The following is a 57,671-nucleotide window of genomic DNA, read 5'->3' as shown; positions in this document are numbered from 1 at the left end:
AATTGAAGAGCCGCATGCTGCTTCAGGTGCACGATGAATTGGTGTTCGAGGTGCCGGAGGATGAGCTGGAGATCATGAAGGAATTGGTGCCGGAAGTGATGAGTCAAGCGCTGAAGCTGTCGGTACCGCTGAAATCGGAAGTCAGCTATGGCGAGAACTGGTACGAAGCGAAGTAAAGTTATACAATATGGTTAGCCGATAGAGAATCGTTTATAGGGATCATGGCGTGAAGAGGGGCGCATTATGCACCATACCTTTCCACAAAACCATGGTCCCGCTCTGTCCTAACTTCCGGTATAATGGGAGATGAGGTGAAGTCATTATGCCGGAATTGCCGGAAGTAGAAACGGTGAAACGAACACTTAACCAATTGATTAAAGGTAAGCATATAGATCATGTATCCGTACATCTGCCGCGGATTATTCAGCGTCCTGATGATATTGAGGCATTTGCGTTTATGTTGAAGGATCATACCGTGGAAGGTGTAGAGCGCCGCGGGAAATTTTTAAGGATATTGCTGGACGGACTGGTGCTCGTCTCGCATCTGCGGATGGAAGGGCGTTACGGGTTGTACTCTGCCGAGGAGCCGGTGGAGAAGCACACTCATGTTATATTCCATTTCTCGGACGGGACGGAGCTGCGTTATAAGGACGTACGCCAATTCGGAACGATGCATCTCTTTGCAACGGGGGAAGAGTTTCAGCATGCTCCTCTTGCCAAGCTGGGGTATGAGCCGCTGGATGATACGTTTACGTTCGGAACTTTCAAGGAAGTCATCGGCAGCAAAAAAACGAAGATTAAAGCGGTGCTGCTGAATCAGGCATATGTGGTCGGCATCGGCAATATATATGTCGATGAGGCATTGTTTCGAGCCAAGATTCATCCGGAGCGTAACGCCAACAGCCTGAAGGATGCTGAGCTCAAGCGATTGTATCATGCCATTGTGGATACACTGTCCGAAGCCGTAGAAGCGGGTGGTTCCTCCATTAAATCCTATGTCAATGGACAGGGTGAAATGGGGATGTTCCAGCATAGTCATCAGATTTACGGACGGAAGGACAAGCCGTGTCATACATGCGGTGGACCGATTCATAAGATCGTGGTTGGCGGACGGGGGACCCACTTCTGCCCGAAGTGTCAGCCGGTTAAGAAGTAATCCAATAGGCGTGCACCCATTCCTATCCCTACACATATAATGTGGAACATATGTGGAGCGCATGGAGCTGCTCTTCTTCATGAATGAGCCGCTTGATGTGGAGCTTACGAGGAGGGAAAAGGGTGCTCAGTCATATTTTCTCGTCTGCGCTGCTGGCCATGGCATTAAGCCTGGACGGATTCGGTGCGGGGGTTACATACGGTCTGCGCAAAACAAGGATACCGCTGCTGTCTGTATTGATCATCTCGCTATGTTCCGGCTTGGTGCTTGGCGCCTCCATGCAGGCGGGCGCGCTGTTACAGCGGTTCTTATCCCCATCCGTGGCGTCTGTGATCGGAGCCGCCATTTTGATTCTGCTGGGCTTATGGTCTCTATATCAGCAAGTTCGCAGAAAAAACGAGTCAGATGTGCAGCCGGTTTCCAGTAAGGATATTTCGAAGTCTCTTATGGAAACGAAGGCATCTGACCATCAAGTGAAATCAAGACGTGAGGTTAACACGGCAGGTCAAGTGCATCTTCAGCGGGCGGTATTCTCTCTTGAGATTCCGAAGGCCGGGGTTGTCATTCAAATTCTCCGCAGTCCCTCGAAGGCGGATCTGGACGACTCCGGCAGCATCTCCCCGTGGGAGGCGATGTGGCTCGGGATCGCGTTATCGCTCGATGCGTTCGGCGCAGGGCTTGGCGCCGCCATGCTGGGCTTCTCACCGTTAGGTACCGCGGCTGTTGTTTCCTTGTTTAGCGGGATATTCCTGGTGCTGGGCATGAGGGTTGGTTTACGTTTTGCATCCAAGGGCGGCATGCGTTTTATCTCTTATTTGCCTGCTTTTTTGTTAATCGTCATGGGTATAATGAAGCTGTTATGAGGTGAAGTCATGAATATCGGTTTAACCGGAGGAATTGCAACTGGCAAGAGCACCGTGTCCTCCATGTTGGCCATGAAGGGAGCACTTCTCGTCGATGCGGATCTCATCGCCCGGGAAGTCATGCTCCCGGGTCATCCGGTGCTGGGTAAAGTGACCGAACATTTTGGACAAGCGATCCTGTTTGAGGACGGTACGCTGAATCGAAAAAAACTCGGGGAAGTGATCTTCCATCATCCCGAGCAGAGAACGGTATTGAATGAGATCACGCATCCGGCGATCCGGCAGGAAATCCGGGAACGGACGGAAGCGTATGAGCGGCAGTATCCCGACCGGCTGGTGGTAGCGGATATTCCGCTGCTGCTTGAGGCCAAGGAGCATTATTCTTATCTTGACCAGATCGCTGTTGTTTATGTACCGCGAGAGCTGCAGCTTGAGCGTCTGATGGTACGCGATGATCTTAACAGGGAAGCGGCAGAAGCGCGTTTAAACAGTCAGATGGATATCGAGGAGAAGAAGCGTCTGGCGGATATCCTCATCGATAACAGCGGAACATTGGCCGAAACACAGCAGCAGGTGGACAACCTGTGGGGCAGGTTGGTTAGTCTATGAAGTGGCTCCGTAAAAAAAGAGTGCTGCTTCTGCTGTTTGTCTCTTTTGTAGCGCTTCTGTATCTGAGCTCGAACTGGATGACCTTGCTGTATCCGATTCATTATAAAGATGAAATACGGAAGCATGCCGCATACTATGAGGTCGATCCGTTCCTGGTGGCATCCATCATTCGTGTGGAAACGAACTTCAAGCCGGGTAAGGAGTCCAAGAAAGGCGCCCTGGGCATTATGCAGCTGATGCCGGATACGGCGAATTGGGCGATGGAAATGGCCAAGCTGCCATCGGTAAACCTGCTGAACGTAAAGAATGAAGTGGATGCGAATATCCAGCTGGGCACCTGGTATATTCAGAACCTGCACAAGGAAATGGACGGCAACCCGATTGCCGCCATCGCCGCCTATAATGCAGGCCCCGGGAACGTCAAGAATTGGATCAACAAGGGCATGTGGGATGGAACCTACGAGAATGTGAAGAGTATTCCCATCGGGGAAACCCGCCACTATGTACAGCGCGTGATTTATTATTATAATCAATATACGGATGTGTATAAGGACGGCTTTTAACGAAAAAAGAGCGCTGGACAGGCTCTTACATCGAGCCGTCCAACACTCCTTTTTTAAGGAAGAATCAATTATTGACCGGAGAATTGACCAGCCAATTGTTGCTCGGCCAGGGTTACAAGACGCTTTGTGATGTATCCCCCGATCGAACCGTTCTCGTAGGAAGTCATGTTACCTTGGTATCCGTCTTGTGGAATGGAGATACCAAGTTCTTGAGCTACCTCGTACTTCAATTGCTCAAGAGCAGCGTTTGCGCGAGGAACAACCAGGTTGTTGGAGTTGTTGTTGCTTTGTGCCATGTTAAGTTCACCTCCTTGGGTTGGTAAAAGTATTATGTCTCGGGTTTCGCATTTTCATAACATAAAAGAAAAAAGTTTTGCTGGTAAATTTTTCATTAGGGCCATTAAGGCTAAAATACGCTGAAAACAAAGGAAGTGAAGATAACTTTATGAAGTGTCCATATTGCAGTTATGCCGGAACGAAAGTGCTGGATTCCAGGCCTGCCAACGAGAATAAATCCATCCGCCGCCGCAGGGAATGCGAGCAGTGCAGCAAGAGATTCACAACCTTTGAGATGGTGGAGGAAACGCCGCTGATTGTTGTGAAGAAGGATGGAAGCCGAGAAGAATTCAGCCGGGAGAAGGTACTCCGCGGTTTGATCCGGGCATGCGAGAAGCGTCCGGTATCCGTGGATCAGCTGGATATGATCGTATCGGATGTCGAGAAGGCACTGCGCAATACCGCAGCAGCAGAGGTGGAGAGCCGCCAGATCGGGGAGCTTCTGATGGAACGGCTGTATCCGGTCGATGAGGTAGCGTACGTCCGGTTTGCGTCCGTGTATCGGCAGTTCAAGGATATCAATATGTTTATGAAGGAACTGAAAAGCCTACTGTCCAAGGATACGGACGGTCAGGAGCTGTAAGAGCACCAGGGTTCTGCGTGATCCAGGTGCTCTTCCGGTGCTCTCAAGGAGCCCATCCTCATCATCGATAAGTGACATTATATAGAGAAGTAAAAGGGATACAGCACGTCATCAAAAAATGTGAAAAACCTGTTGACATGCCTGCTGATTTTTTATATGATATAGAAGTCGCTTACGGGGCCTTAGCTCAGCTGGGAGAGCGCATCGCTGGCAGCGATGAGGTCAGGGGTTCGATCCCCCTAGGCTCCATAATAAGAAAACCCTTGATATTCAAGGGTTTTTTGCTTTTTTAATACGTATTTAGTACTGTCCATAAATGGTCTTGGGGACGAATTGGGGACGAATATTGAACATAATGAAAATGGGCAATCATTTTATGTCATGAGCACCTACAGCGTCGGGGTTCGAGGCGCTGTTTTTTTGACTCGTTCAAACGGACTGATCTGGGGTTCAGTAAGGCTGCACCGTTCGAAAGTTGTATCGTAACAGAAAAATTAAATTGTTATTCCGATTTCTAATGTGTTTTCATGCCAGTTCGTTTTACTTATGATTTAACAGCAGTTTCAACGGTCAGTAGCGATTTCCCCGGTTACAGGCGAGAAGCCTGTTCTTGAGGTCTAAAGTATCAGAAACTTTATCCGGGGAGAATTTGCCTGGAAAAAAAAGAAAAAGCGTCCCACAAGTCTTTTGAGTCTGCCCCCATAGCGTGAGACAAATTAAAAACACCTTCAAGAGAATGCAACCATGTCGTAAGATATGGAGACAACCTTGGAGGTGTTTTTCGTTGGCAGCAAGAGTCAGCTGTCCGGTAGAAATGAAGAAGAAAGCCATTGAAATGAAGTTGGATGGCATTCCAGTGAAAAAAAGTCATGAACCAACTGAACATACGTAATAAGACACAAGTGGAGAGCTGGATGAGATGGTTTTGTAGTGGCAAATGGAACCGTCTGGAGCAGCCTGTCGGTAAAACAATACAGCTAAGGTAAAGTGCCTGAATATACATTAAAGCTCGAGAAGGTACAGGGGTGGAAAATCAGTTGAACGAGCTGTTGGAAGACACGGAAATCTATGTAGTCGATGAACATACGTTGTTGGCGTTGCAGGATGTCCGAAGATTCAAAGTATTTGAACACATGGAATAAATGGATGAACGATAAGCGCCCCCGGCGTCTGGAAACAGATCCGGGGGCGCTTTTTTTACAAATATCGACATGATCCACCTCGTAATTTGTCGAGCGATAGAGCCATTATTCCTATTCAGCTGCCTATATAGTATACCGATATTTATAAGATGTCCCAGGTAGTGGAAGGGGGTACGGAAAATTCCTGCGGCTGATTCATGATATTGCTAGAGGAGGCAGAGAACGTGAAGTCTAAGAGAAACCGAATGATTCCATGGCTGTTGGTATTTGCATTATGTCTTAACGGATGGAATCCGTCCATATCAATAGCTGAGGGAGTTCAGCAACCTAACGAAGAAGAGATGGTACCGGAAGTAGTGGCGCCGCCCAGTGTTACGGATGCTGTATATCATAATTCAAATGTAGAATTGCTTGCAGAAAAAAGAGAGGTAACTTTATACCCAGGCGAATCTTACAGATTTTATAATACGTCCACCTTAACCAAGTCCATTACAAATAATGGGTCAACTTCAAAGGGAATTGTGTTTGACTATGTAACTTTTAATGCAGATGGCAGAATTACGGGTGAGGATATGAATCACGGCGGGAATGTTTCTCAGACAAAGGGAGCTACCACCATCATTACGGTCTCGGGGATGTTCCCAGTTACGTTCTCCATTTTTCCTGAAGTGACGTATTCCTTATCCTCGACACCAGCACTCCATCGTATTACACTTCATCAGGGAGAAAGCTATATTTTTACGAATGAGGGGAATCAGTCCCTTAATCTGCAAAGCGATGCTTCCAGCAGCCAGGAGAAGCGTTACGATTATGCTGAATATACTCCGGACGGCACACTAGACAGCTCTGATTTTAACAGTGTCTCAAAGCCGGCGGTAGGCGAAGGGAATGAAATCATTATTACCGGGGCTACGATCAACCCGGTTACCGTGGGGTTTCCATACGATATGTTTAACGGGGAGTACAGTGCGGAACCGGCGTATACGAGGATCATAATGAATCAAGGACAAAGCTATCAATTTACGAATGTGAGCACGAAGACGGATACGCTGGAAAGTGACGGCAAGTCCAGTGATCGTTTCGATTATGTGGTTTATTTACCGGATGGAACTGAGTACTCAAGAGGAACGAATACGTCAAATAAACCTAGTGTTGCAGCAGGACGTACCGCAGTACTTACGATGGTTACGGCGACACCTGTTACATTCGGCGTCCCATACCGAACGTTTGATGTACGGCCCACAGGAGGAAGTGCCATTAGCCGGATAACCGTTTATCCGGGAGATACGTATGTTTTTTATAATAATGGATCGCTTACGAATCCCATCCGGAATGATGCAAGTAACGTCGGCGGCTTATTTGATTATGTCATTTATAATCCCGACGATACCATATACAGAAGTGGATTTAATCAAAAAGGGAGCCCGAGCATTCCTTCATTGGGATACGCGATTGTCTCGAACATCGGAAATACACCCATCGTGTTTGATTATACCGATGATTTTGCGGTTGAAGGAAGTGCGGAGCCTGCATTTGAAAGGGTGACTCTATATCGAGGGGAGAGTTACGAGTTTACGAATATTAGTAGCAGTCTCGAATATTTGGACAGCGACGCTTCCTCTTCGTCCGGTCGGTTATTTGATTATGTTACTTATTACGAAGATGGGACTGAACGTTCGCGAGGACTAGCGACAAGCGTTGAACCCAAAGTGTATCCAAATAACAAGGCAGTTGTAACCGCAGTGTCGGATAACCCGGTGACTTTTGGTGCCATCTATACCGTGTTCCAAGGCGGTGGTAGGCCTAACGAGGCGATCAGTCAGATTACCCTCAATCCCGGGGAGTCCTATATATTCCGTAACCATGGGACATTGTCTAATCCCATTATGAATAATGCCAGTAAAGTAAACGGGATATTTGATTACGTCATGTATAAAGCGGATGGCAGTCGATCTTCGGACGCCTTTAACCGGAGCTCCAGTCCCCAGGTACCGAAACAAGGTTATGCTACCGTCACTGTAGCCGGTACCCAGCCTATCGTATTTGATTATACGGACGATTTTACGGTGGAGCCAAGTACAGAGCCTGCTTATCTGCGCGTAACCTTGTCCAAGGGAGAAAGCTTCTCATTCACCAATGTCAGCACGGAAAGCGAGTATTTGGACAGTACAGCTTCCTTGGCGGGTGGTCGTACCTTTGACTACATCATCTATGATGCAACGGGAGCAGAACAGTCACGAAGAACGGGGGTAACGGTGGAGCCTAAGGTGCCTCCAGGCTATAAAGCAGTCGTAACGACGGCTTCAGACGAACCTGTCAGTTTCGGTGGTCTATACCGTGTATTCCGCGGACAAGATGATCCGGGCGAGGTAGTCGAGCATCTCACAATCTATCCAAATGAATCCTATGTTCTTTATAACAATGGACCTGATGTTGAGCTTCGCCACAATGCGGATACCGTGGGCGGTTCTATGGATTATGCCCTGTATCGTTCTAATGGAACGCTTCTCTCGGACGGATTTAACATTTCCTCGAAACTTGAAGTCACGTCTCAGTCTTATATCGTGATCACGAATCCTTCTTCTGTTCCGATTCTTTATGAGTACTCAGGCGATGTTACCGTTGAAGCAAGCACAGAACCCGCATTCCACAGAGCTACACTGAATCAGAGACAGAGCTATCAATTTACGAATATCAGTACGATCGACAAGGCAATCGTGAGTAAGGCTGTAAATGGTGGCCGTACGTTCGATTATGTTCTCTATGATGGATCCGGCGAGGAAATCGATCGTCGAACAGGTACCAGCATTGAGCCTGTCGTTGCGCCTGGAAATAAGGTGATCGTGACCGTTTCTTCGGACAGTCAAGTTTTGTTTGGGGCCGTATATCGACTATTCCAGGCAGAACCTGCTAAGGAGCCGGTGGGAGAAAAGATAACCGTAAGACAGCATGAGAGCGTTATCTTTACCAACACGGGAACAACCAGTCAACGGATGAAGTCGAACGCTCTTGAAGGAAAGAGCTTTTACGATTATGTAGTATACAGCCCGGGGAATAAACCGGAACAAGCTCAAATCAATTCCGTTGATCAGGAGATTATCATTCCTGGGGGCGGTGTGGTTGTGGTAACTGTAACCTCAGCGGAGTCCATTATCTATGAGTATTCGATACCAGTTACTGCAGAGGCCAGCGATGAGAAGGCGTTACTTAAGAAGGAACTTGCTGCTGGAGAGCTGGGAAGCTTTACGAATACGGGCCAATTTGAGGCGAAGCTGCTGACGGATGCATCTGTTGTCTCAGACCGGTATTATGATTATCGGCTGCTGGACGCGAGCGGAAACGTTCTGAGGGAGGCAACCGGAACGGATGAGGAACAAGTCGTGCCTAATGGTGCAAGTCTGGAAGTGACCGTGTCTTCACCTCAAGGCGTACTTTTTGCAGGACCATCCAGAAGCTTTATTTTTACTGAAATGACGGACAAGTTCATCGACCTGGTGGAACGGAGAGCAGAGGACATCGATCTAAAAGAGAAGCAAGAGAACTACTATCGATTTAAACCGGAGGCGGATGGATTATACCGATTTGTTGTCAAGGAGAGCAAGAATTTCGAGAAGGAGCCTCAAGTGACATTGTACGCTGATGCTGGACTGACTGATGAACTGGCTACGACTGTTGATCAGGTGAGAGAGCATGGTTGGGATTACACCGTCTTGGAATGGGAGCTCAAAGCGGGCCAGGTTTACTATTTAAAGCTAATAGAGAAAGATGGAACCGCTCTTGAAGGGGTGATCAATTCTGCTCTAATGATTCTAGCCGCGGAAAACAAGTATCACTATGGCTCAAATAACCGTCTTTCTAAAGTGATTCTCCGTACGGGAGATGAGATTCTATATGAATACGACAACAATGGCAATGTAACGAAGCGAAGCAAAAAGGTATTTCCATTCTAATGCGAGATCAGATGCGATAGAGGTGACGATGTGTTCAAAAGAGGATTTATAACTGTTTTATGTATAAGTTTACTATTGGGAAATATGGGCTCTCTGGTATATGGAGACAGCGGCAAGGTAACAGCCAATTCAAGAGAGATTTCTTCATCTGCGATTACGATTCCGATGTTGGCTCAGCAGTATGGTGTAGACACCGCTTGGGTTCAAGAAAAGATCGCGGATGGATATACCTTGTATCAGATATACTCATCTCTGGGCGGCAAGAAGAGCTCAAAAGCAGCCGATACCGTTCTGGCCAATATACAGGTACCGGATGTTGTGCAATATGATGAGAAGGCTGTGGTGTCATCATTAAAAAGCTTGGCTGAAGATTCAAACGGCGTGGACGAGGCGGCTCTTGAGCAGGTACGAATCCATGACGACTCGTCGGCCTACTTCAACAGCTACGGTCAAGATTCGGTCTCTATGGCTACCGGTGATTTAAATTATGCGAGCGTGGATTTGGAGCTTCCGGGTATGATCCCGTTTTCATTAACACGGGTATACGACAGCTCGAAGGCGAACGAAGAGATCGGAATCCGACAGGATGAGGTAACTGGACAGGCCGTGAATGACACTAGCATGCGAAGAGAAGAGTCATCTTACGGCATTGGTCGGGGCTGGAGATGGGATCTCCCCCATATTGAAGAGCATGGTGGTAAACGTTATTTGTATTTTCCTGGAGCCGGCTCCTACGCCTTGTCTGATTCATTAGACATTGTAGGGTATAACTGGAATGACATGGCTCTGAGAACGGATCAAAGCGTAACCGTAAATGGACAACCAAGTGAATACAAACTGACAGTTCTCAATGATTATGTTTACTACTTTGATGCTCAAGGTTATCTGCTACAAATCAAAGACCACTATAACAACACGGTGAGCTTTTTATACGATCAGCTGCCTGAGGGGCTTGTATTAAAGCAGATTTCGAATAGTGAAGGAAATACTCTCCAATTCAGCCATCATACATTGAGTCTTTCTGTGGTTTTGGAGGGAACGGACCAAAGCGTGGAATATCGCAAGGTTCAGAAGGAAGGCTACACGCTTCTGGCAGAGGTTATTGACTCCATGTCGCGAAGTACGACTTATGTGTACAACCATCCGGTGTCGAGTTTTAATTTCCTATCCGGGCTGGTGGGCCAGTCAGAACAGCATGAAGCTGACGGGACGGTTCTGTTGACTCGTATCGTATACCCAACATCCCGGATCACCGATATTCAATATGAAGCCTCATTGAAACAGATCGGAGATTTTGCCACCAGGCATGTGTTTAAGGTCAGCTCCCGCAAGGATACATTCAGTTCGACATCGGGTGAAAAAATACTGGGTTCCCGCAGCTTTGAGTATACGGGTGAAGACCTGAATCGTTACGGACGAGATGTGAACTGGACCACGACCGTAAGCAGCAGTAAATGGGCCGAAACGTACAAGCTGAGCAGTACCTTTGAAGGAAGCTCCAGTCCGGCGCTTCACTACTTGCAGGATTATCGCCAATCGGGAGATTCGGTTAGTTATATCGAAGAGTATACCTACGATGAGACGAACAAACGAAATGCACCGCAGCAGATCCAAGAACGATATATTCAAAATGGTGCAGCTTCCGAGCCTGTTTCCACGTCGTATACCTATGATGAATATGGTCTAATCACATCGGAGAGATCAAGCACCGGCCAGGAAACAAGCTATGAATACCAGCATATGACGGGTACAGCAGAGTGGAAGAAACCTTCCAAGGTAACCGTCAAAATGAACGACACGCAGTCTCAGATTACACATCTGGAATATGACGTGCAGGGCAGTGTAACGAAAGAGGTCGTGTCGCAAGGAATGGGCGGAACACCGCTTGCTCAATCCGAGTATGAGTACGACACTTATGGAAACCGGACAAAAACCAAAGTCAGGGACGATTCACGATTTATTGAACAGACGTATAAATACGAGTCCGAGTATGGACGTCATCTGCTGACAAACCAAAGCATGGTCGTGAAGGACGCTGCCTCACAGTCATCCGTAATTACGACGGACTATTCATATTGGCCGACAGGACAGCTCAAAAGCCAGAGAGATAGCGACGGAAACGTGCAAACGTACACTTATGATAAATGGGGTAGAATCACCCAGCTTGAATACAGTGACGGCACGCTTTCGACCATTCGTTTCGATGACGCATTGAATCGCGTCACTCAGACAGCACCGGACGGCGTGATTACGACAGAGCAGTATGATCCGTTTGGGCTGCTGGTGCAGGAAAAAACGCATGATGCGTTATACGAGTATGAATATGATGATGAAGGCAACATGACGGAAGTGACCGATGCCGAAGGCAACACAACGAGCCTGACGTATGATGCTTTTGGAAGAAACACGAAAACGGTATACGCTGATGGAACCAGCAGCAGCACGGATTATCAGGTCGTGGAACGGACAACCACGTATAGCGACGCTGCTGGAAACAAACAGCGTGAAACCTATGATGTACTGGGAAGAACAATATCAACGCAAGAGTGGAAAAATGGAGGGTTTACGCCGCTTCAGCATCTGGAATACGATCTGCTCGGTCAGGTGACGGCATCCATTGACGGCAAACAGCAGCGCACCGAGTATACGTACGACGTGCTGGGCCGCTTGACCTCGGTGAAGGATCCGAAGGGAGAGGTTACCCGCTATATTTATAGTCTGGCTGGTGATCTGGTTCAGGTTGTGCTGCCCGACCAACAGAAAGTAACGAAGACGTATGACGAGATGGGCCGCCTGATCAGCCAGACTGATATGGCCAATCAAACCACGGTCTACCAGTACGACAACCGAAGCAACGTAACGCAAGTGGTGGACCGTAAGAACCAAATCTATAACTTTGGTTATGACTCCGAGAATCAGCTTATTTCAAAGAGCGGACCGGATTTCTCGGTGAATTACACCTATGATGATGCAGGCCGCCGGACCAGTATGACCGATCCAACAGGTAAGACGACGTATTCTTACAATCCTGAGGATGGGACGCTGAAGGAACTGGAGTTTCCGGACGGAACCAGGGTATCGTATGAATATAATACGCAGTCGAAAATAGGATATATCCTGACGGACGCTGCCGGAGCATCCATTCGCATATCTTCTAAGCTTGATGAAATGAATCGGGTCTCGGCGATGGATATCAGCACAGGAAGCAGTGGCCCTTCCTTGATGTCAGCTTCTCCGCTGGATCGAATGACCTTTGAATATGGGGCTAACAGTTTGCTGGAGCGCCGAAGCTTTGATAGTGGGCTCAGTACCGGTTTTAGCTATGACGGATATGACTTGTCAGGCGTAACCGTTCAGCAGGGAAGCACATCCGTGCACGAATTCGGATATAGCTATGACCCGAACAAAAATATCATCTCCCGCACGGAGAACGGAACGTCAGGACAATTCACCTACGATCCGCTGAACCGGATTCAGACGGAAACATCAGGTGACAAGAATTTAAGTTATACGTATGACGCTAACGGGAACCGGCTGGAGCAGGGAAGCGGCAAGATTTTCGGCCTGAAGGAAGCAGATTATACGTTCGACAGCCAGAACCGTTTAACGCAGGTCGCAGGAGAAGGCAAGGAAGTCAGCTACACTTACAACGGCGACGGATTGCTGTATGAACGTAAGGAAGGCACGGATACGACGCGTTATTACTTTGACGAGGAAGCTAAACTGATTGCAGAAGCGGAAGTCACCGGAAGCCATGTTACCCTTACCTATGCCTATGTCTACGACTTGTACGGTCAGTTAACCGCAAGGCAAGATAGAGCAACTGGCAAACTGCAGTACTACGAATTCAACGGTCACGGCGATGTTGTCGGTCTGGTGGATGAGCAGGGTAAGCAGCTAAACAGTTACTCCTATGATATTTGGGGTGGCCCAGTTGAAACCAAGGAAACCGTTCCGAACGTGATGCGCTACGCCGGCGAGTATTGGGATGATACGACGGGCCTGCAGTACCTGCGTGCCCGCTGGTACGATCCGGGAACGGCACGGTTTATGGGCGAGGATACGTATGAAGGGACTTTGACGAATCCACTGAGCCAAAATCTATATACGTATGTGCATAATAATCCGTTGAGGTATATTGACCCGAGTGGGCATTTTGCATTTGAAACCTCGGATAAAGTAGAACTGAAAAATTTACTCGATGAAGCCAAGGAAAAATCGAAATCCAACAGAAAAAACAAATACTATAAGATATACAAGGATTTCATACGGGATCGGTACGACTTTGTATCTATCATGGGAGAAAACCGTTATAATTACTTATTCGACTTGTTAACGGGAACAAGCCCTTACACTAATAATGCAGGCATTTCGTCTTGGGCAAGAGCTCAGTTATTAGATGAGTACCAGGTTTCAAAAGAGGCGGAATATATTGCGTTGCTTGCTATGGGATTTTTACCTGCTAACGGTGCCGGTAACAAGAGTACTAAGGCTTGGGTTCGGATGACTACAAAACAATCTACTGATGCGGCTAAGAAATTAGGTTATGAACCGACGAACTACACTGCTAAAAATGGTGAAAGGATATACTATAATAAGAAAACTAAAACCTATATCAGTCAGGATATTGGCAGTGGTGATGGTAGTGGTCCTCATAATGGGGGGGTATGGAAAATGGCAAAATCACCTGAGGCATTGAATAAGAAGGATACACGGATGGGCACGTATGATGGAAACTTGGAAAGAATAGGTGATTAAAATGAATAAGTATCGTATTTCAAAGTACAACCCTATTTTTAGGGGAAGTACTGGCAGATATTCGAAAGAAGATTGGACGGCGATAAGCGATATAGGAAAAACCTTTGATGGCCAGTTACTTACGGTTGAACTTTACAAGTCAGTTGAAGATAACTATGTAAATACCGTAAGAACAATTATGAATTATTTGAATGTATCTCATCTTACAGTAAGTAATATTAGAAAAGGTTCGAATGAAGAAGAATTCGAAAAAGTTGTTACGAAATATCAACCGCTATATAACAATAACGAGATAAGAGATGCATATTACAATCTTGTTGACAACACGAAACTATCTGCTCAAGAAATTGGACCTGTGGTGAGACTGTTGCTGAGGGAAGATATCGGAGCTGATGTGTATTGCGAGAATGTGATGAGAGTTTTTATTGGATACGATTATCTAATGGGAATTCATACAGCCCAACCCATCGAATCAATAGTTCTCGATATTGAAAGAATGGGAGTGTTTGTCGAAAAAGTGTAATAATAAAGCATTATTATTGACCTTGGGGGAACAATTCCTTCAAGGTCTTTCTTTACTTCACCACCCAGTGCCGAATGAATCGGTCGATGCATCTCGAAAGAACTTAACCCTCATCAAGGATTTCATACGGGATCGGTACGACTTTGTATCTATCATGGGAGAAAACCGTTATAATTACTTATTCGACTTGTTAACGGGAACAAGCCCTTACACTAATAATGCAGGCATTTCGTCTTGGGCAAGAGCTCAGTTATTAGATGAGTACCAGGTTTCAAAAGAGGCAGAATATATTGCGTTGCTTGCTATGGGATTTTTACCTGCTAACGGTGCCGGTAACAAGAGTACTAAGAACACCAAAGTTTTATGGGACATTAAAACAGGTGCTGACAAAAAAATTACTTATAAATTTAAAGGAGATACCGTTACTGCTTATCGTGACCCTAAAACTGGGTTATGGTGGGCGAAGGATACAACCGGACATGCAGATTCTGCCTACAAAGTATTTAAGGAAGCGAAAGGCGGTAAGGAACTTCATTGGGTTGCTGATTCAGACAAATATGGTAATTTTATTGATGGCAAACACAAGAGTTCTACTGGTACAGTAATAAAAATTAAGTAGATTTGAGGTATGAGATATGTCTATATCAAAAACAGAGGCAATAAAGCTGTTCGAATTAGGATTTCAGAGGCCGTTATATGCAGATAAGGTATATCCACAGGACATTTTTGAATATCAAGATTCCGTTTGGGTTGTAGGAGGAAGGGTTCTACCATCAACGGGATTTCTCTGCGATGAAGAGATTTATAAAAAGGGAGTATGGATACCGAGTATTCTCGATTTAATGTCCTGGCTAGAGGACAATGATTGCAAATTCAATCTATCTTATATTGGAACAGGTTATAAACTAATCGTTAGTGATAACAATGAAATAGAGTACTCCTCTAAAGGAGCAACTCCGGAATTTGCCTTTTATAACGTTATCATTAAGATTCTCAAGAAGTATGGAGGGAATCCTGTAAATAAAGAATATGAAGTAATTGAAGCCGAATTTATTGATAGAAAGGATTTATAAGCAATCTAACTAAAGACCTTGAAGGTATCTACCTTCAAGGTCTTATTTGTATCCCACGTACCCAGCTAATCTTCTAGCCAGTGAGAGTCCGGTCGCGGAAGGAGCCAAGCTTCAAGTACAAAGGGCGCGTCCTCCATAAACCGTAGTAGTGTGAGACAATAGCCATAAAGTGGTTCTCCAAAAAGAAGCAAATAATACCTTGCTTTTTATGATAGGAGGTGGGAGAAAAATGCGTAGTATTCATGACAATGAAATTGTTTCCTATGAAGTTGATTTTCAAAAATCTAGAATTACATTGCACACTTTAGGTGGTAATGGAGATTCAGTTACCACTACTATCGAGTTCATTGATGTCCTGGCGCATATGTTTGAAACACAGCTACAGGGAAGTATTATTCTTGATATTAGCAAATACGATGTAAGCCGATTTCTCAAACATAATAAAGAATTGTTAAAGAAACAGAAGAATTACGGATGGCCGATGCATTATGAAAAGATTGAAGATTTGTTTGAACATTTACAAAATGAAAAGTATAACTATTATGTAATTTCAGCTTCATATGGTCTTAATGGATGGGTAATTGCTAAAAAATATAATATTTATAATTGAATAGTAATTTTAAACTTGGCCTTGGGGCGGCAATCCTCAAGGTCTTTCTTTTACCCCTACCTAGTGCCGAATCCATTGGATTGGGTGGCATGACTTCAAGGAAACTAACGCTCATTATCCGTATAATACCCCCTGAAATGCCTGCCTCGTCTTTTTAATTCTGATATATACAAAATAAAACTCGTTGGAATCAAGATTAACGGTGTTTAAAATTCAATTTCTTAACATAGAGATAAAAAGGGATTACATTAAACGTACATTAAACGCAATCTAATTATAACATGAGCGTGAAAAAGGAAGTACAACGCATCGTTGTTTGTTCTTACTTTATTTTAATTGCTTGTAACAGAAGTAGGAGCGGCATCCGTCGCTCGATTAGCCCTAAATACGGAAGTGAGCAGCAAGACCAAAAATCCACCGGCGACGCCCCACAAAATCAAGGCGTTTGAGTAAGCTGCGTCCAGTCCGCCGAAGTACATTACTTCCCGTAGCCCTCCTGCCGCGAATCGCAGTGGCGTCCACGAATAGATCCAATCTCGCGTCGTCTGCGACAAGAACTCCGGAGCCATGTTCAGCAGCGGCATGGAGAAGAACATCAGCAGTACGAGAAGCGGTATTGCCCGGAATCCGATCCAATTCAGCAAGGAAGATTGCAACAAGAAGAACGCCGATCCAGCCAACCATAAGAACAACCACGTCTCCCCCGCGTTCGCCAGTTCCATACCGTACCACGACGAAGCCATCCATATGGTGTAGCACGAGGCTATGCCGACGATCGCAAGCCCCCCGATAGCTTGCAGCGCGCTGACTGTCCATCTCCTTGAACCCGCGGCGACCGCCTTCTGGCTAGCCAGGAACAAGACGACTCCGGTCACCATGCTGCCGATCCATATAATCTGGGTCAACAAACCCGGCGCATTCCCCGCCGCATTATTCGCTCCCGGTGGATGCACGACTTCCTCCTGAACGTTCACCGGCGTCATTAAAGCTTTAGCCGTCTCAACCGAAATTTGCTCCGTTTGCTGTCCGATCTGCCCAAGCAGCTGCTGCAACAGTTCCCCGTTGATCATTTTCATCGCTTGCCCCATTGCCTGTCTTACGACCATCGAGGCTTGGGTGTTCATACCCTCATTGGAGATGATTCTCACATTAGGGTGAATCGGCGAGTGTGTTGCTAGCGAGAGTAAACCGCTGCTCAGATCCGCCGGAATCACCATCGCTCCGTAATATTCGCGTTTATCCAGTCCTTCCCGGGCCTTTTCCTCGGAATCCACGACATGCCAGACGAACGGCATTGCCGGGCTAGACAGCAACTTTTCCCGGATCATTTCCCCTATCGCAAACGTTCCTCCAGTCGGCAGCTCCGCTGGCTGGTCAAGGATAACGAGGGCCACCGGGACCTCCTTTGGCTTCGATCCAAGCACCGATCCCATCATCGCTACCCCGAATACGGTCAATACGATCAGGACGAGCACCATTCCCAGCCACATCATTTTTTGTGTCGGCATTTTCACGATCCACTACTCCTCGTCTCTTTATAATGAACATATGGTTGATTATCAACGGCAATGTTCATTGTGAAAGGACCACCATATAATATGGCTGCATCACACGGTCACTTCATGGCAATGAACAAAAATAGCGTTGCTGCAGCAACGCTTCTGTATCCATTTCATTAAAAAAATGATCACTCAAGTACATTCGTAAAATCGAAAGACATCACCGCACTTAAATTTCGGCGATGTCTTTCTTGCGATTCAGCCACACAAACTTCAAAATCTACTGTTCGAATTTTTTCGTTTTTCTGCCGGCAAGATGGCCTCGATTACGTCCCAATGCTCAGCGATCTTTTCATCCTCTACGCGGAACAAATCGTAGAAAGCGGTATGCCGACCATCAAACAGACCTTCACTCATTGTAAGAACAAAGTCGCCTTGACCGATAACTTGATGGACATGAGTATATTGAAACTCAACATTTTTCTCCTTCAGAGCCTGCAAAGCAGCGTGAAGACCTGAAAGGCCGTCTGCAATATGCGGACTATGCTGAATGTAGTGATCTCCATCAAAGTAAGAGGCAAGCAGGTCAGGGTTCTTCCCGAGCAAGATGTTCTCAACATAGCTTCTGACAAATGCCTTGTTGGCATCCGTTTTGTCGATATCCTTAATCGTAACCGGTCCGTCAATCATTGTATGATTGCTTGGTGTCTTCTCCACCATCTCTTGCAAATTATCCCAGTGCTCAACGATTAGTCCATTCTCAAAACGGAAGATATCAAATACGATTTTAGGGCCGTGAAAATGATATACAGAATGAAGTGCCACATAATTTCCGTCAACTAAAGCCCGCTTAATGCTTACCTTTGTACCAATTTCCTTTAAATGATCTAGAGCACCAAGCATGGTTTCACGACCATCGAGTAAGGCCTGGTTATGCTGAATATATTGATCTGGATGAACGTAAGCCGTAATCGCTTCGGGATTGCCGCTCTCAAAACTTTCCAGTACGGCGACTGCCTTACGAACAAGCTCATGTTGATGATTGGATGTCATTGGAATGTCCTCCTTGGAATTCTTTTTAGTCATTAGATAAATAATGAACATCACGTTGTTTATTTATCTCTTGCTCATTATAATAGAGGCTAATATAACACTCAATATTCAATATTTTTAGTTATGATGGATAACAGACAACTCATATAACTTTGTCGCTTAACGACCTAAATAAATGTAGGGGGAACGAAAACAATGAACAAGAAAACCGACCTAAGAATACTGCGCACGAAACAATCGATTCGAAAGGCGTTTTATGAGCTTATTCAGGAAAAGGGATATGAATCCATAACGATCCAGGATATTGCCGATCGGGCTATGATCAATCGAAACACATTTTATCTCCACTACCAAAACAAGCCTGATTTACTAGATACATGTATGAATGAATTGTTGAGCGAATTAAAGGATGCGGTCGTTCTTTGTCCCATCAGCATGGATCCTTTCAGTATTTCTCTACTCGAGACAGTCATGCAAACTGTACTGGAGCATATTTCCCAAAATTTGACCTTTTATCATTCTATGTTAATAGATGAGAATAGAATCTATCAGTTTCAAGCGAAAATGGAAAATATCATTAAAGATAAATTAATTGAGGGGTGGAAACCTGCTCAGGGAAACTCCCCATTAGCGATATCCAAGGAATTACTGATCGAATACCTCGGATCGTCATTCATGGGGATTGTAATTTGGTGGATTAAAAACGATAAACCCCTTCCTGCAGATGAAGTTTCATCTCAGTTTAGCAGAATCGTTGCCTACGGGCATTTAAGAGCTGCCGGCATCGCCGTCGAGGAATAAAATTAACGAGGGTAGAGGGAGCAGGGTTCAGCTCTGCCCTTTACATTTGAACGACATGGTGCTAAACTTGATTTCGATAGTTATAGAACTGCAGAAGATGCGCGGGGAGGTGGATGGAATCAGTGGGAGAAAATCAAGAAGATATCGGGCAAGCGGTTAAAGTGTATAAAGCTTTGGGGGAACCAACCCGGTTGAAAATCGCTTTACTGCTCGCGAAAGAAAGCAACTTATGCTTCACTGCCGTCGGTGAAAGGCTTGAGTCGGTTGCAGGCTCGACGCTATCGCATCATTTAAAGCAATTGACGGACTCTGGCTTGATTGATTCTCGCAAGAATGGATCGTTTATTCACTATAACGTCAATCGAGAAATAGCGGAAAAATTTGCGCCCTTTTTGTTGGCGTAATTTTTTCGAAAATCAATTCTATAAGTTTAGAACTATAGAATTGATTGGGGTTTATACTTAAACGGATTTTAACGAACGAGTCGATTTGGAATGATTATTCAACAGTTTTTTACTAATCCCCCCTATTCCATATTAAGAAGGAGAGAATACTATGAGCGGTCAAACGAATACGATGGAGATTGGAATGAGCACCTTCCTTCATGCAAATCCCGGAAATGGCGGTGTCTCGCATGCCCAGAGGCTGCGCCAGGCGATCGAAGAAATCCAATTGGCAGATCAGGTCGGCCTTGACGTCTATGCCATCGGCGAGCATCATCGCATCGAATACACAAGCTCCTCGCCAGCTGTCATTCTGGCCGCAGCTGCAGCTACAACGAAGCGGATCCGGCTCTCGAGCGCAGTGACGGTGCTATCTTCGGACGATCCGGTGCGGATATATCAGGACTTTGCAACGTTGGACGGTCTGTCGAACGGGCGAGCGGAGATCATGGCCGGACGGGGGTCGTTCATTGAATCGTTCCCGCTATTCGGCTATGACCTGAAAGATTACGAGGAATTGTATGAAGAGAAACTGGAACTGCTGTTGAAGATTCGCGCTTCCGAAAAGGTCACCTGGCGTGGCGGTCATCGCCCGGCGATTGACAACATGGGCGTCTATCCTCGTGCACTGCAGGAGCCTTTGCCTGTCTGGATCGGTACGGGCGGCAATCCGGAATCAGCTGTTCGGGCCGGCTTGCTGGGACTTCCTATTGCCTTCTCAATCCTGGGAGGGGAGCCGCAAAGATTCGCACCCTTAGTGAAGCTTTATAAAGAAGCCGCCGTGAAAGCTGGTCACGATCCGAATAAGCTGCAAATTGCTACACATTCGCATGGCTTTATTTCGAATACGGCACAAGAGGCTGCTAAGCGGTATTACCCTGTCATGGCTGGCCAAATGAACCACATTGGACGGGAACGAGGCTGGTCTACCTATACACGTGACTCGTACGATTCAGCCCGCAACCTTCATGGCGCTCTATACGTCGGTGATCCCGAATACGTCGCAGAAAAAATCGTGCTGCTGCATAAGTATCTTGGCTTGACTCGCTTCATGATGTACAACGATTTCAGTTCCTTGCCGCATCGCGATTTGCTGCAGACGATTGAGCTTCTCGGGACCAAAGTAGCGCCGATTGTCCGTAAGGAGCTGGCACGTCAGACATCTGGCCATAACGCTTAAAGCAGACCACGAACGCTGGGAACGAGGAGGCTTGATTGGGCCGAGAAGTGAAGTCGGCGAAGTGAGCATTTTTTATTAAATATGATTTCTATAGATTTAGATCTGTTGAAATGAAAAGAGGAGAAATAGATGAGAAATTCATGGAAAATTTATATTTTAGCCATTGTCAGCTTTTTAGTTGGAACTTCAGAGTTCGTGATTGCCGGCATCTTGGATATGCTTGCAAGTGATTTTGGAGTGTCGGTAGCGGCGGCCGGGCAGTTGATTACGGTCTACTCGCTTGCTTATGCCATCGGCACCCCGATCCTAATTGCGCTCACGGCAAAAATGGATCGAAGAAAGCTTATGCTGTCGGCTTTGGGATTATTTTTCGTAGGGAACTTGATCACGGTCACAACTACAGGCTACGGCATGCTGCTTGGAGCAAGAATTATCTTGGCGATCAGCACGGGGGTATTTATGGTCGTCGCCCTGACGGTTGCCGCTAAAATATCTCATCCAGGAAAACAGGGCAGCGCAATCGCCACGGTTCTAGTGGGCTTTAATCTCGCACTTATTCTAGGGGTTCCGCTTGGGAGAATCATTGCGGGCTCACATGATTGGAAAATCATCTTTACGGGAGTCGGTGCCCTGAGCTTAATCGCGATGCTGGTCCTTTTGCTGGCGATTCCGAGATCGGAAGGAGAGGCTCCCGTACCTATTCGGGAACAGCTTGCCTTATTAAAAAGCCCACGAATCACGGTCGCGCTTTCCATCAGTTTTTTCTGGATATTGGGCTATACGATGCTGTACACCTATATAACGCCGTTTCTTCTGGACATTACGGGGATGAGCGAAGGGATGGTAAACATCGGGTTGTTTGCGTTTGGGCTGGCCAGTCTCATAGGGTCCCAAGTTGGCGGTTACGGTGCAGATAAATGGGGTATCCCCCGTACGATGATTGGAGGCTTGCTCTTTCACTCGGGAATATTATTATTACTGACGGCGTTCTCCCACTCGTCCATGATCGTGTTGCCTTTGCTTATGTTATGGTCCTTTTTCGCCTGGTCGACGGGGCCGGTTCAACAAGTTTATTTAATCGGCATGGCTCCTCAGGCTTCGGGGATTATCCTGAGTTTGAATAATTCTATTGTGCAGTTGGGCATGGCTGTAGGGGCTGTAATCGGTGGCATTGTTGTAGAAAGCATCTCGCTAGCATCCGTTGGTTTGCTTGGCGGAGCTTTCGTTGCCATTGGACTCATCCCGGCTATTATTTCATTATCCATGCGTCGCCGATCTGCAGCTGCGGGCGTAACCGGCAATGCGGAAGTTTGAAAAACCAGGCTTCTATATAAGTTGAACAAATAATATCAGATCAGGTCACCGATTTCTTCGGTGGCCTGCTGTGCATGTTGTTTGATTATAGCTTCTGGACCGGGTGCGTTAAGTTGAACCGTACCACAAATAGTGGTAAAGCGCCTGGATCAAGGCTGTGATGATGCGTTCTGCAGAATTGGGGAGAGGGATTTAAGGAATCAAGTTTTATCCCAACCTGAGGATAAGAACTTGATTCCATTGACATAAAGGACGGTGCTTGTTCAATCATCTACAGACCTTACTGGGTCAGGGGGAGGCGGTCACACACCTCAAACGAATTACTAATCCGTAATGTTTCCGCACCAGCGAGTGATTCCTTCATTTATGGTTTGCATGGGATTCGGATCGGATAGAGAAATCGCCCAGGCAATATGTCCATCCGGCCGAATAAGTGCCGTGTGGACGTCATTCCAATCCGCATCAGCCTCAGCCAAAGAGGCATGTACAACTTGAAGATGGCTATACGTTTCCCATTGGCCGCTATTCTGTTCATTAGAATGGAAATGCAACAGAAGAAAAGTACCTTTGTGCAGGAGCGGATAGGTGTTAATCAATTGCCCGTCTTTCAGCTTTAAGCTGAGATCCTTGAACCGTTTCCCATTTAAAGGATGGGAAGGCGCTTCGGCATCGGGTGCATAATGTACATCCATTGCGGAAACTTGTGCGGCGATTTGATAATTAGCCTCCGGTATTTGAATCAGATCAGCCAACATGCTTCGCAGTTCCGTGATGGGAGGAGTCACGTCCAGAAGCAGGGTTTGGACCTCGGTATTCCGGAGCAAGGCTGTATTCCATGGGAAACGTTCGGTATGATAACTGTCCAATAGCCAGTCCGGAGCCCAGCCTTTGATTGCTCCTGCAAGCTTCCAGCCTAAGTTCATCGCTTCTTGTAAGCCGACGTTCATTCCCTGTCCACCAGCCGGAAAATGAATGTGCGCCGAATCTCCGGCCAAAAACAATCGACCATTCCGATAGCGTCCCGCTTGCCGCGTCGCATTTCCGAAACGGGACATCCATATCACATCGTTCAATCCCAAGTCGCTTCCGGTCGTACGGATGAGCGATGAACGAAACTCTTCCAATGTAACCTTCTCATCCTTAGAGATGTTACGTCTCTCCATATCGATCATCAAGACTCGGTAGATATGATCATTGATTGGCATGATGCTGACCAATCCTTTTTCTGTAATCCGGGATATGACACTCATAGGAGCCAATTCAGATAGAACGGCATCCCCCAGAATAGCCGTGAAGGTCGCATCTGTACCTTCAAATGATATGTTTGCATGCTTGCGAACCAAACTTCTAGCTCCATCCGTACCTACCACATAAGCTGATCTTAACGTTGTTTCTCCATGAGGTCCCGCGATCTTAACGTCAACCCCATCCTCATCCTGGTGCACAGATAGAGCCTCAACCTCTCTCCGGACCTCTGCGCCAAGGCTAAGCGCCCATTCCTCCAGCACCTTCTCCGTCTCACTCTGCGGTAAAAAGAGGGTGTGATTGGAAGAAGAATCCAACACCGAGAAATCCAAGGGGGTTTCTAATCCGGCAAAATGTCCTCTCGAAAGTAAGCGGCCTTGACTGATTAATTGTGATTTCACTCCACGCATATCTAATATTTCAAGGGTTCGTGGATGGACGGTAAGCGCACGTGAATATGGAGTTGTCTCTTTTAATCGTTCAATGACGCAGACCTTTACACCGGCTAATGCCAATTCCCCAGCCAACATCATGCCGACAGGTCCGCCACCGATAAGGATGACTTCATATTTCATATAAATAACCTCTTTTCTTAAACATTATGGGAAGATCACGATAGCGTCTATTTCGATAAGCCATTCAGGATCGGCTAGTGCTTGAACGCCTATATAGGTACTTGCTGTCTTCGGCCAGTTAGGGCCAAACACATAAAATCCTGCATCAAAAATAATCGAAATCAATTCCGGGTTGTGGTTTACCACAAAGATATTCATCTTTCCAATGTACAATGGATCCGCTCGCACGGCTTCCAATGCATACTTAAGATTGGTGAACACTTGAACCGCTTGCGCGTAATAGTCCCCTGAACCGACCAATGCTCCTGTTTCATCTACAGAAACCTGACCTGAGATGAAGGCCAGTTTGGAGGCAGTAGTTACCACGACATGAGAAATTACAGATGTAACCTTATCCGTCAATGTCTTCGGATTCACGAGTTCCATTGGTAGGTATGCACCTCCTTCATTAATTATTGTTTCGGTAGAATCTTTTTATTGCTTGTTAAAAAGGGTATGATAAAAATTATATATAATTTTTGTTTCATATGAAACAATATAATTGTACTTATTTATTCTTTATCCTGTCAACACCAATCTTAATATGAGTATGATCGTTTGTTTCTCAGGAAACAATCTATGATATAATAAACAAATAAGTCGAGGGAGTCAGCATAATCATGGAAACTGCCAGTAAGAACAAAACCAAAACCGCCATTCATGAATTTTTCGTTCAGTTTCTTGAGCAAAAAGAGCAATATGAAACCCGAATAACTGCCACATACCTGGAGGATATCCGGAAGCATATTGAATCGGAATTCAGCTTGAATATGACGGAACTGCACACCATTGCGTGCATCGGAGAGCAGGAGCCGATCAATCTCACTTCCATCGCGGAGAGAATAAATTTAAGCAAAGGAAATACCTCCAAGATCGCAAATAAATTACTAAAGGCAGGTTGGGTGCGAAAAGCCCAGCTCAACGATAACAAAAAGGAAGTGTATTTTCGGTTAACGCCTGTCGGCAAAAAGCTATTTGCTGCTCATCATGAGCTTCATGCGAAGGAAAGGCAAAGAATGTACGAATTTTTGGAAAGTTATAACGAAAGCGAGCTCGAATTTATTAAACGGCTGTTTGGAAATATGGTTGACTTCTATCGCTGACGTACCTCAAGAAACCAGAAAAAGAGAGCGAGCTCCCTCACAGGCATTGGGCCGGCGGGGGGAGCTCGCTGTCTTTCTCTAGAGCTTTATTTGGATTCAATTCGACCAATTGAATAGGTCGTCTCGGACAAAGTCTGTTTCACGGCCGACCAATTGGTCTGCTCAATATCGAGTACATGTCGAAGGTAAGCCCATGTAACCTTTTGGATCAGGGCAACTCGTTCTGGGTTTTCATCTGTTGTTTCTTTAACCTCGTAACCAGCGATCCCTCCAAGTGAGTGTTCTGCGCCAAAAAGGGTGAGCAGGCTTTCTGCTCCCGGGCTGAGGAAGTAAGGGTCGGTCATCCAATCCGGCCCGCGAACGGTCAACTGATATGCGCAAATTATATCAAGCATCCGGAGCCACGGATAAAGAGCTAATTGTGGATGAGAGTGGTTATCACGGAACAGATATGTACCATAAGGGAGAGCACGGTGATGCCTTAAAGTCTAAGCTTATTGACTTTGTTAAAAAGGTATTTAATTAAAGTAAATAACTTTTGTAACAAAACCGTGGTTGATAAGGATTGTCAATTAATCCGGTCAAAGGTGCCTTCAAGGTCAAGAGAAAGCCGCTCGTTTCCCGACAGGGGAACTGAGCGGCAACATGATGCAGGGTCAGGGGATGACCACGGTCCGTCTACTTTTCTTATTATCTACTAGACAGTGTATTTAGAATTATTTCGAAACGGTTCTGATTCACTAGCTTTTCGTTCTAAAAGGTCTGAAGAATGCGCGAATGTCATCGGCAAAAAGCTCTGGTTCCTCCAGAGCGGTAAAATGTCCGCCGCGGGGCATCGAAGTCCAGCGGGTTACATTCAGGTTGCGCATGGCCCATTCCTTGGGCGGCAACAGGATATCCGCCGGGAATAGGGCAAGGCCAGTCGGAACCTCGATGTAGCCGATTGGCGGCAAAGAATGCGCATTATCATAATACATATGCGCTGTCGATCCTATGGTGTTCGTCACCCAATATATCATGATATGCGTAAGGAGTTCATCCTCGCTGAATTTTTGCGCAAGATCGCCGTTACAATCGCTCCATGATCGGAATTTCTCCGTCATCCAACCGGCCAAACCTACGGGCGAGTCGGAAAGTCCATATGCAAGGGTTTGGGGGCGCGTCGATTGAATGGACATATAGCCGCCCTCCTGAGCCATCCATGCCGAAGCATTATTTTGGTATTGCCGCTCTTCTTCCGAAAGCGTGGCCTGATCAGATGAAGCTATGAGATCTCGGATAATCCCGATATCGGTCAGATGGATTCCGTATAACCGTTCGGGATGGTTTGCCGCCAGGTATCTGGTCACACCGGAGCCCATATCCCCACCGGCGGCAGCGAATTTACTGTAGCCTAATTCTTCGGTCATGAGCTTAACCCACATTTCGGCGACACGAAAATTGTTGACCCCGGGATGTTTAGGACGGCTGGAGAATCCAAAGCCAGGTAATGAAGGGACGATTACGTCAAAAGCGTCCTCGGGGTTGCCGCCATGGCTGGCCGGATCCGTAAGCAGCGGAATGATTTTTTGGTAACGCAGGTAACTGTCGGGCCATCCGTGATTTAGAATCAGGGGCAAAGGGTTAGGACCTTTACCGCGTTCATGTACGAAGTGCACGTCGATCCCATCGATCTTGCAGCGAAACTGGGAGAAGCGGTTCAACTTGGCTTCTTGTGCGCGCCAATCATAATGGTCCCTCCAATACGAAACTAGCGATTTTAAGTAATTTAATTCCGTGCCCCGTTCCCAATTCGCATTTTCCAATTGATCCGGCCAGCGGATATGATGGATTCTGTATTGCAGATCGTTCAGGATTTCATCAGAGACCTGAATTTGAAAACGTTCAATAGTCAAAATGACTTCCCTCCTCTTCTTAATACATCGTCATTATATCCCTCAAGCTGGTGTGGTACACTGGCATAAATGAAATTTTTAACTATACTATTTGCAGGTGAATGCCATGCCGCAATCGCAAATAGCTGGTCGTAATCCGCTTCCGTAACATCGCTGAACGATTCGCAAAATTGATAACCGCCTTGGCGCCATGATTCGCTAAATACTCGGCAATGGTTCTGCCGATTCCTCTGGATGCTCCAGTGACCAGGGCAACTTTGCCGGCAAGCTTCTCATCCATTTCAGCAATCTCTCCTTTCTAAAGTGTTTTAAAGGGGAGCATTAAGCAAACGGGTAATCCATAACGACGATTCCTTCAACAAACGGGCCGATGGATTGCAATAATCCTTGATGCAGGGGGTGCTGAATATACTCCCGGCAAGCCTGTTGATTCTCGAAAGTGACTCTGATTCCCAGCCTAAACCCCTGCATATGCTCTATTTCCTCCGTAACGTTAATCCCGGCGCTAAGCTCCACGATCCCCGGAATATTCCCTTTAAAGTCATATGCGCGCTTTATTGCACTTTCTTTTACTTCAATAGAAACATCGGGCTTGAATTTCAATAGCACGATATGCTCAAACATCTTACTCACTCCTAGTTTTCTTTCTGTTTATTTTTGACTTTGGAGCTGCTTCAATTGGGAGAGCTCTTTCATCCATTTCACGAAATTGTCGGTTACAAGATCAAGGTACTGAATGGTAGGTTCATCTGTCAGCTCACCCTTCTCGTTAAACTTCTCATGAACAAGACCAATGTACACTTCATTTCCAGGCAACAGAGGCGAGGAAATACCGGATGCGAACAGAATGTCACGCAGATGGCCCTGCGCTTTGACCGATCCCAACAATCCCATGGAAGATCCGACGATCCATGAGGGCTTTCCGATCATGACTCGATCCACGCGGGATAACCAGTCAATCGCGTTCGCCATGACGCCGGGAATGGTCGAATTATATTCCGGAGTGATCCATAACACCGCGTCGGCAGCAGCGACGTTCGCCTTAAAATCGATAACCGGCTGGGGCGGAACAGACTCGATATCCTGATCGTAAAAGGGGAGATCCCGAATGTTCAGCACATCCAACTGAAAAAGATGCTGATAACGGTTTTGAATATAACGGGCCAGCTTCAGGTTGTATGAATCTTTGCGAATGCTTCCGACTATGGCGGCTACTTTCATTTTCATCACCTCAATGATAGGGTCTGAATGGAGTTGAACAGGTGGGACCGATCATCACTGTCTATCCATTCTTGCTATTCCTCCTAAGGAGGACATAAACTAGTCTAAATGGACACGAAGAGGCTAGGAAGAGATCTAGTTATCGTAGGATTGGAAATCCTACGTTCATGAATAGGTAGGAGGTATGGAGGACATGGAAGACAGATTGGACCGTTATGAGGAATTGTCCCGTTTTTTGCGTTCACGCCGTGAACGAATAACCCCAGAGCAAGCAGGTTTGCCGGATTCCGGACGCAGACGAACACCCGGACTTCGTCGCAGCGAGGTAGCTCTGCTGGCAGATGTGGGATTGGATTGGTACACCTATTTGGAACAAGGGCGTCATATCAACGTATCCGCTGAGGTGCTTGATCGAATAGCGAAAGTGCTTCGGTTAGATGAATCTGAACGCAGGCATCTGTACCATCTTGCCCGTAAACAATTTCCCTTGGCCGGTACGAAGCAACCCTCTAAGGTAACACCGGAACTTCAACGTTTTTTGGATAGCCAGAACCTTTCCCCTGCGAATGTCATGGATGCGCGCATGAACATCATTGCCTGGAATGAGGCCTACTGCGCATTAAATGGGAATCTCACGGTGATGTCGGATAGGGAGCGGAATTTGGTCTGGATGACGTTTACTTCTCCCCGTTTCCGCTATGCAAAGGGAGACCAATGGGAACTGCATGCTCGGCGAATCGTTGCCAATTTCCATGCCGGGTATGCCCGTCACGTCGACGATCCTTGGTGGTCCGAGCAGTTCGAGGCGCTTTCACAGGCTAGCAGGGAGTTTCGAGAATTTTGGGATTCCCACGAGGTTCTCGATGCTATGGATGCTCCTAAGACGCTGCATTGTCCGAATCTCGGAATCTTGAATTTTGATCTGGTTTCGTTTCATTACTTGAACGATTCTAATTTGACCGTTTCCATTCATGTTCCTCATCCAGATGGCACGGTGGATAAGATGCAGCAACTGTTAATCGATTATCGAAGCCAGCATTCAGAGGAGCTTGAATCTTCTCGAAGAGTTTAGTATAGGAAGGCAATCAGAAGTCTTATTCGGCATGAATCAAGACATCCGAGCGGATGTCTTTTAATCTTGTTCTATAGGTGAAACGGAGAACTGTATCATAAGTAACGGCAAGTTTTAAAAATGCTCCCCTTTAAGTAAGCAGGTTTAATAAATAAACCGACTACTTCAGAGGAGCATATCAGTTGCCGTGGATGTCGAATTCTTTGTTATCCTTTAAAATGGTTTTACCACATCATCTGAATCAGTGGAGTAAGCCAGCTCTTTCTGTGCTTCCAGAGCGGCCAGTCTGTCCAGCAGGGCAGCCCGGATTTGCTCATAGGCGTCACTGCCCAACGCCATACGTATCGGACCCTCTCCCTGGTCGACACGACGGATAATCTGCTGCGCCATTTTATCCGGGTCGCCGACAACCATTTGATTGAACATGCTCATATCTATACCAGGCAGTTCTGCCTTCATCAGGCTAACGAATTGGCCCGCCTCCGTATCCCGGTATTCGTCCATCCGCTCGCCGAATACGGCATTACTTGTAAGGAAGTTCGTTCGGATTCCGCCGGGCTCCACCATCGTGGTCTTAATATTGAACGGAGCCACTTCCTTAGCTAGCGCTTCAAAGGCTCCTTCGACCGCCCATTTCGAAGAGCAGTATAGTCCCATACCCGGAATCGAATAATGCCCCGCCATACTCGAAATCTGTACGATGTGACCGCCACCCTGCTTGCGGAAAAAGGGCAGGGCTGCACGCGCTGCACGCAGGGAGCCAAGCACATTGGTCATAAACTGGTGTTCAATTTGCTTGTCGCTTGCTTCTTCCACTGCGCCATACAAGCCATAGGCTGCATTATTGACAAACACATCGATCGTGCCCAGTTCTGAAAATGCACGTTCCACGACTTCAGCAATTTGCTGAGGGTTTGTCAGATCTAAATTAGCCTGCCATAGCCTAGAGCCATACTGTGCCTGCAGATCATCCAGCACCCCCGGCTTGCGTACCGTTGCGGCTACACGGTCCCCTCTATCAAGCAACCGGCGAGTTATACTTGAAGCCAAGCCTCCTGACGCTCCTGTAATGAACCATGTTTGCATGATAAATACCCTCCAATCGTTGTCTTCCACGGAATCATACAAGCAACTGGAGGGAGCTAGCCACAGCATGTCTATTCTATTAATGGGAGTAACAGTCTACGGGAGCTGCCTGTCCTGCTCAAGTAAACGCAATAATCTCTCCTCCGTGCCTGAACCGGGCACCGGAACAAAGAAACACCAGTGCAGTCCCGGGTCATTATCGATTACAGCCGCGGAATGGAGCTCGAACTCCATCTCCTGCGCGTCAGGAACATGGAATAAAGCAGTAGCTACGCGTTTTTGTTTGATTTCATATAGCTCCCAGAAATGTACGAACTCCACGCTTTCCCGCGTCAAGCGTTCAAACCGTTCCATATATAACGGGTTGTTCTTGTAAAGATCGAAGCTTGCCCGCAGAACGGCTACAGCGTAACGGGCAGCGCCTTCCCAATTCACCAGTCTGTTGCGGTAATCCGGCTTTAAAAACATAATGTCCATCATATTCCGTTCCTTGTCCGGCAGACTGCCGAAATCGGCTACGATCAGTTCAGCCGCCCGATTCCAGACGATAACATCCGTACCTTCGTCTGTGATAAAAGAAGGATAATGCAGTTGATTTACGATTTTCTGCAGAACTCCCGTATCCGGCCCACCGTTATTTGGCACTGTGACGACGACGCTCGCCACATCTACATTGGCCAGATCGAATAGATGCTTCTGCTCGTCTTCGTCAAGTTGAAGCGCTTTGCTGATACTTAGCAGCACTTCCGGCGAAGGATTAACCTCCTTGCCTTGCTCCAGCCAGGCATAGTAAGTCACGCTTATATTGGCAAGATAAGAGACTTCTTCTCTTCGAAGTCCCGGTGTGCGTCTTCGTCCGGGCAGCGGCTGAATCCCTACCTCTGAAGGCTGCAACCGTTCTCTGCGAGATTTAAGGAAGTCGCCTAATGCGGATGAGGAATTATTCATTTTCAAGTGGGTCACCTCTAATTAATCATATGGAAGATAGATATCGCTATTAACCCAATAGACCAAAAGCACTCTATACATGATTATTATAGTCTCTGTTGAATGCCGTTTCTACAAAAGAGAACGATAACGAGTACTGAAGCTATTAATCCCGCTAATAGTATAAACATGATGTGGTTAACCCATGCCTATCGACAGTAAGATGAAGATAATTTATGTCAGAGAAGTGCTAAATAGGAGGTTTTTTTCTTGAACAGGTATACTTATCGTAACAAGCTAGCAGTAGTCACCGGTGCTTCATCCGGAATTGGGAAAGCGTATGCCAACGAACTGGCGGCACAAGGCTGTCATGTTGTTCTGGCAGCGCGCTCCAAGGACAAACTGGATTCAATGGCCAAGGAAATCAACCGTCAGTATGGCGTACAGACTTATGCACTCGCTTGCGATTTGTCCAAAGCGAACGCCCCGCGCCAACTGGCTGAACAAATTTCCGAATGGGGCTTGTCCGTGGATATTCTCATCAACAACGCAGGCGTTGGCACCTATGGCCGTTTCGAAGAAATAGACCCGGAGCGCGAGCAGGAGGAGATCATGCTGAACACGGCTGCGTTAGTCGATCTTACGCATCGGTTGCTGCCCGATATGCTGAGGAGAAAGGACGGCGTCATCGTTAACGTGGCATCGATGGCCGCGTTCATGCCTTGTGCTTATTCAGCCGTTTATGGGGCTACCAAAGCATTTGTATTGTCCTTCTCCGAGGCGCTATGGGCGGAAACGCGCGTGAGAGGCGTTCGCGTGCTCGCACTGTGTCCAGGTGCAACCGAGACGGGGTTTTTCGATGCGGTCGGCAGTGAGGAAATGGGGGCGGGCCAAAAGCTCTCGACCCCGGAGAAGGTTGTACAGGCCGGATTTCGCGGGATTGATCAAGGACGCAGCTATATCATCGATGGCCGTAACAATTACCTTATGGGTCAAATGATTCGATTTTTGAGCAGGCGCAGGGTAGCCTTGTTCATGGAACGCATGTCAAGGCCAAAAAGACACGGATAGCGGGATCCGGTTCTTTTGAGGATCTACAGTAAAACGAATTTAGCGGTAATATTGTTTGCATGGTGTGACTTTGATGTATCTGTACAGTAAGGTGCGAATCAGCCAGAGTATGACATTGTCCATAGTGCAGGGTAACAGAATGCTCAAAGTGTCGGATAAAGGAAAAGCCCCTTGCGCTATTGGTTCAGCGGAAGGGGTTAAGCTTAAAAAATGCTATTCGGTCTCCTCGTTGAAGGCGAGCTCGACGCTGCCGATGTGCTTCCTGTCGTCCAGCGTGATCCTCTTCACGATCAGGTGCATTAGGGTCTTGCGCTGCGGGAAGGCCTTTTTGATACGTTCCTACCTACACTGGGATATCCCTAAATTCACCTTAAGCCATTGGCCGGATGCCTGTTCAGATCATCTTGGGAATTATCTGCTCGCGTTGCGAGTATTAGAAAAATGCCGATAACTGACATAACGATGACAATGATAAAGGAGATTGTAAAGTTAGTATTGAAGGATAAAAATCGACTTAAAATAGAAGGACCAAATGCACCTCCTAAAATACTTAAAAGCGTGAAGAGTCCCATCCCGATACCAATCTCCGTCTTTTTCAAGGTCGATGGCACAACATTGGCAGCGGACGATACTAATGTGGTATAGCCGAGCGCAAAGATGAACATGACGATCCCAATGCCGATGGGCATGTCTTGCAAAACCGCCATAAGCAGTGCTCCCAGAATCATAAAACCATGACCAGCTAGGATAATGATCCTGCCATTGTACTTGCGAGAAAGTGCTCCCATGTAAGGGCCGAACAACGAACCAATCAGTGCGCCTGGGAACATGACGATGCCGATCAGGCTTGCTTGCAAGTTACCGCCCTGTTTTAGAACCAAGGGCAATAAAAATAAAGCGGCCGGATATGCAGATGTGCCTGCAAATACAGAGAGCAAGGAATTTCTGTAGTTTTTGTTAGCGAGTAAAGAGATGGTGATAAAAGGTGCGTTCTTCCCGCGTATGTGGAATGAAAACGCAATAAGCATCAGGACAGCAATTATTAAAAGATAAGGATTTAGGCTGATACCTAGTACCAGAATGCCTACTGCCAAGGAGAATAATATAGCTCCTAAGACATCGAATTTCTCCCCTTGTGCAACATTAGTAGGGAAGTGTTTCACAACAAATGGGATAATAAATACGATCAAGAGAGAAACAACAAAAAGACCGTGCCAACCAAACAGTTGAATAATAAATCCACTGAGGACCGGGGCTACTCCGCCCATCAGCGCGAAAGTAGTAGACACAAGGCTTAATGCTTTGCCTCTGTTCTCGGGTTTGAAATATTTAGGCGGAACTACATACGCTAGGGAGGGAATAGCCGCAGCACCAGCTGCTTGAATAATTCTTGCGGTTACAACGGCCGGAAAAGAGCTCGAAAAAACCCCCATTAGCGAACCCAGAGTGAAAAGGGCTATCCCTATTAGTATTAATGACCGTGCAGAGAAACGGTCGGTAAGCTTTCCATACGTACCCGAACCTGCTGCTAGTACAACTGCATACAGCGTCGTTACCAGACTGCTTTCGGAAGTGGACAGATGCAAGTCTTTAATAATAAATGGAACAGCAATATTGAACATATAGACATTCATCGTGGCCAATGATGAGGCAATTAATAATAGGGCCAGTAATGCTTTTTCGTTTATAGGTTTTGCGATAGAATCCATCCTCAATCTCCTTCGACCATAGTTCTGTTGAAATTGCACTAAATTTAGATTAACATTAAACGGAGAGCTCTCCTCTTTATATTAAGCGGAGAGGTCTCCACATGTCAATATGAACCAAGTTTAGTATTAGGGGTGTTAACATGTCTGAGGAAATCAAGGTAATCCAGTCGCGAATTGAACGACGTGATGCCGCCGAGAATCGTCAACGAATATTGGTCGCAGCCCATAAACTTTTTGAGCAGAACGGCGTGGACCAGGTAAGTATGAACCAGATCGCAGCGGAAGCCCAGATAGGTCCGGGCACCCTATATCGTCGTTATGCCAATAAAGGTGAATTGTGTTTGGATTTAATAAAAGACAGTGTCCTTCGGTTCTTCGAAGATATTGAGCAGTATCTATTACAGCATCAGCAAGAGCCGCCGGATCAACGGTTAAAAGGAATTCTCAAAATTTACATGCCTTTCATTGAGAAGAAAGCACAACTGTTAACAGGAGGCAAGGGATCCGCGTCAGCTAAGCGACTTCCGTATCAATCACAGAATCCGCTCTATAACAAAATGCATCAAATCGCAGTCGAGTTATTCGATGAGATGGCAACTGCGGATCATCCAAGCCCAAATAGTATATTCAAAGCAGATATGCTGCTGATCGCCATAAGTATTGATTCATATTTTTATCAAAGGGATGTTCGTGGCTATTCACCCGATGAAATTTTGGAACACCTTTGCTCAACATTCATTTAAAGGGGTTTGATGCAGTTTATAATCTGGATGATCTTCAGCGAAAAAAATACTTTACGAAGCAAATTAGTCACCACGTCTGGGCTGATTACTTGGAGGAGGCAGACCACCTCCGCCGTACGGAACAGAACAAACGAATTTACTCTCAACGCATGCCATGCTCGTTTTTGCTTGCATGAACCTCAAAAAGTTAGCCACCTGGCTCTGGAAGTCAGGTGGCCAAGGCCGGCGGTTCAATGGAATTTTCTTTTCATAGCTTTCAAAACAAGACAAACTCCTGAGTTCTATTCGGAACAAAGGAGTTTGTCTGCAATCTGAGAGATTTTCCTTATATTTGAACATCCCTTTTTACATTCTCATTGGTGTGAAATGAAAGTCTGTTACATAAAATTCTCTTGTAGTAATGCTTTTAATCCTGCTGTATTTATTACATTCCATGGTGTGTTTAATTCTGGCTGAAAGAAGAAGTCGGCATAGGCCAATTGTTCTAATGTGCATCCGGTTTGAATCGCAAGGGAGACCGTATTGATATTAGCAGTCAAATCAACTTCAGACATGATTTGTCCCCCTAAAATCTCTAAAGTTGTTGGATCGTAAACCAGTTTGAACATAACGGTCGACTCCGGAGAAAACAGGGCTGTTTCTTGTTCCAAGTAGACGGATTTTATTTCAATGCCAAGCTTTTTTGCCGTTTTATCATTCAAACCAACTGTAGCGAAATAATAATCGAAAATATGCGCACCTGAAGAGCCTTGAACACCAGGAAGCGGATGAATGGCTTCGAATAAGTTTTTTACTGCATAATGTGCTTGACGACGCGCGTTGGTTCCTAATGAAACATTCATCCGCATTTTCCCGGGATTGTACCAAACCGTTGTTGCATCCCCAATGGCAAAAATATCGGGATCACTTGTACGCATGTATTCATCTGTTTTAATTCTGCCATCCGGCAATAATTCCACTGCGCCTCGCAACCATTCTGTGTTGGGACGATTGCCTGCAGACAAGATGACCAGGTCAGCTGAATAGGTGCCTTTTGCAGTTACAACCTCGATGACTCTATCATTTTCATCACCGACAAACTCGATGATCGAGTTGCCTAGTGCCATTTCCACATCTCGATCTTTCATTTCTTTTTCAAGTACATCCGTAAATTCTTGATCTAAATAGGAGCTTAAAGGACGATTGTTGATGTCCATTAACGTAACTTTTTTCCCTGATTCGGCAAATAATGAAGCTGCTCCAGTCCCAATGTATCCTGCGCCAACAATAACAACGTTCTTGATATCTGGATCTGCAGCGTGTTTTCTCATATTGAATATGTCTTGTCGACTGCTCATCGTACCGATGTTTTTAAAATGATGTCCAAGGACAGGAAGAATAAATGGCTTTGCACCTGGACTTAAAATTAACTTGTCATAATCCTCCTTTCGTGTCTCCCCTGTCGCATGATTGAATATTTCCACTTGATGTTTGCCAGGTTCTACTTTAGTTATTTCAGTGTTGCCGAAGATGGATACTCCTTGTTGTTGAATGGATTCAAGCTCCTTGGCCGAAGTGGAGGAGAAGTCTCCTTTGTCATACCATTGAACGTTCGCTTTCGGACACATCAATCGTAACGCTTCAACCGCTTCAATACCCCCGTGCGATGCTCCTAAAACAATAACTTTCATGATTACCTCTCCTTTAAATACATCACTGTATCTAATTTTATTATTAGGATACAGTAGTGTATCTTAAAAAGTCAATTAGATACATACATGGATCTTATTTATTTAAGATACAGTTTGCTGTATAATGAACGTACAAGGAGAGAAAGAGTGATGACGGAATCAAATAAAAGCCGCCGCCGCGGCGACCAACTACAAAATGATATTTATGCAGCAACGTATCGTCTGCTGGAGACGGAAGGGTACAGCGCGATTAATTTTGCGCGTATTGCTCGTGAGGCGAATACCAGTCGTTCGGTGGTTTATCGTTATTGGGATACTCCGTTTGATTTAGTGTTTGCAGCTGTCCAACAACGGATGCAACAATCGGAAGAGAAATTCAAGAATTTGGATTTTGACGAAGGCAGTCTCCGTGATCATTTAGTATCTGTTGGTCAGCATTTTATTTTGGAGTCCGACCAAGGACCGTTTAGATTATTTAAAATGCTGTTTTCCGAGATGATTAACCAGCAGGAGCGAGAACGGACAAGCCAGATGTTGGCCGAAGCAACGGCTTCCAATATTAAGATTATGGATTACGTTCTTCAACAGGCCGTACAACGGGGAGAAATCACAAAGCTCCCACCTAAAGCGACCAAACTCATTCTTTTTGAGCAAATTCGTTATACGTTTTTGCTTGAAAATGGATGGGTGTCGCATCAGAAATTGGAAGAGATTGTTGATCATGTGGCGTTGCCGGCAATTTTATATTTTTCGAAACCTTGAATACTCATCTGGAGCATGAAGAGGTTAAACTTAACGGGTACAAGAACTCAATAAATATAACATGAGGAGGTTACAGTGGATCGATCGGCGACCTCGCTCTGCTTATGGGCAGGATTACTTGATCTAGTTGCTGTTGCCTCGCTTTGAGGTGAGATAAATCATTCGGTTTGAAAAAAAATCGAGTCTGTGCTATTATCAGAAAAATCCAAATATAGCGAAGAAGAGAAGGCTATGCAATAGCGTTTATGTCCAGAGAGCAGAGGGATTGCTGAAACCTCCGTCGTAACGCATGTATAGTGTCGTCTCGGAGCTGTTGACTGAACGTAGAAGGCGTGATAACACGCCCGCAAGTAGGATCAACCGACCTGGCATCCGTTAACATGCTGCAGGTAAAGCATCGGCTTTACCTCATGAGACTGCAATTGCGAGGTTGCAGTAAACTTGGGTGGTACCGCGATTCCCCTTTCGTCCCAAGGCTTCTAGCAGCTGCTATGAGCCTTGGGAAGGAAGGGGTTATTTGTTTAATACCAGCAGGCGATGAAGAGAAAGCCGACAATGGCGCTTATGCCCAGAGAGCAGAGGAAACGCTGAAACCTTTGCCTTAACCCCTTGTATGGTGTCGTCTCGGAGCTGTTAACCGAAAGCGGCTGGTCTCATGCCATGCCCGAAAGTAGGCTTAACCGAAATGGTGCTCGTTAACGCGCCGCAGGTAAGGCATCGGCCTTACCTCATGAGGCTGCATTCGCGAGGGTGGCAGCAAACTTGGGTGGTACCGCGAAAAAATCCCCTTTCGTCCCTGTATGAGCTGACTGCTGTCAGCTTGCTTAGGAGGAGAGGGGATTTTATTTTAACGAAGGAGGCTACCCAATGGAACAGCAATTAGGAATGACGAATGAAACAACGACGTCATCAGAGGAATATATCACCGGTTCGGAGGTACTCTTACGCGGCTTGCTGCAGGAGGGCGTGGAGTGCGTATTCGGCTATCCGGGAGGAAATGTGCTCTACATTTACGACGCGATGGTACATCAGCCTGACTTCAAGCATATCTTGACCCGGCACGAGCAAGGCGCGATTCACGCGGCGGACGGCTATGCCAGGTCGACGGGGAAGGTTGGGGTATGCATCGCGACATCCGGTCCAGGAGCAACAAATCTGGTGACCGGCATCGCAACCGCCTATATGGATTCGGTGCCGCTGGTGGTCATAACGGGGAACGTATCTACGAATGTCATGGGCACGGATGCTTTTCAGGAAGCGGACATTATTAGCATCACGATGCCGATTACGAAGCACAGCTACACGGTTCGCGATGTACACGACCTTCCTCGCATCATTCATGAAGCGTTCTATATCGCGAATACGGGCCGCAAAGGTCCTGTCTTGATCGATATTCCCAAAAACGTGACCAATCAGCGGATGGCATATCGTCCAGCGGACACGGTTCGGTTGCGCAGATACCATGGAGCCCCGGAACCGAATCCGGCAGAAATAGATGCGCTGCTTCAGGCGATTGCGGAAGCGCGCAAGCCGGTTATTATCGCGGGCGGCGGCGTTGTCTATTCGAACTCCTCCCAGGAGCTGATCAAATTCGTCCACACTACGCGGATTCCGGTCGCGACGACTCTGCTCGGCCTCGGCGGGTTTCCGAGCGATGACGAGATGTGGCTGGGCATGCTCGGACACCATGGCGTATATGCGGCGAACATGGCGGTGCAGAATGCGGATCTCATTATTTCGATCGGCTCGCGTTTCGATGACCGGGTTACGATGAAGCTGGACGGGTTTGCGCCTCAGGCCACACGTATCGCCCATATCGATATCGATCCGGCGGAAATCGGCAAGAACGTCAAGACAGATCTCGCGTGCATCGGCGATATTAAAAACGTGCTGGTTTATGCGAACACGAAAGCGCAAGCAGCCCAGACGTGCAGCTGGCTTGAGCAGCTTCAAGCGTATAAGGTGCAGCATCCGCTTCGATATACCGATTCGGATACTGTCATTAAACCGCAATATGTGCTCGAGATGATTAGCGAGACGACGCAAGGAGATGCGATCATCACCACCGATGTAGGCCAGCACCAAATGTGGACCGCCCAGTTTTACCGCTTTAAGCATCCTCGCTCACTCATCACGTCGGGCGGTCTTGGCACGATGGGCTTTGGCTTCCCGGCTGCGATCGGTGCTAAAGTCGGAAATCCAGATCGTCTCGTCGTCTCGATCAACGGCGACGGGGGCATGCAGATGTGCGCGCAGGAGATGGCGATCTGCGCGATTCATCAGATTCCGGTTAAGATCGTGGTCTTGAACAACCAGGTGCTCGGCATGGTTAAGCAGCAGCAGGAATTGATGTACGAACGACGCTACAGCCAGATTGATCTTTCCGGCAGTCCGGACTTCGTCAAGCTTGCGGAAGCATACGGAATCAAGGGATTAAGAGCAACGAACAAGGCGGAAGCCTCCAAGGTCTGGCTTGAGGCGCTGCAGACGACAGGACCTGTGCTCGTCGAGTTCGTCATCCCGACCAATGAGAACGTATACCCCATGGTGCTTGCCGGCACGCCGCTGGACCAAATGATTCTAGGGTACGACGAATAATTGCGTTGAAGAGAGTCGTACGCTTGGCCCCGCTCCCACGGGTGCTCAGGCATGGAACGCGGCGGGGATTGGCTGGTCCAGCTCCGAAAGTACGAAGTACAAATTCTGTTGAGGATATGTGCTAACTCATTAAGTTAACGGGGATGATAGTTCGGAAACATGCGGCAGCCGGCAAGACGATCGGCTGCCGTTTCTGTTGAAGTAATGTAGTCCACAACGGAATCGGATATGGACGCTTCACTTATGAAATGCCTTGCAAAATATGAACGATCTTCGTTTCAATATTGGAATTGTCTATGATTTTCAGATATTCAGGTTTGAGCAATTGATACTGCTTCATGTAGTAGAAATCCATTATCGCTTGTTTCAAGGTGATATCATACTGAATCGAAAAGGACGGCTCGATAAAGCGTCGCAGCACAGCGTCATCTTGAACCATAAACAATACGGCATTCAATCTGTTGAAAATCTGTTGCTCCATACCGGATTCAAAAAAAGTTTGTAAGCTTTTATTCCGATTTTGTAGGGCAACGGACAGATTCTCAAAATGGTGCGGATAAAATTCCTTCAGGTCTTGCAAGAACAAATCAGAGATATACGCGGCACACATCAAAGATTGTAAAAATGTTAATTGAAAACGATCCAAAAAAGAGACGGAATCGTCTTTGACAACGGTGTCGGCCTTCTTCGAATAATCAATGTAATAATCAACGACTTGTTCGATGATGTCGTCTTTGGAGGAAAAATGCTTATATAGTGTCACTTTGCTGATATCCATATATTTTGCGAGATCGTCGACTTTCAGTTGGCTGAATTTTGTTTTTCTTATAACGGGCTTTATTTTTTCTACATATGTCTCTACACTCACGGCTTTTCTCACGGATAAGTGCCTCCCTTTAATGCCTCTCGAACTTATTATAACAAACTTGCTGCCTTTCATGTATTAAATTAATTAAATGAACAAAATTAATAAAATGAGTTTACTTATTAAATCTATTGCTATATAATCGGTCCTGTACCTAATCATCCGATTACGGATTAACCAAAGGGAGGACGATTCAAATGGAACCATTCAGTAAAGGCAAATTCGCTGACAAAAAGGTCGTGATCACGGGAGGCAGCAGCGGAATCGGCCTTGCGACGGCGAAGTTGCTAGTGGATGAAGGCGCGCGCGTTCTGATTACTGGACGTACTCAGGCGACGCTGGATGCGGCTCGTGAACAACTCGGCAACAACGCAATCGCGGTCTTAAGCGATGCCGCTTCATTGAACGATATTGCCGCGTTAGCCGATCGAGTGAAGGCTGAGTTTGGAACAATAGATGCCCTGTTCGTTAACGCTGGTGTCACGGGGTTTGTCCCTTTCGAGGCAATGACCGAAGAAAAATACGACGAGATACTTACAATCAATGCCAAAGGACCGTACTTTACCGTGCAGAAACTCGCTCCGTTGCTAGGCTCAGGTAGCGGGGTAGTCCTTACCACCTCAATCGTGAACGTAGTGGGTCTCCCAATGCTCAGTGCTTACGCAGCTAGTAAGGCGGCGCTGCGCTCCATGACTCGAGGTCTGGCGCGCGAGTTATTACCTCGAAATATTCGCGTCAACGCAGTCAGCCCCGGCGTCATTGACACAGGTATCATGGAAAAGTCAATGCCGGAAGAAGCTGCCGAGCAGACAAAGGCACAGATGAGACAGCAGATCCCAATGCTGCGTTTAGGCGATCCAGTTGAGGTAGCCAAGGCTGTTGCATTCCTAGCATTTGAGGCCACCTATACCACCGGGGCTGAGTTCCCTGTCGATGGAGGCGGCTCCCAGATCTAAGCTCCTCCGTTCGCACACCTGACTCTTAAAGCGAGGGCAGGGGGCATAGCTTCACCTCATGACACCCTGCCTTCTAGTAACTTATAGTTTAGGATTTCGTTGTTTTCCTTGGAAGACCGTTCGAAATTACAGAGAACATGATTTTTATCAGAGCAAAATAGAGGGGGCATCACAATGGAGAATACCATGCGGACAATCCGGTTCCACGAATACGGAGAACCAGCTGATGTCTTGTGCTTGGAGGAGGTGGCGATCCCAGAGCCAGGGCCGGGACGCATTCGCGTGAGAGTACGCGCTTGCGGCTTAAATCCGGTTGACTGGGTGACGTGCCAAGGCCACTTTGCCGGTCAACTGCCCTTGCCTCGCGGAATCGGGTTGGACGTGGCAGGTATTGTAGACGCAATCGGAGAGGGCGTAACCGATGCTGCCATCGGCGATTCCGTTCTGGGTGCCGCAGATTTCATGAATGGATCGAGCGCTGGTGCGTCCGACCGAGCTATTATGTACTACTGGTTCCGCATGCCGGCCGGACTCGACTTTGTTCAAGCTGCAGCGTTGCCAATGGCAGTCGAAACCGCTTACCGAGGCATTGATACTCTTGGGGTGAAATCGGGTCAGATCGTACTCGTGCACGGAGCCGGCACCACGGTAGGGTTCGCCGCCGTTCAAATTGCCCTCATGCGCGGTGCCCGCGTGATCGCAACCGCTGGTCCCACCTACGCCGACAAGCTCCGCTCAATGGGAGCGTTGGTGACGTCGTACGGTGATGGAATGGTCGAACGAGTGACCGAACTGGCAAAGCAGCCGGTTGATCTCGCCCTGGATACCGCGCCAATCAGCGGTTCATTGAAAGATCTGGTCCAAATCGTCAACGGGCATCCCCAGCATGTCCTAACCGTCAGCGATTTCGCCGCAGCCGCTGAACTTGGCGTTCGCACCAGCTATGGAGAACTGCATACCGCACGTTATGACGTTGTCGGCGACTTTGCTGGGTACGCAGCGGACGGCAAGTTCACGATTCCGGTCGCGAAGACTTTCGAACTCGACGAATGGCGTTCAGCTGTCGAAATCAGCCAGAGCGGGGGTGCCCACGGCAAACTGATCCTCCTGCCCGACTCTGACTGATGAGCACATATAACCGATGAAATTCTAAATGAAGGAGGATACGCATTGAGTAAGAACCAACGAGAACATATTGCAGTGATTACAGGCGCAAGTAACGGGATCGGGTTGGCATTGACCCGGAAAATGCTGTCGGAGAACTGGCAGGTGGTTACTTTGAACCGGTCGGATTTTCCGGCGGACGATATATTCCTCCAAAATCATCTCAAGGACGGACGGCTCCGAGCCTATAAAGTGAAGGATCTCACCGATTATGGCAGCTTGAGACACGCTTTGGAAGAAATAAAAAGCAAGGAACAGCGGATCGATATTTTGTTTAACAACGCCGGAGGAGGCTTAAGTGAGCTGCGCTATTCGAAACAAGGCCGCGAATTGCATTATGAATTGTTGACGGTCGTTCCTTTTATTATTCTGATGGAATTGAAGGAGCTGCTCTATAACGGCAGCTTAAAAACGGTGATAAACACTTCGTCGCAGGTGTTTAGATTTACGAAGGAGTTTACGATCGAAAAATTGGAGCATCCCAAAGCCTTCCGCAAAATGTATGGACCATATGCGACTTCAAAGCTGGCTCTTTCGTTGTGGACCCAAGCCGTCGCACCGCAGCTTGCAAAGGAAGGCATCAAGATCCGCAGCGTTGACCCGGGCATTAACAACACGCTAAGAAAAGGAAAGGATTCCGGACTGACCGCAGGGTTTGAACTGTTTATGAAGTTTTTTTCCTCTCCGCCAACTCATGGAGCCAATCTATTATATGAGGGAGCTCTGGGCAAAAACAGCAATGAGACCGGCGTGTTTCTGTTCAAAGATCGGATTGCAGACTTGAAATTTACGGAACATGCGCAGCGTGTGCTGGAAAAAGTATCCGATATATATAGCCATGAATTTCTTGGAGGGAATGTTCCAGTTAATGGCTGAGTTTCATAAGATTGTTGCTTACAAGGCCATCTTCTGAAGTTCGTTCGAAGTCATTCTGTTTATGAGCTCAGTCAGTTTTTACTGGTTGAGCTTTTCGTTTATTTACCCAACATGAAGATCCGCCTCAGCAATTAAATCTGCATATTTTTTCCCCTGTTGATCTCTTGTTACCAATTATTACATCCCGTATAATCTCATTATGTGACAACACGTGCACAGTAAGGAAAAGAACAATATCAAAAAGACGAGGAAATCACCCATGAGAAAATTGGTAGTATGCACGTTAGCTATCATGCTAAGTTTAGCTGCGTTTACCCCCGCTATTTACGCTTCTGAAGTCCGAATATCTGTGGATGGGCGTGATGTACAATTCCCGGATGAGCACCCCTACGTCGATCGGAGATCCAACCTTACGATGGTTCCACTTGCTTTTGTATCCGACAAGCTCGGAGCTGCTACGAAATGGGACGGAAATTCAAAACAAATTACGATCTCGCTTAACCGTGACACGATTATTTTGGTAATTGGCGATAATCATGCACTGGTGAATGGAAAAAGAGTTGATTTCGAGGGGGCGGCGGCGCTAAAAAAAGGCCGCACGATGGTTCCGGTGCGTTTTATTAGTGAAGTATTGCATGCAAATGTGGAGTGGCAGCCCGCGCGCAATCTGGTGAGCATTATGACCTCCGTGGCCAATGTTCCGAAAGGAACATGGATATGGGACAGTCACATCATCAAACAGGATCAAGAGAAAATGATAAGCTTCGCCAAAATGAAGGGTGTGACATCCATTTACCTGCAGGTGGATAGAGATATCGATCCAGCGATATATGAGGGCTTTATTCGAAAAGCCAAAAACGAAGGAATTCAAGTGGAAGCACTTGAGGGGCGACCCGAATGGGTCTATGAGTCTAAGCAGGAGGATATTCGGAATTTCATCGCGTGGGTTAAAACCTATAATTCCTCTGTTGGCCCGGAAGGAAGCTTTACGGGACTGCATTTCGATATTGAACCTTATGCGCTAAGCGAATGGACAAAGCACAACAAAGCGATTCTTGAAAGCTGGATGGACAATATGAGACTGATCGAAAAAGAAACGAAAGGCAGCGGCTTGAAAATTTCGATGGACGTTCCGTATTGGCTTAATACGATTCATGTACCCGGGAAGAATTACAGTATGAGTGCATGGATGCTGGAGAAGTTCGATTGCCTCGTCATCATGAATTATCGGAATCATGCGTTAGGCAATAATGGAATTGTGGAAAATGCGCAGGTCATGCTGAGAGAAGCCTCCACCCTAAAGAAGAAAATTGTTGTTGCTGTTGAAACGGTCAAAAGCACAGAGGGTCCTAGGGTCTCATTCTATTCCATAAGTAATAAAATGATGGAACAGGAGCTTCAGTCCGCCCATAATCAATTGGCGCACTACGCAAGCTATGCCGGCTTTGCCATTCACGATTTCAAAAGCTGGCAGGACATGAAATAAGAAGCTGATTCTGTTCATAAGGAACATAATTCGCCAGCTGCGGGCCGTTTGAGCGCACTTGGTGGGGGCAGCTGAATGCTGATCATTTCTGACCAGAGCGCAGAGTCATTCGGTATGTGCTCGAAGACGACGCGGCCATTGAAGCCAAATAGCGATTGAATGAAGGCAGCCATTAGGGTTGTCTTTTTTTTCGGATCTCGTTCGGAATTAAAACCTTCCTTATTGGCAAAGGGAGGACCGTGCGTAATTTTTTCTAAATAACCTACCTTACCGTAAAGTAAGGTAACTGTAAGATAAACCATTGGTTTGTCTTTTTCTTTTTTCATTATGATACTTACAACCATGTAACAATAAGAAGGGATTAATCATGACTAATAATCAAAATTTTAAAGCCATTACGGTCATATCATTTATATTTTTGTTTGCCTTTATCAGCCTGTATACCATTGTTCCACCCAGTCCAGATAAGAAGGCGGACATCTCGAAAAATTTCTCAGCAGATCGTGCTGTCCAACATTTAAACCACATCGCAAAGACAGCTCATCCAAGCGGATCGGCAGAAAATGAAAAAGTAAGAAATTATCTTGTTGAACAACTAGAATTAATGGGATTGAGACCAGAAATCGAACATTCCAATCATGCTTCCCTATACCCCAAAATGTTGACTGGCGGAGATATGTACAACGTGATTGGTAAACTTGAAGGTACCAGCAGTGATCATGCAATGATGATGTCTGCACACTATGACTCTGTTCAACAAGGACCGGGAGCTAGTGATGATGGAAGCGGAGTAGCTGCTCTATTAGAAACCATACGTGTATTAAAATCAGGTCCTCCTTTGAAAAATGATATCTATTTTGTGTTTACAGATGGCGAAGAGCAAGGATTAATGGGAGCAAAGGAATTTTGGACGAAATCAAATCATAAACAAAAAATGGATCTCATCATTAATTTCGAGGCAAGAGGAACAAGTGGTCCGTCTATCATGTTCCAAACCAGTGATCAAAACGGTTGGATGGTAAAAGAATTTGCCGAAGCAGCCCCCAATCCTGTTACTTCATCCTTACTAGGAAATCTGTTTGAAATCATGCCAAACGACTCGGATTTAACGGTTTCCAATGAAAATAAAATACCCGGATTGAATTTTGCTTATGGTGATGGATGGACCGGATACCATACACCACATGATGATGTCAAACACCTAGATATACGTTCGTTAGAGCACCAAGGGCAAAATGCCTTAGCCATGGCTAGGCACTTCGGTCAATTGGAGTTACATGATATTAAGAAAGAGAATGCCGTTTACTTTAACTTTTTTGGGGTAGTCATTTCCTACTCTTACTACTGGGTCTATCCCCTTACAGGGCTGATTGTACTTTTATTTGCAATGGTTACGATCTGTGCAGTAAAGAAACAGTGCGCCACTTTCAAAGGGTTAGGAATCAGTTTGCTAGCTATCCTGTTAACTGTCATTTCTTCGATCATCGCAACGGTACTGATTTGGATGGGGGTAAACGCACTTTGGGCTGAAAAAATGACTTTATTTAGTGGTGCAGTATATGACAGTCTTTATTATCAGTGGGCATTTCTGTTAATCACGGCATCTATCTGTTTCCTTATCTGGAGGAAATTACGCTCCGTAAATGAATGGGAAATGACTTTGTCGGCGATCTTTCTTGGTGTCATATTTCTCATTTTGTTAACACAATTTCTGCCTGGTGCCAGCTATCTGTTTGCTTGGCCATTGCTCGTATCATTACTGATACTTGGGTGGGTGGTATGGAAGAATAAAATGGATAAAATAAATACCAATACATGGGTGTTATCCCTTATATCCTTCTTACCCATAGTACTGTTCGTCCCACTGCTCAAGTTGCTTTTTACCTTCTTTCCGGTCAGTCTTGTACCTTATCTCATGTTACTTTTTGTTTGGCTCTTAGCTTTGTTGTTCATGCAATGTAAACAGCTATTCCAACTAGGACGATGGGTACCTTATACCCTGATAGGAATCGCGGCAGTAATATTATCGATTAGTTTTTTCAGAGCGAACCCAAGTGCAGATCGACCTATAGATAGTAACCTATTCTATGTCGTGGACCAGGATAAAAAACAAGCAAAGTGGGTTACAACCCAACCACCAGATGATTGGACGAAGAAATATATAACTTCAACGAATACTTCCAATATTAAATCTATCTTACCGTTTAACTATGATAAAAAAGCATGGGTAGGAAATGCACCTGTACGAAACTATCAAATGCCACCAATAAAGCTAGTAAAGATAGAGGAAAAACAAGGGAATAAAATGATTCATTTTCGATTTACAGGTGGAACAGATGTGCAAAACATGTATCTGTCTATTCCTGGTGGTCGCGTTCAAAAAATAAAAGTTGGTGAAGAATCCTTTACCATACCTAAATCAATGGAAACTTTCTATTACAAACAAGCAGGAATTCCAAAACAAGGTTTGGATGTCATTGTAGAGGTTAAAGGGAATCAACCCGTAGCGTTTACTTTTGGTTCTGAACAACATCCTGATCCAGAAATTCGCTCCAAACGTCCACCTCATCTAATGACAAGTGGACTGTTTGATGAAAGTATTTTGGTGATCAAACGGGTCACTTATTGATCCTTAAGAAGAAGTTATCCTGATTCTTGAGATAAATGATACCTAAGGAGAGTGACATTATGAATGATACATGGAACCCCGAATCGCAAGGTGTGCTGCGCCTTCCTTCAGGTCGACTCGTCCGCGGCCGAGCACTAAGACGTCCACTTCCCCCAGGGCTTCAACCCACTTTTGCACTCTACCTGCTCGGGCGAGAACCAGCGCCCGTTATCTGGGAGAGCCGCTGGATTCCTTGGCCGGACTTCTGGCTGCCCAAAAACAAGGCTGCAGCCGCTGACGCGCTTCGCGAAGCATGGACTCGGGCTGAAGTGGAACGGGTCGAAATCGCCTGTGGGGGAGGGATTGGACGAACGGGGACTGCACTAGCCTGTCTCGCTGTGATTGATGGAGTACCCCATCATAAAGCTGTCGACTATGTCCGGGAGCACTACACTCCACGTGCTGTTGAGACGCCTTGGCAGCGCCGCTTCGTCTCTCGTTTCAAATAGGGAGTTATTTTAGCTCCGTTTTCTGTACTGGCCGGGCGTCTCTCCTGTTAACGATTTGAATACTCTGTAAAAATGAGCAGGCGTCTCATATCCGCATTTCTCTGCGATCACATTCACATTCTCGTCGGAAAACAAGAGAAGTTCCTTGGCTTTAATGATTCGTTTGGTGTTGACGTAGCCTATAACGTTCAGTGAAGTTAACTGCCGGAACACTCTGGAGAAGTGAGAAGGCGACACGCAGGCTTCCCTTGCAAGGTCAGTCAGATGAATCTCTCGCTCGGGATGCTCGTCAATCCGCTTTAGAGCCCGCAATATCCAGGAGGGGCCAATCCGCGGGCTTTCGTGCTGGGTTATTTCATCGGTCAGGAGATGACGATTAATTTGCAGAAGTAACTGGCCGATCGTCAGCAGCACGGCTTCACGGTATCCCGTTTCTTGGTTCGCGAACTCGTCCGCGATTTGCTTGATTGCCATTTCGGCAGCGATTCGCAGTGACCCTGCCAGTCCAATCTTGAACTGCTTTTTTTTGCGGGCGATTTCATAGCATTGAAGCGGGAAGTATCCGTCGCCGAGCGAAGGCCCGGCAATGAGAGACGGTGCAAAGAATATCGCCGATGAGACGATCGGGTCTTCAAGGTCCGGCAGGGAATGATGGATCGTGTTGCCGGGGATGACGAACAGATCGCCGGCGCTTTTTTGGTACCAGCAATTGTCGATGAAAAATATCCCTTGGCCGCTGTGCACATAAACGAGTTCATAATGATCATGCAGATGATCGGGGAGTTCATTGTCCGGGTATTTTATTGTCTTATACACAATTTCAAACGGAAACAGCGGATCTCCTGCAAATGATTTACGGTAGGGCTGCATGGATGGAGACCTCCTTTTCGGCTGCTTGTTCATATCAAAAAAGGATATAAAAATGCCTGTTCTAGACATTACAATATCATAAAACGGAATATACAATAAGGGTATTCAAGCTTAGATCCCAATGACATGGAGATAACGAGGTGGTTGTTTAACATGAGAATCGATGCCCATCAGCATTACTGGTCTATCGCACGCGGGGATTACGGATGGATTACGCCGGAGATTCCGAAGCTTTACCGCGATTTTATGCCAGCCGATCTGGAGCCGCATTTACGCGTCCATGGGCTGGATGGTACGATCCTGGTTCAAGCCGCCCCGACTGTCTCGGAAACAGACTTTATTCTGAGGCTGGCTGAACAGACGCCTTCCATACTTGGCGTCGTAGGTTGGCTCGATCTGTTCGACCCGAACCATCGACTGCATTACGAGAGATTCAGCCGCCACCCGAAATTTGCAGGCTTTCGTATCATGATCCAGGACATGCCCGACGCAGCGCGAATTTTGGAGCCAGCATTTGTGAAAGCGCTTAAAGGCTACGCCGGGGATGATGTTCCGATCGATCTGTTGATCGTATCTGGACAGCTCCCGCCAGTACTGGAGCTGCTGAGGCAGGTTCCAAACCTGAGGGGCGTCATTGATCATATCGGAAAGCCGTCGATCCGAAGCCATGAATGGGAGTCATGGACAGAGGCGATGAGCCAGGCTGCTGCGTTTCCAGGCATCCACTGCAAAATCTCGGGGATGGTGACGGAAGCCGATCATGAAAGCTGGAATTATGAAGAGTTCGCTCCCTATGTCCAGCACATTCTGGAGACATTCGGCCCAGACAGAGTCATGTTTGGCAGCGATTGGCCAGTCTGCCTGCTTGCTGCAGGGTACGACGAGGTTATAGAGATTGTTCGGCGGGCTCTACCGAAGTCTTGGGGAGAAGAGGAACAGTCGCGGCTGTTCGGAGTCAATGCGAAAGAGTTCTACAAGCTTCGAGCGTTTAGAACCTGAGCTCACAATGCGGGTAATCGGTCAAAAAAGTCTGGAAAAGAATCACCAATATGAATGGATGGAGGGAAAGCAAAATGAAGTTTCGAAAATTGGGGCGCACGGGACTCGAGGTGTCGGTCCTCAGCTTCGGCGCCTCTTCGCTAGGATCGGTGTTCCGGGAAACGTCAGACCGCGAGAGCATTAAGACGGTGCATGCTGCTCTTGACGCAGGCATCAACTATATTGATGTTTCGCCTTACTATGGATTGACCAAGGCGGAGTCCGTACTCGGCCAGGCGATCAAAGAGCTTCCGCGAGATCGTTTCCTGCTATCGAGCAAAGCGGGGCGATACGGTGAGAATACATTTGATTTTTCTGCGAAACGAATGTTTGACAGCGTTGAAGAAAGCCTGAGGCGACTGAACACGGATTATCTCGATATTCTTTTTTTGCATGATATTGAATTCGTGCCGTCCGGCATCATTCTAGAGGAGGCCGTGCCTGCACTGCTCAAGCTGAAGGAGCAGGGGAAGATCCGTTTTACAGGCGTCAGCGGACTTCCACTGAAACTATTCGAGCAGATGCTTCCGCAGATTGAAGTGGACGCGATCCTGTCTTATTGCCACTATTCTCTCAACGATACCTCATTGCTTGATCTGATTCCGCTGCTGGAGGAGCGCAGCATCGGCCTGGTCAATGCTTCGCCGCTTTCCATGGGGCTGCTGAGCACCAGAGAAACTGCCGACTGGCACCCGGCCGATCCCGAGCTCAAAGCTGCCTGCAGGAAGGCGGCCGAACACTGTGCCTCCCGCGGATACGATATCGCCCAGTTGGCCGTGCAGTTCTCAACCGCTAACGAACGCATCCCGACGACGCTGGTGAGCACGGCCAATCCGGATAACATCGTCAAGAACGCAAGGTGGGTCGAAGAACCGATGGACCAGGAGCTGCTGGGTGAAGTGTCGGACATTCTCGCTACGGTCCATAATCGGACCTGGGCGAGCGGACTGCCTGAGTATAATGACAGTCCACGGACGGAAGCGAAAGAGGGGCGGGCGTAATGAAGGGGATTGTCTGCGAAGATGCCGGAAGGCTGGTTTATCGAGAGGATTTACCCGAGCCAGTTAGGGGCGAAGGAGAGGCGATCGTCGCGATTCGGCGCATCGGCATCTGTGGTACGGACCTGCACGCATACCAGGGAAACCAGCCTTATTTTACTTACCCTCGCATCCTCGGGCATGAGCTCTCCGGAGTAATCGAAGAGATTGGTGATAATCCGGAAGGGCTAAGAGTGGGCGATCAGGTCAGTATGATTCCGTACCTGCACTGCGGCAATTGCGGCGCCTGCCTAAGCGGTAAAACGAACTGCTGCCGCAGCATGCGCGTGCTGGGCGTGCATCTGGATGGCGGCATGCGCGAGCGGATTTCTGTTCCCGTCTCCCATCTATTCCGGATGGAAGGGCTGTCACTGGATCAGGCGGCTCTACTCGAGCCTCTGGCGATCGGCGCGCATGCCCTCCGCCGATCGGGTCTACATCCCGGCATGCGTGCACTAGTAATTGGAGCCGGGCCAATCGGACTTGGTGTCATGGCGATGGCGGCAGCTTCCGGTTCCGAGGTGGCCGCGATGGACGTGAATGCAGACCGTCTTGCCTTCGCCAAATCCTGGGCCAAATCAGTACATACCGTTCTTGTGACGGAAAGTCCGAAAGATCGCCTTCTCGAATGGAACGATAGAGAACTGCCGTCCGTGGTCATCGACGCGACAGGTAACCTGCGTTCGATGACGGATGCATTCGGGCTGGTCGGTCACGGCGGCTCGCTTGTTTACGTCGGACTCGTGAATGGCGATATTACGTTTAACGATCCTGATTTTCACGCGCGGGAACTAACGCTCCTGAGCAGTCGTAACGCTACACGGGAAGATTTCAGACGTGTGGCTGACGCGGTGACGAGCTTAAAAGTCGATCTAAACGCCTATATTACGCACCGTTGTACGCTCGATCGGATGACAGAGCAGTTTGACGCCTGGCTGAAGCCGGAAACCTGCGTGATCAAAGCCATTGTAGAGATCAACTAAAACCATTTTTAGGAGGAGGAGAGATAGGAATGGACAACCGGTTACAGGAACACCGCTTGTGGTATTCAAAGCCCGCGAAGGAATGGAACGAAGCGCTGCCGGTAGGCAACGGACGGCTGGGGGCGATGGTCTTCGGGGGAGTCTCGGCGGAGCGTTTACAGCTCAACGAGGACTCCCTATGGTACGGAGGCCCACGAGACCGGAACAATCCGGACGCGCTACCCAATTTGACAGAGCTGCGGAAACTGATCCTGGAGGGGCGTCTGAAGGAAGCGGAGGAGCTGGCCTCGCTAGCCCTTCCCGGACTTCCGGAAACGCAGCGCCACTACCTTCCGCTAGGCGATCTTCTCCTGATGTTTAAGGGTCAGGATGAGCCCTGCATGGAGTACAGCAGGGAGCTGGATCTTGAACGCGGAACCGTCACGGTGCGTTACCGGATCGGAGATATCATGTATACACGTGAAGTTTTGTCTAGCTATCCCGATCAAGCGCTGGTCATCCGACTATCAGCCGATAAAATTGGCGCGATTTCGTTCAAGGCTCGTTTTAATCGCGGTCGATGGAGGTACCTGGAGAAGACCGAGAAATGGGGCGAAGACGGACTGGTCATGACCGGACATAGCGGGGGGGAGGGCGGAAGCACTTTTTGCGCCGCTTTGAAGGCGGTTAGCAACGGAGGCACCGCCCAGACGATCGGTGAGCATCTTGTAATCGAGAACGCCGATTCCGTAACATTGTTCCTTGCTGCGGCAACGACCTTCCGCCAAACGGACCCCTCCGCACACTGCAGGTCGCATCTGAGTGGCCTGCTGAATCAACCTTACTCAGAGCTGCTGGAGCGGCATCTTGCCGATTACCAGTCACTTTATGGCCGTACGAATCTGTCGCTGCCGGGAAGTGTCGAGCTGGCCGGGCTGCCTACCGACGAGCGGCTGGATCGCGTAAAGCGGGGCGAAACGGATCATGGCCTGGTCGCCCTGTATTTTCATTACGGCCGGTATCTGCTTATTGCGTCCAGCCGTCCCGGTTCACTACCAGCGAACCTGCAGGGCATCTGGAACGACAGTTTCACGCCGCCGTGGGACAGTAAATTTACGATCAATATCAACACTCAGATGAACTACTGGCCCGCAGAGCTTTGCAACCTGACGGAATGTCACGAGCCGCTGTTCGATCTCATCGAGCGCATGCGGGAGCCGGGCAGGGTAACCGCACAAGTGATGTACGGGTGCAGCGGCTTTACGGCCCACCACAACACCGATATCTGGGCGGATACGGCGCCGCAGGATACGTATTTGCCGGCTTCATTCTGGCCAATGGGTGCGGCCTGGCTCTGTCTGCATTTATGGGAACATTACCGATTCGGGCAAGATCTCACATTCCTTGATAGAGCATACGATACGATGAAGGAAGCTGCACTCTTTCTGCTCGATTATCTGGTCGAAGACGAGCAGGGAAGGCTCATTACTTGCCCATCCGTCTCGCCCGAAAATCGATATATTCTTTCCAGTGGGGAAGCGGGCGTGTTATGTGCAGGCGCGTCCATGGATTTTCAGATTATTGGCGCGCTGTTCGGCGCCTGCATCGAGGGCGCGAAGCTGCTTGGGAAGGATGAGACTTTCAAGGACGAACTGGAAACTGCCCTGAAACGGCTGCCGCAGCCGAGGATCGGCAAATACGGACAAATCCAGGAGTGGATGGAGGACTACGAAGAGGAGGAGCCGGGTCATCGCCATATTTCTCATCTGTTCGCCCTGTATCCTGGCGATGCGTTCACGACCGAGCGCACGCCTAATCTAGCCGCAGCCGCACGGACCACATTGACGCGCAGACTGTCTTCCGGTGGGGGGCATACCGGCTGGAGTCGGGCCTGGATCATCAATTTCTGGGCCAGACTCCAGGACGGGATGCTCGCATACGACAACGTGATGGCACTGCTGCAACATTCTACGATGACCAACCTGTTTGACAATCATCCTCCGTTCCAGATTGACGGAAACTTCGGCGGAACTGCCGGTATCGCGGAAATGCTGTTGCAAAGCCATGCCGGCATCATTCGGTTGCTGCCAGCGATTCCGGACGTATGGAGCGAAGGCGAGGTTAAGGGGCTGCGCGCACGCGGCGGATTCACGTTCAGCTTCAAGTGGGCAGAATCGAAGATTTCAGAAGTCGTCGTAGAATGCACAGTGTCTGGGCCATGCGAGATCGAGGCTCCCGGCTTCGCTCCCGTCTCCTTTATCGCTGAGGCGGGTAAGACGTATACGTTCGAAAGAAATGTAATGATAAATCATAAACAATGAACATATGGATTGGGAGTCCTTCTTGGAACGGCGGCAGAAAGCAAATGTCACCAAGACTTCGCTATCTGAAGATTGAGGCCAGCGGTTCGATCCTCCAAGGCTCCATAATATGAAAACCCTTGATGGTATATCATCAAGGGTTTTTGGTTCCTGAGCTGTGATGAAACGTACCATGTTTACTTTCTTACACCGAAGCTAAAACCAGATATTTTTGGCGCTTTACAGAAAAATAGGTTTAATTTTTTCGTAATGGCAAAAAATAGGCTTTGAATTCCAGGCGATCTTCATCCTTTTGCGGGAGGGTTGAGTTATATCAAATTATAATTACCTCTATAGAAAAATAATATAACGTGATTTTTATTGACATAATGAAGAGAATTAAAATAACATAAGGATTATTTTCATCAAGAAGGAGGCAGCTATGAGCTTTAAAGAACAGTACGAAGAAATTGCAGGCGTTGGACGGACCATATTCAATAACCCCGAGCTTGGCTACAAGGAATTTAAGACCCATCAAACAGTGACCGAATTTTTGAAGAAGGTAAATCCGGATATCGAGCTGCAATCATTCAGTACAACCGGGCTTCGGACAACCCTCGGCAGCGGCAAGCCGCTGAATATCGCTTTTATTGCTGAATTGGACGCCGTTTACGCTCCAACGCATTGGCAATCGGATAAGGAGACGGGTGCGGCACACAATTGCGGCCATTATACGCAGGTGGCGATCGCACTGGCTTTGTACAAACATTATGTTGAATCAAAGGCGTACGAAGCCCTTGATTATAGTTTAACGTTTATTTTTATTCCGGCTGAGGAGTATTTGGATCTCGCCTATAGGGACGAATTGCTTGCCAGCGGTAAGATCTCCTATTACGGGGGGAAACCCGAAGCGATGAAACTCGGTGTGTTCGACGATATCGACATCGGGTTATGCGTGCACGCCATGGGTGGTGAGTTTGCAGAGCGCACGATCGAAATCAACTGCGACCTGGCTGGATTCCTATACAAGCATTATACGTTTACCGGAAAAGCAACCCATGCGGGTTTCGATCCTTTCTCCGCCAAAAATGCCTACAGCATGTCAACCCTGTTCAATGTGGCGTTAGGGCTCAGCAGGCAGCAAATGAAGGACAGTGAGAAGGTTCGCATGAATCCGATCGTTCTGGACTCCGACATGTCGACAAACGTCATTCCCAACCGGATTACGGTGGGCAGCGATCTGCGCACCCAGTCGGTCGACTATATGAAGGAAGCGGCCTCCAAGATGGACGATGCGGCCAAGGGCAGCGCGCTGGCCCTTCAAGGCGAGGTCGAGATTAAGACGCAGATGGGATATTTGCCGTTCGTTCAGGACCGGTATTTGTCCGAATTCGTGATGGAGGCGTTCCAGGATAACGAGGAGATCGCGCGTATTTGGAACAATAACGCCATCAGCGCGGCAGGAGATATCGGTGATCTGGCCTTCATGATGCCTTGCATTCAAATCGGCTACAGCGGTTTTACGGGGACGATCCACGGCGACGATTTCAAAGATATCGATCCCGAGTTTATCTATGAAGTGTTCCCGAGATTTTTAACCCAGGTGCTGGAGCGAATGAGCGGACGTATCGATCGATCGAAGCTGTACCGTCGTACATTTGCCGAATACGAGCAGCTCCTTGCATCGATAGTTAGCTCCAACTAAGAACAGAAAAGAGGACATCATGGCATGAAGTTAAAACTACAGTATCTCTATTTGCTTGCATTCGTGCTCATTGTAATCGCGGTTGCCGAATTTATTGGCATTCAGGCGATCCAGGTGGGCTCCGTAAAAATCAGCCTGCTCCCGCTCGTATTCGCCATTTTGATCACGATGCTGCTTGGCTTGTCGATTTTCCGGAAAGGTTTCATGAAGAAAGTTTACAGTAAGGAGAACGTCGGCTTCTCCAGCAAGTATCTGATCTTCATTATGCTGCCGCTTATGGCGAGATACGGCGCCGACGTTGCGCCTAGATTAGAAGAAATTTTAAAAGTTGGCTGGGTGTTCATCATTCAGGAAATCGGCAACCTGGGTACGATTCTGCTCGGACTTCCCATCGCCATTCTACTCGGTCTGAGAAGGGAAGCCATCGGCGCTACGCTCGGACTTGGGAGGGAAGGGGAACTCGCTTACATATCCGAGAAATATACGCTTGACTCCGACGAAGGCCGCGGGGTGCTGTCCCTCTATATTATAGGTACCCTGTTCGGCACGCTGTTCTTCAGCATTCTTGCGCCGGTCATGCTTGCTGCCGGCTTCTCGATCGAAGCGTTGGCCATGTCCTCCGGGGTCGGCTCCGCCAGTATGATGACAGGCTCTTCTTCCGCGCTAGTCGCGCATTCTCCTGAGATGACGGAGACCATTAACGGATACGCTGCTGCGAGCCAGCTGCTTACCAGCTTCCTCGGAACGTATACGATGGTATTTCTCGCGGTGCCGCTGCAGCGGTTTATGTACAAATTAATGGTCAGAGGTGAGAAGAAATGAGCACCGGTTTGAATAAATACGCAAAATACGCCCTCGTCCTGCTGCTTAGCGTCGGTCTTATTTTATTTACGGAGCAAATGAAGTTCATCAAAAACGGCGAAGGCCATATTACGTTAGGGACGATAGCCGGATTGGCCGTGCTGTGGCTTTTTTCCTTCATTGGCGTTCTGATCTCGTCACTCATGAAAAAGACGCCGGTGAAATTCTTGCAGGACTTCCCGGTTCTTGGCTGGGTATCCATCGTTTCGCTTATCTGCTGCCTGATTTCGGATGTGTTCGTGGATGCCATTGCCAACGTCAA

50 protein-coding genes, 1 tRNA gene and 3 pseudogenes (2 of these 54 only partly in view) are annotated in these 57,671 nt (G+C 47.4%); 37 read left to right on the top strand and 17 right to left on the bottom strand.

Going from position 1 to position 57,671, the window contains the following annotated elements; genetic code table 11:
* The 5 genes from polA to BJP58_RS12430 form a co-directional block, all read left to right on the top strand.
* Positions 1–176, top strand: the final stretch of a protein-coding gene (gene polA, locus BJP58_RS12450; RefSeq protein WP_194544184.1) for a DNA polymerase I. It extends 2,485 nt beyond the left edge of the window; the window shows 176 of its 2,661 coding nt (coding positions 2,486–2,661); its start codon lies beyond the left edge, outside the window; it ends in the stop codon at positions 174–176.
* 146 nt (positions 177–322) lie between these two features.
* Positions 323–1,156, top strand: coding sequence for a DNA-formamidopyrimidine glycosylase (mutM, locus tag BJP58_RS12445; protein ID WP_071218084.1), 834 nt, complete (start codon positions 323–325; stop codon positions 1,154–1,156).
* A 122-nt stretch (positions 1,157–1,278) separates the two neighbouring features.
* Positions 1,279–2,019, top strand: a complete 741-nt coding sequence (locus BJP58_RS12440) for an MntP/YtaF family protein (protein ID WP_194544183.1) — start codon at positions 1,279–1,281, stop codon at positions 2,017–2,019.
* A 9-nt stretch (positions 2,020–2,028) separates the two neighbouring features.
* On the top strand, positions 2,029–2,628 hold the full coding sequence (coaE, locus tag BJP58_RS12435) for a dephospho-CoA kinase (protein ID WP_194544182.1): 600 nt from the start codon (positions 2,029–2,031) through the stop codon (positions 2,626–2,628).
* Entirely contained in the window at positions 2,625–3,191 is a 567-nt protein-coding gene (locus tag BJP58_RS12430; protein WP_071218087.1) for a lytic transglycosylase domain-containing protein, read from the top strand. The genes coaE and BJP58_RS12430 overlap by 4 nt, the downstream gene beginning before the upstream one ends.
* A gap of 68 nt (positions 3,192–3,259) precedes the next feature.
* Here BJP58_RS12430 and BJP58_RS12425 read toward each other — a convergent pair whose 3' ends face one another.
* Complete coding sequence (locus BJP58_RS12425; protein WP_053492022.1) at positions 3,260–3,487, bottom strand: alpha/beta-type small acid-soluble spore protein; 228 nt, start codon at positions 3,485–3,487, stop codon at positions 3,260–3,262.
* 149 nt (positions 3,488–3,636) lie between these two features.
* Here BJP58_RS12425 and nrdR point away from each other — a divergent pair, with 149 nt between their 5' ends.
* The 8 genes from nrdR to BJP58_RS12385 all read left to right on the top strand — a co-directional run bounded on the left by nrdR (position 3,637) and on the right by BJP58_RS12385 (position 16,166).
* Entirely contained in the window at positions 3,637–4,110 is a 474-nt protein-coding gene (nrdR, locus tag BJP58_RS12420) for a transcriptional regulator NrdR (RefSeq protein WP_071218088.1), read from the top strand.
* A gap of 176 nt (positions 4,111–4,286) precedes the next feature.
* A tRNA-Ala gene (locus tag BJP58_RS12415) sits at positions 4,287–4,359 on the top strand.
* A gap of 1,117 nt (positions 4,360–5,476) precedes the next feature.
* Positions 5,477–9,202 carry a hypothetical protein gene (locus BJP58_RS12410; RefSeq protein WP_194544181.1) on the top strand — a complete coding sequence of 1,242 codons (3,726 nt, stop codon included), beginning with the start codon at positions 5,477–5,479 and terminating at the stop codon, positions 9,200–9,202.
* 84 nt (positions 9,203–9,286) lie between these two features.
* Positions 9,287–13,960 (top strand): toxin C-terminal domain-containing protein, encoded by a 4,674-nt coding sequence (locus BJP58_RS12405; protein ID WP_233355136.1) that lies wholly within the window; start codon positions 9,287–9,289, stop codon positions 13,958–13,960.
* Between the two features lies 1 nt (position 13,961).
* Positions 13,962–14,483 (top strand): hypothetical protein, encoded by a 522-nt coding sequence (locus BJP58_RS12400; protein ID WP_194544179.1) that lies wholly within the window; start codon positions 13,962–13,964, stop codon positions 14,481–14,483.
* A gap of 154 nt (positions 14,484–14,637) precedes the next feature.
* Complete coding sequence (locus tag BJP58_RS12395) at positions 14,638–15,102, top strand: hypothetical protein (RefSeq protein WP_194544178.1); 465 nt, start codon at positions 14,638–14,640, stop codon at positions 15,100–15,102.
* Positions 15,103–15,118: 16 nt separating this feature from the next.
* Positions 15,119–15,556, top strand: coding sequence for a hypothetical protein (locus BJP58_RS12390; protein ID WP_194544177.1), 438 nt, complete (start codon positions 15,119–15,121; stop codon positions 15,554–15,556).
* A 229-nt stretch (positions 15,557–15,785) separates the two neighbouring features.
* Positions 15,786–16,166 carry a hypothetical protein gene (locus BJP58_RS12385; RefSeq protein ID WP_194544176.1) on the top strand — a complete coding sequence of 127 codons (381 nt, stop codon included), beginning with the start codon at positions 15,786–15,788 and terminating at the stop codon, positions 16,164–16,166.
* A 332-nt stretch (positions 16,167–16,498) separates the two neighbouring features.
* Here BJP58_RS12385 and BJP58_RS12380 read toward each other — a convergent pair whose 3' ends face one another.
* Both BJP58_RS12380 and BJP58_RS12375 read right to left on the bottom strand, forming a co-directional pair.
* Complete coding sequence (locus tag BJP58_RS12380) at positions 16,499–17,680, bottom strand: YhgE/Pip domain-containing protein (protein ID WP_194544175.1); 1,182 nt, start codon at positions 17,678–17,680, stop codon at positions 16,499–16,501.
* A gap of 258 nt (positions 17,681–17,938) precedes the next feature.
* On the bottom strand, positions 17,939–18,718 hold the full coding sequence (locus BJP58_RS12375; protein WP_194544174.1) for a nuclear transport factor 2 family protein: 780 nt from the start codon (positions 18,716–18,718) through the stop codon (positions 17,939–17,941).
* Between the two features lie 195 nt (positions 18,719–18,913).
* Here BJP58_RS12375 and BJP58_RS12370 point away from each other — a divergent pair, with 195 nt between their 5' ends.
* The 4 genes from BJP58_RS12370 to BJP58_RS12355 all read left to right on the top strand — a co-directional run bounded on the left by BJP58_RS12370 (position 18,914) and on the right by BJP58_RS12355 (position 22,456).
* Complete coding sequence (locus BJP58_RS12370; RefSeq protein ID WP_194544173.1) at positions 18,914–19,519, top strand: TetR/AcrR family transcriptional regulator; 606 nt, start codon at positions 18,914–18,916, stop codon at positions 19,517–19,519.
* Between the two features lie 122 nt (positions 19,520–19,641).
* Positions 19,642–19,923, top strand: a complete 282-nt coding sequence (locus BJP58_RS12365; RefSeq protein WP_113057782.1) for an ArsR/SmtB family transcription factor — start codon at positions 19,642–19,644, stop codon at positions 19,921–19,923.
* A 151-nt stretch (positions 19,924–20,074) separates the two neighbouring features.
* A complete protein-coding gene (locus tag BJP58_RS12360; RefSeq protein WP_194544172.1) occupies positions 20,075–21,142 on the top strand; it encodes an Atu2307/SP_0267 family LLM class monooxygenase in 1,068 nt (355 codons plus the stop codon).
* Between the two features lie 129 nt (positions 21,143–21,271).
* Positions 21,272–22,456 (top strand): MFS transporter, encoded by a 1,185-nt coding sequence (locus tag BJP58_RS12355; RefSeq protein ID WP_194544171.1) that lies wholly within the window; start codon positions 21,272–21,274, stop codon positions 22,454–22,456.
* 323 nt (positions 22,457–22,779) lie between these two features.
* Here the strand turns inward: BJP58_RS12355 and BJP58_RS12350 are convergent, their stop codons facing one another.
* Complete coding sequence (locus tag BJP58_RS12350; RefSeq protein ID WP_194544170.1) at positions 22,780–24,276, bottom strand: monooxygenase; 1,497 nt, start codon at positions 24,274–24,276, stop codon at positions 22,780–22,782.
* 24 nt (positions 24,277–24,300) lie between these two features.
* Entirely contained in the window at positions 24,301–24,702 is a 402-nt protein-coding gene (locus BJP58_RS12345) for a RidA family protein (protein ID WP_194544169.1), read from the bottom strand.
* 233 nt (positions 24,703–24,935) lie between these two features.
* Between BJP58_RS12345 and BJP58_RS12340 the strand changes: the two genes are divergently transcribed.
* Positions 24,936–25,418: a MarR family transcriptional regulator gene (locus BJP58_RS12340; protein ID WP_194544168.1), complete on the top strand. Its 483-nt coding sequence runs from the start codon at positions 24,936–24,938 to the stop codon at positions 25,416–25,418.
* Positions 25,419–25,504: 86 nt separating this feature from the next.
* On the opposite strand, the pseudogene BJP58_RS12335 reads toward BJP58_RS12340, so the two are convergent.
* The 5 genes and pseudogenes from BJP58_RS12335 to BJP58_RS12315 form a co-directional block, all read right to left on the bottom strand.
* Positions 25,505–25,786, bottom strand: a pseudogene (locus BJP58_RS12335) (chlorophyllase); the annotation flags it as partial.
* 372 nt (positions 25,787–26,158) lie between these two features.
* Positions 26,159–27,313, bottom strand: coding sequence for an epoxide hydrolase family protein (locus BJP58_RS12330; protein ID WP_194544167.1), 1,155 nt, complete (start codon positions 27,311–27,313; stop codon positions 26,159–26,161).
* 151 nt (positions 27,314–27,464) lie between these two features.
* A pseudogene (locus BJP58_RS33605) lies at positions 27,465–27,593 on the bottom strand (SDR family NAD(P)-dependent oxidoreductase); the annotation flags it as partial.
* Positions 27,594–27,634: 41 nt separating this feature from the next.
* Positions 27,635–27,937 carry a Dabb family protein gene (locus BJP58_RS12320; protein WP_194544165.1) on the bottom strand — a complete coding sequence of 101 codons (303 nt, stop codon included), beginning with the start codon at positions 27,935–27,937 and terminating at the stop codon, positions 27,635–27,637.
* Positions 27,938–27,964: 27 nt separating this feature from the next.
* Entirely contained in the window at positions 27,965–28,534 is a 570-nt protein-coding gene (locus BJP58_RS12315; RefSeq protein WP_194544922.1) for an NADPH-dependent FMN reductase, read from the bottom strand.
* A gap of 193 nt (positions 28,535–28,727) precedes the next feature.
* Between BJP58_RS12315 and BJP58_RS12310 the strand changes: the two genes are divergently transcribed.
* Positions 28,728–29,606, top strand: coding sequence for a helix-turn-helix transcriptional regulator (locus BJP58_RS12310; protein ID WP_194544164.1), 879 nt, complete (start codon positions 28,728–28,730; stop codon positions 29,604–29,606).
* A gap of 213 nt (positions 29,607–29,819) precedes the next feature.
* Here the strand turns inward: BJP58_RS12310 and BJP58_RS12305 are convergent, their stop codons facing one another.
* Positions 29,820–30,692 carry an SDR family oxidoreductase gene (locus tag BJP58_RS12305; RefSeq protein WP_194544163.1) on the bottom strand — a complete coding sequence of 291 codons (873 nt, stop codon included), beginning with the start codon at positions 30,690–30,692 and terminating at the stop codon, positions 29,820–29,822.
* A 96-nt stretch (positions 30,693–30,788) separates the two neighbouring features.
* Positions 30,789–31,640 (bottom strand): helix-turn-helix transcriptional regulator, encoded by an 852-nt coding sequence (locus BJP58_RS12300; RefSeq protein ID WP_233355135.1) that lies wholly within the window; start codon positions 31,638–31,640, stop codon positions 30,789–30,791.
* Positions 31,641–31,889: 249 nt separating this feature from the next.
* Between BJP58_RS12300 and BJP58_RS12295 the strand changes: the two genes are divergently transcribed.
* Entirely contained in the window at positions 31,890–32,690 is an 801-nt protein-coding gene (locus tag BJP58_RS12295) for an SDR family NAD(P)-dependent oxidoreductase (protein ID WP_194544161.1), read from the top strand.
* A 365-nt stretch (positions 32,691–33,055) separates the two neighbouring features.
* Here BJP58_RS12295 and BJP58_RS12290 read toward each other — a convergent pair whose 3' ends face one another.
* Positions 33,056–34,399, bottom strand: coding sequence for an MFS transporter (locus tag BJP58_RS12290; protein ID WP_194544160.1), 1,344 nt, complete (start codon positions 34,397–34,399; stop codon positions 33,056–33,058).
* A 140-nt stretch (positions 34,400–34,539) separates the two neighbouring features.
* Between BJP58_RS12290 and BJP58_RS12285 the strand changes: the two genes are divergently transcribed.
* Positions 34,540–35,142, top strand: a complete 603-nt coding sequence (locus BJP58_RS12285) for a TetR/AcrR family transcriptional regulator (protein WP_194544159.1) — start codon at positions 34,540–34,542, stop codon at positions 35,140–35,142.
* Positions 35,143–35,198: 56 nt separating this feature from the next.
* Positions 35,199–35,395, top strand: a pseudogene (locus tag BJP58_RS33600) (IS5/IS1182 family transposase); the annotation flags it as partial.
* Positions 35,396–35,519: 124 nt separating this feature from the next.
* On the opposite strand, the gene BJP58_RS12280 reads toward BJP58_RS33600, so the two are convergent.
* A complete protein-coding gene (locus BJP58_RS12280; RefSeq protein WP_194544158.1) occupies positions 35,520–36,812 on the bottom strand; it encodes an FAD-dependent oxidoreductase in 1,293 nt (430 codons plus the stop codon).
* Between the two features lie 150 nt (positions 36,813–36,962).
* On the opposite strand from BJP58_RS12280, the gene BJP58_RS12275 reads away from it, so the two are divergent.
* Together BJP58_RS12275 and ilvB are read left to right on the top strand one after the other, a co-directional pair.
* Entirely contained in the window at positions 36,963–37,574 is a 612-nt protein-coding gene (locus tag BJP58_RS12275; RefSeq protein WP_194544157.1) for a TetR/AcrR family transcriptional regulator, read from the top strand.
* 867 nt (positions 37,575–38,441) lie between these two features.
* Positions 38,442–40,172, top strand: coding sequence for a biosynthetic-type acetolactate synthase large subunit (gene ilvB / locus BJP58_RS12270; protein ID WP_233355057.1), 1,731 nt, complete (start codon positions 38,442–38,444; stop codon positions 40,170–40,172).
* A gap of 241 nt (positions 40,173–40,413) precedes the next feature.
* Here ilvB and BJP58_RS12265 read toward each other — a convergent pair whose 3' ends face one another.
* Positions 40,414–41,052, bottom strand: coding sequence for a TetR/AcrR family transcriptional regulator (locus BJP58_RS12265; protein WP_194544156.1), 639 nt, complete (start codon positions 41,050–41,052; stop codon positions 40,414–40,416).
* 182 nt (positions 41,053–41,234) lie between these two features.
* Between BJP58_RS12265 and BJP58_RS12260 the strand changes: the two genes are divergently transcribed.
* The 4 genes from BJP58_RS12260 (at position 41,235) to BJP58_RS12245 (ending at position 45,519) form a co-directional block, all read left to right on the top strand.
* Positions 41,235–41,993 (top strand): SDR family oxidoreductase, encoded by a 759-nt coding sequence (locus BJP58_RS12260; protein ID WP_194544155.1) that lies wholly within the window; start codon positions 41,235–41,237, stop codon positions 41,991–41,993.
* Between the two features lie 174 nt (positions 41,994–42,167).
* Positions 42,168–43,118, top strand: a complete 951-nt coding sequence (locus BJP58_RS12255; protein ID WP_194544154.1) for an NADP-dependent oxidoreductase — start codon at positions 42,168–42,170, stop codon at positions 43,116–43,118.
* 45 nt (positions 43,119–43,163) lie between these two features.
* Positions 43,164–44,033: an SDR family NAD(P)-dependent oxidoreductase gene (locus tag BJP58_RS12250; protein ID WP_194544153.1), complete on the top strand. Its 870-nt coding sequence runs from the start codon at positions 43,164–43,166 to the stop codon at positions 44,031–44,033.
* A gap of 259 nt (positions 44,034–44,292) precedes the next feature.
* Complete coding sequence (locus BJP58_RS12245) at positions 44,293–45,519, top strand: copper amine oxidase N-terminal domain-containing protein (RefSeq protein ID WP_194544152.1); 1,227 nt, start codon at positions 44,293–44,295, stop codon at positions 45,517–45,519.
* A gap of 14 nt (positions 45,520–45,533) precedes the next feature.
* Here BJP58_RS12245 and BJP58_RS12240 read toward each other — a convergent pair whose 3' ends face one another.
* Positions 45,534–45,845, bottom strand: coding sequence for a hypothetical protein (locus BJP58_RS12240; protein WP_194544151.1), 312 nt, complete (start codon positions 45,843–45,845; stop codon positions 45,534–45,536).
* 41 nt (positions 45,846–45,886) lie between these two features.
* On the opposite strand from BJP58_RS12240, the gene BJP58_RS12235 reads away from it, so the two are divergent.
* Together BJP58_RS12235 and BJP58_RS12230 are read left to right on the top strand one after the other, a co-directional pair.
* A complete protein-coding gene (locus tag BJP58_RS12235) occupies positions 45,887–48,148 on the top strand; it encodes a M20/M25/M40 family metallo-hydrolase (RefSeq protein ID WP_194544150.1) in 2,262 nt (753 codons plus the stop codon).
* A gap of 59 nt (positions 48,149–48,207) precedes the next feature.
* Positions 48,208–48,636 carry a protein-tyrosine phosphatase family protein gene (locus BJP58_RS12230; RefSeq protein ID WP_194544149.1) on the top strand — a complete coding sequence of 143 codons (429 nt, stop codon included), beginning with the start codon at positions 48,208–48,210 and terminating at the stop codon, positions 48,634–48,636.
* Positions 48,637–48,645: 9 nt separating this feature from the next.
* Here BJP58_RS12230 and BJP58_RS12225 read toward each other — a convergent pair whose 3' ends face one another.
* A complete protein-coding gene (locus BJP58_RS12225; protein ID WP_194544148.1) occupies positions 48,646–49,506 on the bottom strand; it encodes an AraC family transcriptional regulator in 861 nt (286 codons plus the stop codon).
* A gap of 153 nt (positions 49,507–49,659) precedes the next feature.
* Here BJP58_RS12225 and BJP58_RS12220 point away from each other — a divergent pair, with 153 nt between their 5' ends.
* The 7 genes from BJP58_RS12220 to BJP58_RS12190 all read left to right on the top strand — a co-directional run.
* Complete coding sequence (locus BJP58_RS12220) at positions 49,660–50,505, top strand: amidohydrolase family protein (RefSeq protein ID WP_194544147.1); 846 nt, start codon at positions 49,660–49,662, stop codon at positions 50,503–50,505.
* Positions 50,506–50,579: 74 nt separating this feature from the next.
* Positions 50,580–51,545: an aldo/keto reductase gene (locus BJP58_RS12215; protein ID WP_194544146.1), complete on the top strand. Its 966-nt coding sequence runs from the start codon at positions 50,580–50,582 to the stop codon at positions 51,543–51,545.
* The gene (locus BJP58_RS12210; RefSeq protein WP_194544145.1) at positions 51,545–52,564 is read left to right on the top strand and encodes a zinc-binding alcohol dehydrogenase family protein; all 1,020 of its coding nucleotides are present in this window, start codon (positions 51,545–51,547) and stop codon (positions 52,562–52,564) included. Before BJP58_RS12215 ends, BJP58_RS12210 begins: the two co-directional genes overlap by 1 nt.
* 29 nt (positions 52,565–52,593) lie before the next feature.
* The gene (locus BJP58_RS12205; protein ID WP_194544144.1) at positions 52,594–54,864 is read left to right on the top strand and encodes a glycoside hydrolase family 95 protein; all 2,271 of its coding nucleotides are present in this window, start codon (positions 52,594–52,596) and stop codon (positions 54,862–54,864) included.
* A 421-nt stretch (positions 54,865–55,285) separates the two neighbouring features.
* On the top strand, positions 55,286–56,548 hold the full coding sequence (locus BJP58_RS12200; RefSeq protein ID WP_194544143.1) for a M20/M25/M40 family metallo-hydrolase: 1,263 nt from the start codon (positions 55,286–55,288) through the stop codon (positions 56,546–56,548).
* A gap of 24 nt (positions 56,549–56,572) precedes the next feature.
* Positions 56,573–57,370, top strand: a complete 798-nt coding sequence (locus BJP58_RS12195; RefSeq protein ID WP_194544142.1) for a DUF3100 domain-containing protein — start codon at positions 56,573–56,575, stop codon at positions 57,368–57,370.
* Positions 57,367–57,671, top strand: the 5' portion of a protein-coding gene (locus BJP58_RS12190; protein WP_113057461.1) for a hypothetical protein. Its footprint extends 178 nt past the window's final position; the window shows 305 of its 483 coding nt (coding positions 1–305); the start codon lies at positions 57,367–57,369; its stop codon lies off the right edge, out of view. The genes BJP58_RS12195 and BJP58_RS12190 overlap by 4 nt, the downstream gene beginning before the upstream one ends.

Origin of the sequence: Paenibacillus sp. JZ16 (assembly GCF_015326965.1) — a bacterium.
GTDB lineage: Bacteria > Bacillota > Bacilli > Paenibacillales > Paenibacillaceae > Paenibacillus_AQ.
Note: the sequence above shows the minus strand (reverse complement) of the source record. Positions and strands in the feature narration are given on the sequence as shown.

What these genes read in the sequence shown, in the direction of transcription:
- mutM (WP_071218084.1), top strand. Translation starts at nt 323, where the DNA reads ATGCCGGAATTGCCGGAAGTAGAAACGGTGAAACGAACACTTAACCAA.
- coaE (WP_194544182.1), top strand. Translation starts at nt 2,029, where the DNA reads ATGAATATCGGTTTAACCGGAGGAATTGCAACTGGCAAGAGCACCGTG.
- BJP58_RS12430 (WP_071218087.1), top strand. Translation starts at nt 2,625, where the DNA reads ATGAAGTGGCTCCGTAAAAAAAGAGTGCTGCTTCTGCTGTTTGTCTCT.
- BJP58_RS12425 (WP_053492022.1), bottom strand. Translation starts at nt 3,487, where the DNA reads ATGGCACAAAGCAACAACAACTCCAACAACCTGGTTGTTCCTCGCGCA.
- nrdR (WP_071218088.1), top strand. Translation starts at nt 3,637, where the DNA reads ATGAAGTGTCCATATTGCAGTTATGCCGGAACGAAAGTGCTGGATTCC.
- BJP58_RS12405 (WP_233355136.1), top strand. Translation starts at nt 9,287, where the DNA reads ATGGGCTCTCTGGTATATGGAGACAGCGGCAAGGTAACAGCCAATTCA.
- BJP58_RS12400 (WP_194544179.1), top strand. Translation starts at nt 13,962, where the DNA reads ATGAATAAGTATCGTATTTCAAAGTACAACCCTATTTTTAGGGGAAGT.
- BJP58_RS12395 (WP_194544178.1), top strand. Translation starts at nt 14,638, where the DNA reads ATGGGAGAAAACCGTTATAATTACTTATTCGACTTGTTAACGGGAACA.
- BJP58_RS12390 (WP_194544177.1), top strand. Translation starts at nt 15,119, where the DNA reads ATGTCTATATCAAAAACAGAGGCAATAAAGCTGTTCGAATTAGGATTT.
- BJP58_RS12385 (WP_194544176.1), top strand. Translation starts at nt 15,786, where the DNA reads ATGCGTAGTATTCATGACAATGAAATTGTTTCCTATGAAGTTGATTTT.
- BJP58_RS12375 (WP_194544174.1), bottom strand. Translation starts at nt 18,718, where the DNA reads ATGACATCCAATCATCAACATGAGCTTGTTCGTAAGGCAGTCGCCGTA.
- BJP58_RS12370 (WP_194544173.1), top strand. Translation starts at nt 18,914, where the DNA reads ATGAACAAGAAAACCGACCTAAGAATACTGCGCACGAAACAATCGATT.
- BJP58_RS12360 (WP_194544172.1), top strand. Translation starts at nt 20,075, where the DNA reads ATGAGCGGTCAAACGAATACGATGGAGATTGGAATGAGCACCTTCCTT.
- BJP58_RS12355 (WP_194544171.1), top strand. Translation starts at nt 21,272, where the DNA reads ATGAGAAATTCATGGAAAATTTATATTTTAGCCATTGTCAGCTTTTTA.
- BJP58_RS12350 (WP_194544170.1), bottom strand. Translation starts at nt 24,276, where the DNA reads ATGAAATATGAAGTCATCCTTATCGGTGGCGGACCTGTCGGCATGATG.
- BJP58_RS12345 (WP_194544169.1), bottom strand. Translation starts at nt 24,702, where the DNA reads ATGGAACTCGTGAATCCGAAGACATTGACGGATAAGGTTACATCTGTA.
- BJP58_RS12340 (WP_194544168.1), top strand. Translation starts at nt 24,936, where the DNA reads ATGGAAACTGCCAGTAAGAACAAAACCAAAACCGCCATTCATGAATTT.
- BJP58_RS12320 (WP_194544165.1), bottom strand. Translation starts at nt 27,937, where the DNA reads ATGTTTGAGCATATCGTGCTATTGAAATTCAAGCCCGATGTTTCTATT.
- BJP58_RS12315 (WP_194544922.1), bottom strand. Translation starts at nt 28,534, where the DNA reads ATGAAAGTAGCCGCCATAGTCGGAAGCATTCGCAAAGATTCATACAAC.
- BJP58_RS12310 (WP_194544164.1), top strand. Translation starts at nt 28,728, where the DNA reads ATGGAAGACAGATTGGACCGTTATGAGGAATTGTCCCGTTTTTTGCGT.
- BJP58_RS12305 (WP_194544163.1), bottom strand. Translation starts at nt 30,692, where the DNA reads ATGCAAACATGGTTCATTACAGGAGCGTCAGGAGGCTTGGCTTCAAGT.
- BJP58_RS12300 (WP_233355135.1), bottom strand. Translation starts at nt 31,640, where the DNA reads ATGAATAATTCCTCATCCGCATTAGGCGACTTCCTTAAATCTCGCAGA.
- BJP58_RS12290 (WP_194544160.1), bottom strand. Translation starts at nt 34,399, where the DNA reads ATGGATTCTATCGCAAAACCTATAAACGAAAAAGCATTACTGGCCCTA.
- BJP58_RS12285 (WP_194544159.1), top strand. Translation starts at nt 34,540, where the DNA reads ATGTCTGAGGAAATCAAGGTAATCCAGTCGCGAATTGAACGACGTGAT.
- BJP58_RS12280 (WP_194544158.1), bottom strand. Translation starts at nt 36,812, where the DNA reads ATGAAAGTTATTGTTTTAGGAGCATCGCACGGGGGTATTGAAGCGGTT.
- BJP58_RS12275 (WP_194544157.1), top strand. Translation starts at nt 36,963, where the DNA reads ATGACGGAATCAAATAAAAGCCGCCGCCGCGGCGACCAACTACAAAAT.
- ilvB (WP_233355057.1), top strand. Translation starts at nt 38,442, where the DNA reads ATGGAACAGCAATTAGGAATGACGAATGAAACAACGACGTCATCAGAG.
- BJP58_RS12260 (WP_194544155.1), top strand. Translation starts at nt 41,235, where the DNA reads ATGGAACCATTCAGTAAAGGCAAATTCGCTGACAAAAAGGTCGTGATC.
- BJP58_RS12255 (WP_194544154.1), top strand. Translation starts at nt 42,168, where the DNA reads ATGGAGAATACCATGCGGACAATCCGGTTCCACGAATACGGAGAACCA.
- BJP58_RS12245 (WP_194544152.1), top strand. Translation starts at nt 44,293, where the DNA reads ATGAGAAAATTGGTAGTATGCACGTTAGCTATCATGCTAAGTTTAGCT.
- BJP58_RS12240 (WP_194544151.1), bottom strand. Translation starts at nt 45,845, where the DNA reads ATGAAAAAAGAAAAAGACAAACCAATGGTTTATCTTACAGTTACCTTA.
- BJP58_RS12235 (WP_194544150.1), top strand. Translation starts at nt 45,887, where the DNA reads ATGACTAATAATCAAAATTTTAAAGCCATTACGGTCATATCATTTATA.
- BJP58_RS12230 (WP_194544149.1), top strand. Translation starts at nt 48,208, where the DNA reads ATGAATGATACATGGAACCCCGAATCGCAAGGTGTGCTGCGCCTTCCT.
- BJP58_RS12225 (WP_194544148.1), bottom strand. Translation starts at nt 49,506, where the DNA reads ATGCAGCCCTACCGTAAATCATTTGCAGGAGATCCGCTGTTTCCGTTT.
- BJP58_RS12220 (WP_194544147.1), top strand. Translation starts at nt 49,660, where the DNA reads ATGAGAATCGATGCCCATCAGCATTACTGGTCTATCGCACGCGGGGAT.
- BJP58_RS12215 (WP_194544146.1), top strand. Translation starts at nt 50,580, where the DNA reads ATGAAGTTTCGAAAATTGGGGCGCACGGGACTCGAGGTGTCGGTCCTC.
- BJP58_RS12210 (WP_194544145.1), top strand. Translation starts at nt 51,545, where the DNA reads ATGAAGGGGATTGTCTGCGAAGATGCCGGAAGGCTGGTTTATCGAGAG.
- BJP58_RS12205 (WP_194544144.1), top strand. Translation starts at nt 52,594, where the DNA reads ATGGACAACCGGTTACAGGAACACCGCTTGTGGTATTCAAAGCCCGCG.
- BJP58_RS12200 (WP_194544143.1), top strand. Translation starts at nt 55,286, where the DNA reads ATGAGCTTTAAAGAACAGTACGAAGAAATTGCAGGCGTTGGACGGACC.
- BJP58_RS12195 (WP_194544142.1), top strand. Translation starts at nt 56,573, where the DNA reads ATGAAGTTAAAACTACAGTATCTCTATTTGCTTGCATTCGTGCTCATT.